Origin of the sequence: Mucilaginibacter panaciglaebae, from assembly GCF_039539265.1 — a bacterium.
GTDB classification, from domain to species: Bacteria; Bacteroidota; Bacteroidia; order Sphingobacteriales; family Sphingobacteriaceae; genus Mucilaginibacter; species Mucilaginibacter panaciglaebae.
The window spans coordinates 230,685-288,355 of sequence record NZ_BAABCV010000003.1 but is presented as its reverse complement, the minus strand read 5'-3'; the positions used below and the strand labels follow the sequence as shown (position 1 = coordinate 288,355).

The window sequence follows — 57,671 nt, the reverse complement described above, 5'->3', positions numbered from 1 at the left end:
AATTTGCAGTAGAAGCATTTGAAAAGGAAGCTTTTGATTTTCTGTTAAAACCAATTAGTTATGCGCGATTTCGTAGCTGTATTCAACGGATACAAAGAAATGCTATTCAGAAAATACAACATAAAAAGGAAAAACGGGATTTCTTTTTTGTAAAATCCGAAACTAAAGGAAAAATGGTAAGGGTTGTCATAAGCGATATAATATACGTAGAGGGCGCACAGAATTATATAAAAATCCATTTAAGTTCAGGTGACATAATGCCCTACCTCACCATTAATGAAATTGAACAGTATTTACCGATGGATCAATTTTCGAGGATACATCAATCATTTATCATCAACACCTACCGGATAAAAGCAGTCGAACAAGCCCGAGTTATCCTTGAAAAAGATATCATTTTAAACTTGGGTCGGTTTTATAAAGAACCCTTCCTGGAAAAAATGAACGAATTGCTTTTAAAGTCAAGAAGGAAATTTTAGTCACTTTTTTGGGACATAGCCTTCCTTGATACTTGATATTTATATATACAATAATATATGATCAATTCCTGGTTCCGTTGCCTATCGACAAATAAGCGGTTCAGGTGCATGTGAATCAGATCTGCCAGTAATTGATTTTTGCGCTTGGGGGTAAAGCTTACAGCAGCTTTTAAAACTTCTTGCACCTTTAATGCAAACATATCCGACCATTTTCCCAATTTTAATTTTTCATAATATACTTTATTGCTGAGCAGCTCGGCTATTTCCTTTTTAATTTCTCTGTATTTTTGATCAAGCTCTATTTTTAATGTTTTTTCACTCGAAAATTCCGAATAAAAAGTTTGAACCATCTGTTCCAGAAAGTTAATTTGAATGTTTAAATCCGGCAAAAAACTATTCAGTAAATGGACTACTGAAACAAATGCCAGGCTATGATAAGTATTACTGAATGATTTCAGCCTGGTAATTTTAACATACCTTATGATCAATTCACTACTTCCATAAAAAAAGTGCTCCACCAAATTGATTATATCTGGTCCATACCTTTCCATTTCCCTACGATAGGTATCAGCCTGGTATTCTCTAATCAAATGATAATGTACTGAACCTTCCAATCGTTTTTTTAGCAGGATTAACACCGTTCCTATAAACTCCTCCTTTACTTTAAGACGTAAGCGTATATGATAACCGGAATCCCGATAACGGATAAAAAACCAGCACAGCAATTCTCCGTTATCAAACTTTTGAAGTAAAGGAAAGAGTTTTTTAACCAACAGGTCATTGGCAATAGACGGATTACAATACAGTTTTAAATAGAGCCATTTACTACCTAAAATATATTCTTCTTTAACTTTCGTTTTTGTAATTATATCTGCTGTTCGGTTTCCCTGATATGTAGTTTCATCTTTATGTAGAAAAGCTATAAACTGGTTAACCAATGGCTTGCCACTGTATGTAGCAATTATAGGTTGTTCCGGTAAAAAATACTCCTGTAGCACTGCATTGTCCATGCTTTTAAGGCAATCAATTAAAAAGATAATGTCTTCTTCACGGTCAGTATTAAAAACAAGTTGCTGATCGAACTTGCTAAGTGCAATGACAGATGGTAATTTCAATTTTTTCTTTAACAGCTCAAACTTATTAAAAGACTCATCTATGGGTGCCGATTTTAACTCGTTTAAGTCCTGATCAGATAAGTGCCAAATAGCAGGGCAGAGAATAGTTTGTTTAAATACGACCCTGGGGTAATATGCCATACCGGGAAAAAATTGTTCCACTTCAAACGAGTAATTGCCCTGCAACCCCTGGTATTGTAAATCACAAAGAATTCTGTATAAAGCCAGGTGGTTAAGGGTGTGATTATAAGCGGAACTCAACCGGGGAATGATAATTTTTTGAAGTGATTTTGATTCAAGGATCAGCTCATCTCCAATTACTGATATCCATAAATCTGAAGGTGCGATTTGATGGTCAAAAGGCAAGGTAGAAACTGAATTAATAGTAATTTCATATTCGTAGCTGTGTTTTCTACGATTAATGTTATCTGCATGAGTGTCAGATAGCTGACCTATATCTGCGAAAATTACGTCAGGATTAGCCGATTGCTCCAATGAAGCCAATTGCTGGCTTAGGCTATAGATATCTTTGTTCCAGATCGTAAATCTTCCAATCAATGCCGTCGCTGAAACGCCGCCTGCCGTTTCTAAGTAAACAGCATTATCAAGAGCCCTAAACATTACAGACAATGTTGGAGGCGAAGAAAGCGTTTGGTTGGCTTGAATAATCGGTAGGTCAGCCTCATCTAACTGAATGGGGTCAGTATTATGCTGATTATTTTTCCATTTCTGAAACAACAGCCGGTGAACCGGTGACCATTCCAAAGCCATGTTGTTTTTTTGAGGTTCTTTAAAATTTACCTGGCGCAGTAATTCAGTTTCTGATAGCGGGGTTATATCCGGGCCATATCCAACACCTGTTTCGGGGTCAATAGCCTGGAGTAATGGGATTTTTTGCCTGTCAAACCTATTTTTGAAATCCTGAATAAATTGTCGAAGCATTGGAGATTGTGCAGGTTGAGCGAGGGCGCTTAATGCTTTTAATCCCTCTGTTATATGTTGCTGGTATTTAATTGAAAGGCTTCCATCAGCTACTTTTCTTTCCAGTCCAGCATAAAAATATTGACGAGTTTTTCCTTCCAGCAAATCTGAAAACCAACCCTTAAGCTGTCCGCTTAAGTTAATTAAATGATCTACAGCTGGAAACGGAACAGTTAGCAATTGCTGGTGGATATTATCCAATATTGAGGTGAAAGGAGAGGCCACTATTTCCGTATGATTCAATAGTCTATATAAATAATCTTCCCCAATGATGTTGGTCCCTGTTTGGGATATGATTAGCTGCGCATCAACAAGGAACTTTAAATAATCCTTAGCAGTCTCCCGGTCACAGTCGGATATTTCAATCATAAAGGTCATTATTTCTAATCCCGGCTTGAAGCTGCCAGAACAAAAATTGATTAATGCAGAAGTTAAAGTGTTGTACTCATAAGATTCGAGGTCAAACAAAATTTTCTTTCTATCTTCTGAATAATTGGTTTTGACAAAACGAAACTCCCTTCCTAATTTGTAAAGCGTTGGATTGCATATATAGGTGTAGTTTTCGGGGTCATTTCCAATCAGTCTTGCCGCTAAATCCAAGACAATCTCCTGATCAATATTCAAGTGCAATTTCGCATTCTGCTCATCAAGCCTGATAAGTTCATCCAGGCCCCATGATGCCAGCGTAAAAGAAGAAAAGCTACCGAAGGGTGTTGGTCGAAAACACATCCGGTTATAATACCTATTGATGCTTAAGCGTTCTTTAGAAGTTAGAGATTTATAGTCAAAATGTTTAGCAGCTAACAGATTGTATAGTTGAGGACTCGCCAGGTACAAGGCAGTCCGAAAGTAATCATCGTTTATGATTTCTTCAGTTTTCTTATCGGCATATTGGTTATAACTGTAAAATGGGCTTCTGAGCAGTAAATCATTTAAAAATTTATAATTCTTCATGGGCAGTACTAACGTAAAGGCAGTATTATGTATTCCTTTATACGTTGTACTATCTTTTCGCAATCTTGTTTTTAGCGAAAAAAGACATATTAAGAATTAAAATTTGCTAAAAAAATAAAGCCCTCAACACTCGCTGTTAAGGGCTTTAACCTAAACCTTATCACAATATGGTTAGAGAGTCTAACCATTTTATAGATAAGACTAAAGTATAAATAAATTGTGATTTATCTTGTAAGCCAGTTTTTAATTTTTGTTATAAATTTAGCTACTTGTCTGTCAAGCCAATATTCTTGTGTTTGATATTGCCTGTAACCAGCAAATAAAATAATGATTAGTATAAATATTACCTCAAACACCATGATAACTTTAAAGTCCTTGACCTGGAAGTTTGGTTAAATCCAACAATTACTTTTTCTAAAACGATCTTATTTTTTGTTCCTACGCGATTTTTGAGCGATTTTCTCTGCAGCAATTTTCTCTGTCTTTTTCTTTTCCAAATAGTCCTCTAATACAGAGGTTCCTTTTTCATCTTTCCAATCGGTTGGCTCAATTAACCTATATATATCTATTCTAAAGATTTTTGAAATATTATAAATATCGGAAAGTTTAGGTTGATTTACATTACGACACCACCTCGAAACTGTGTCTTTTGAAACCTTCAATATTGCCGCTAAATCAAGCTGATCTAATTTGAGTTCATCAAGTACAATACTTAATCTATTTAATCTTGGTTCTGCCATTCTTTATAATTCCTTAAACAAATATATAAAGATGGAAATAATTGAAAATCAGTATATTATATGCATTTAATGTCTATTAATAGATTTTATTTGTATATTAATATTGTTTTGTTGGCTACTTTTTAAGTAAATTTGTTAAAGGCAATTATTATCTATTTATAGATAGTAATTGTATAATATAAGATTAATTTTGCGATGTCTAAATAATTATTCATCGTTTACGAGCCTCGCCCGATAAATCTGGTAAATTTTCCCAGCGAGCGTAAGTAAAGCGCCAGTGCCCTGTATATTGTGATAGGGTCGGCGCTTGCTTATTCTTTTGTGGGAATCCATCCTGTTAATTTAGGGTGGATGGGCTTTACCAGAGCCTTTCGGCATTAGAATCTGTAAGCTACCGGCCCTATTGCATTATGCAATATAGCTATCTTAGGTTTTAAAAAGCTCGTTATTGATTTTTCAATAAATAGAGCTAATGATGGATTTAGATAATGAAAATTTAAAACTTTTAATTAAACAACTGCAACAAGGAAGTGAGCAAGCGTTTACTCATTTGTATGATAAATACAGTAAACAACTCTACAGGAACATACTTCGTTTAGTTAAAGAAGAAGATATCGCCGAAGAATTACTTCAGGATCTTTTTTTAAAGATTTGGGAAAGCAGGGAAAACATTGACCATGAAAAATCATTTATATCCTTTTTATACAAAGTTGCCGAAAATTTAGTTTATGGCCATTTTCGTAAAATTGCTAAGGATAACCGCATTATTGCAAGTTTAGTTATCTCCTCCGTTGAGTTTGATACGAATGTAGAAGACGCTATCATCACTAAAGAAAATCACGAACTGCTAAAAAAAGCGATAGAGCACCTCTCCCCACAAAGGAAGCACATTTATACCCTTTGCAAATTAGAAGGCAAAAGTTATGAAGAAGTGAGTAGTGAGTTGGGGATTTCTGTTTCTACAATCAGCGATCATATTGTAAAAGCAAATAAAGCGGTCAAAAAACACTTCTATTCTAATCAGAATGTAGCTATCATTCTCATAGCCTCACAGTTTTTGAAACATCTATAAATACCCTGTCAATAACATTAATTTAAAAATAAATTAACTCAGAGCAGAGGTAATCTCATTTTACTACATAATACGGAAAAAGAACAAATTGAATATTCCGTCTCCCATAGTCGAACTTTTTGTAAAATATCTTCAGGACAGGTGCACAGCCGATGAGGTCAAAGAGTTATTAAAGTATTTTGAAGTTGAAGAAAATGAGGAAATACTGAGAAGCCTTATCCGTGCGGAATTGGATTTTGCACATCAGGGTGACATTACTAATTCAAAAGAAGATGAAGTTTTACTAAAAATAAAGTCTGTACTGATCAGTGAAATAAAGCAAAATCATGAACAGGATCAGCTTAAAAGGTCAATTTCCATTCACAGATGGTTAAGAATATGTGCTGTATGGTTAGTAGTAGCCGGTTCATCCGCATTCCTGGTAAATCATTTCTACACGGACATTAAAGGCTATTTTCATTCGGAAAAATTATACACAACTGTTACCAGGGCTGGAGAACGCAAATTGTTGACCTTATCAGACGGAACAAAAATATGGCTAAGCCCTTCCAGTTCTCTCGTATATCCAGATCAGTTAACAGGTAATTTACGAGAGGTCAAACTGGAAGGCGAAGCTTTTTTTGAAGTTGCCAAAGATAAAGAACACCCATTTATCATTCATAGCCGCCGGATGGATACAAGGGTCGTTGGCACTTCTTTTAATATTCAATCTTTTAAAGCGCAAAAAAATTCTACTGTTACAGTAGTAACGGGCACAGTAAAAGTTTCAGCATTTGATGCCGCCCATGTTAAACAAAAGGAAGTTACTGTTACACCCAATCAAAGAAGTCAGTTTGACAATAAAAATGGCAGTTTAACCAGTATGGATTATCCCAATGCCAAACAAATGCTGAAGCGAAAAGATGGTATTTTAAATTATGACGGAACCCCGGTTCAGGATGTGGTTGCCGACTTTTCAAGGTATTACAAGCTACCGATTGTAATCGAAAGTAAATCAAAGAACTGCTTATGCTACGGTGAATTTGACACCAATAGACCAATAAATATTGTATTGGAACAATTGGCCGCAGCAATTAATGCAAAGATTATCATTCAAAAAGATAAATACATATTGAAAGGAGGATGTGAGGAATGAAATACATCAGCAATTTGCGACACCCATAGATTGCATTAATACCTGCTCAAAGACGAGCATTTAGTCATTCGCTTACCAAATATAATTGCCTGCAATGAATTTGAAAAAATTGCATATGGGTTTGCTGTTGCCGGAAAATGCCTTTTTATAACCTTTTAATATACTTTAAACTATCCAACAATGGTTAAAAATTTACCGATTTTACAAATTATCAGATTGCTTATATTGATAATAATTGGCAATGGCCTTTTAAGTTTTTCATTAAAAGCAGAAAACAAAAATTACAATCAAGACCCGGAAAAAAGAATTACTGTAAGCTTTAATAAAATTAGTCTAAAGAACGCTTTTGACGAAATTGCAAAGAAGGCATCAGTAATTATTATTTATAGTAACTCAAAAGAAATTACCAATGCTGTAGTTAGTATCAGCGTAAAAAATAAACCGATAGGGGATGTTTTGAATGAGCTTCTGGCCCCATTTCCTTTATCTTACAAAGTGATTGATGATAAGTTTGTTATTAGTCATGATAGTTCAAAATTCAAATCTCCGCCTTCTGATATTAAATACAACTTAGAGATACCAGTAAAAGGGAAAGTTGTCGATGAACAAGGCAAGCCATTACCTGGTGCCTCTGTAAAAATTAAACAAAGTAACAACGGGGTCGTAACTGATAAGGAAGGGAATTTTACAATTTCAAACGTTCCGGAAAGTGGAACACTGATTATTAGTTTTGTTGGTTATCTAACTTCCGAAGTCAACTACGTTTATGATCAAAATGGACCTTTAACCATTCAACTAAAAGCAAATGCTAATTCTTTGAATGAAGTACAGGTTATTGGCTATGGCACTACAACAAAAAGATTAAATACTGGTAGTGTTTCTACTATTACTGCAAAAGAGATAGATGAACAACCTGTAACTAACGTACTTTCAGCATTATCGGGTAGAATGGCGGGGGTTTTTGTTCAGCAAACAAATGGATTACCCGGTGGAGGGATAAGTATTCTTATAAGGGGCAAAGGGTCAATTGCGGCGGGAACTGATCCCCTATACATAATTGATGGTGTTCCTTTTTCTTCTTCAATAATTGCTTCAAATAATATTCTTGCCAGTGGGATAAACGGTGCGGTAAGTCCTTTAAATAGCCTAAACCCTGATGACATTGAAAGCATAAGTATTCTAAAAGATGCGGATGCGACCGCCATATACGGGTCAAGGGGTTCTAATGGAGTTGTTTTAATTACTACAAAAAAGGGAAAGCCTGGTAAAACAACTGTTAACTTTAATATCACCAATGGTATAAGTCAAATTGCCAATCTACCAGTTTTACTTAATTCTAACCAATATCTTCAAATTCGGCAAGAAGCTTACAAAAATGACGGGATAACACCTTCGTCAGACCCCAACGACCCCAACTATGCCCCCGATTTAAAAGTATGGGATACAACAAAATCAACAGACTGGAGAAAATATTTACTGGGGAGAACCGGACACGTTACTGATGCCCAGGGAACAATTTCTGGCGGTAATTTAAATACAAATTTTGTGGTAGGAGGTAATTTCCATTCGGAAACTTCAGTCTTACCCGGAGATAATCTTTATGAAAGAGGGGGAATACACATGGGTTTACAACATACCTCTGAAAATCATAAATTTTACATCCAGTTTTCGACAAGTTATAATTCAGATAAAAATCAGTTAAGTAATATCACAACCAATTTTACTGGTGATCTATTGTTACCACCTGACTTTCCATTATATGATGCAACTGGGAACTATAACTATTATTTGGGCTGGAACCCGTTAGCTGATTTAAGTGCAATATCAAAAACAAACACGGATAATTTAATTATAAATTCTTTAGCTAAATACACTTTAGCACCAGGGTTAGACCTCAAAGCAAGTGTAGGTTATAATAAAATTGGTATTAACCAAGTAATGACTTACCCAACGAATTCACAATATCAGGGCAGTACAAATTTTACCAATTTCGGAAATAACAGTAATGAAAATATAATTATAGAACCCCAAATTGAATATAATAAACGATTTGGAAAATCACTACTTGACCTGTTAGTGGGCGGAACTTATCAAAGCTCTGTCAAAGAAAGTGAATTTACACAAGCAAGTAATTTTAGCAGTGATTTATTATTGGATAACATTAGTTCTGCAACAACATTTGCTATTTCGAATTATAACATTGACTATAAATACGTTTCCATTTTTGCGAGAGCAAATTATAATCTTGATGAAAAATACATCATTAATTTAAGTATAAGGAGGGATGGTTCGTCAAGATTTGGACCCGGAAATGAATTCGGCAACTTTGGGGCGATAGGCGCTGCATGGATATTTAGCAGTGAGGATTGGTTTAAAAACACACTGCCTTTTATTAGTTATGGGAAGTTACGAGGAAGTTATGGTATAACAGGTAATGATCAAATAACGGATTATCAATACCTATCAACATATGGGTCTTCAGGATTTAGTTATCAGGGCGTAGCCGGTATTCAACCATCAAGGATCGCTAACGCAAATTTCCATTGGGAAACTACAAAAAAACTTGAATTTGCTGTCGAATTAGGGTTTTTAAAGGATAGAATTTTATTAAATGTCAACAGGTATCAAAATCGAACCAATGACCAATTGGTCTCTTATTCAATTCCATATTTAACCGGATTTAACACCTATCAGGCGAATTTACCCGCAGTAGTTGAAAATTCCGGGTGGGAATTTGAGGTCAATACAAAAAACTTCAATAATAACGCTTTTAGCTGGACAACAACATTTAACCTTACTATCCCTAAAAATGAATTATTAAGTTTTCAAAACCTCGCCACATCAAGCTATGCAAATACTTTGGTGATTGGTGAACCAATCACCCGGATTTACGGATACAAATTCACTGGTCTCGACCAAACCGGGATTCCTTTATTTCAAACGCAATCAAATGGAGTTAGTTCCAATCCTTCCTCAGCCACCGACCAATTTTTTACATTAGGTAAAGGTTATCCTAATTTTTATGGCGGTATTGGAAATACCTTCACTTATAATAAATGGACATTAAACATTTTTGGCCAGTTTGTTCGGCAATTTGGGATGGGTGGGCTCACTTATACACCTGGGATCTTAACTAATAATTTTGCCATTATCAATAATCGCTGGCAAAATCCCGGTGACCAAACTAATATCCCGAAATCATCCAATTCTTATGATTACTATTCTGCCTATAGTTTATCGTCCGCAAATTTTTTCAATACTTCTTATTTCCGGATAAAGAATATATCGCTATCCTATTCTTTACCATCAGAGTGGCTGAAAAAAAATAAAATTCAACAATTGAAAATTTACCTGCAAGGACAAAACCTATTCACTTTTTGGAATAAAAAAATTCCGATTTACGATCCTGAAGCTGGAGCAGGAACAAATATTCCACCAATGAAAACTCTTATTGCAGGTATCCAAATAACCCTTTAAAGCAACGAAAATGAAAAAGATAATTAAAATAAGCATTATACCATTCCTGCTACTTATTTATTTAAGTGGTTGTAAAAAACTAATCGAAGTAAATACGCCTCAAAATCAATTGACAACAAAAGTTGTGTTTTCTGATAGTACCTCTGCAGTATCAGCTTTGGTAAATATATATGCCCTGTTCTCAAATACAATTGACGGTACTTATAACCCCAATATTGCTCTTTATTCTGATGAATTGAATTTTTCCAATAGTACTGTCCAATCATTGGAATTTTTGCATAGTACCATTTCAACCACAAATAGTACAGATTTAAACATTTGGAAGAACTATTATTTTGTAATTTATTCCTGTAATGATTTGATTAATCAATTAAGCACCAATAGTCAAATTTCCCCTTCAATGGTCAAACAGCTTTCAAGTGAAGCTAAATTTTTAAGAGCCTATGCCTATTTTTATTTAACAAACCTTTATGGAGCCACTCCACTTATTTTGGTCACTGATATTAATGTTTCAGCAGTTGCTCCCCGGTCTGACACTTTAATCGTATATAACCAAATAATCAAGGATTTATTAGATGCCCAAAGTGGCCTTTCTGTAAATTATACAGGTGATGGAAAAGTTAGAGCAAATCAGTTAGCAGCAACAGCATTGTTAGCCCGGATATATTTATTTCAACGAAATTGGGCAAATGCAGAAACGGCCGCCAGTAATGTTATTAATTCTGGCTTATATTCTTTGGATACTCCTGAAAATGTTTTTTTAGCGAACAGTAATGAAAGTATCCTACAATTTCAGACTCAAAGTGGTTTTGTTGCTACTTCACCCACATTTATTCCAATTTCAGGTAAACCGCAGTATCCATTAACCAATAATTTGCTGGCAGCATTTGAGCCAGGCGATTTACGATTGATTAATTGGACAAAATCAAATTTAGTAAGCAATATAACTTATTATTATCCTTATAAATATAAAAACCGGACAGCTAATCCAACAGCCCCAGAATGCCTGATGGCATTGCGGCTTGGAGAACAATTTCTTATCCGGGCCGAGGCAAGGGTTATGCAAAATAACCTATCTGGTGCCCAGGCTGACTTAAATACGATACGTAATCGTGCTGGGTTACCTAATACAACTTCAAACACACAAAGCACTATTGAAAACTCCATTTTACATGAAAGGCAGGTAGAATTATTTACAGAGTGGGGTCATCGTTTTTTTGATTTAAAAAGGACAGGGCAAGCAAATGTCGTTTTAGGTGCATATAAATCAACATGGAAACCAAATAGGTCCCTTTTATTTCCTATTCCACAAAATGATATAATCCATGATCCTAACCTAAAACAGAATTTAGGGTATTAAATTAATTAACTAAAAAATGAAAAATCAAACATATTTATTATCAATAAAATCATTGTTCATACTACTTCTAATGCTTTTTACTTTGCAGTCATTTAGTCAACAAAAGGATTATACCGTCCGGGAGCTGAAAATCGGAGACACAATTCCTGATATAGTGGTTAAAGGACTAATAAATTCTTCAAGCAATACAGTACAAATTTCTGATTTATATAAACACGGGTTATTAATTATTGACTTTTGGGCTACATGGTGTATTCCCTGTATTCAAGAACTTCCCAAATTAGACACATTGAGGGCAAAATTTCCAAGGTCTTTGAGTGTTTTATCAGTAGCCTATGAAGATTCAATTATTATTAAAAAGTTCTTAAAAAGAAATACCGATATAAATATTTCTAATATAAAAATTGCAACTAATGATGTGACCCTTGTTAAATATTTTAAGCACATATACATACCTCACAATGTTTGGATTGATAAAAAAGGTGTCATTAAAGCGATAACAAATAGTGAAGAAATTAACGAAGAAAATGTTACGGCTTTTTTAAACAATAAGAATGTGGAAATGAATGTTAAGAAGGATATAACTTCATTTAAATATAGTGACCCTTTTCATTTAGGTGATTCAATATATCGGTATAGATCAATTTTTACACCTAACATTAATGGTATTGGCGGAGGCGATATTTCCTGGGGTACCCATGAAGAGGGTATGAATAGATATTTTGGATACAACAGGGGAATAATTGACTTATTTTGGATTGTTTATACCCAAAATACGGCATATTATAATATTGATTATAAGCGTATTGTAATTCAAACAAAAGACAGTATTAAATATTTTAGACCCAAACAAATAAATTTTTTAGCTGATCGTTCAAAATATAAAAGGAACATCGATTGGGAAAAGGACAATTTATATTGTTATGATTTGACGCTTCCACAAAAAGTACCTGATACTATTTTTTATAAATACATGGCTGACGATTTTCAACGGATATTTAACGTTACCTACACAATAGAAAATCGCAAAATGCTTTGTAATGTGGTGAGTTGTATTCCTGGGTCAAAATATAGCCTGACAAATTTCCATTCAGAACATCCTACTATAACTAAAGCTGTGTTTTTTAAAAATCAATTAATACTAAAAGATGCTACCATAAAAGACCTGGTTGCAAAAGTACTTAGTACCTGGAAAGATGGGGATGATTTGTGGATTGATGAGTCTGGAATATTATTTCCAATAGATTTGGTTATAGATTTTGATAAGGACAAACCTATAACAATGGAAACATTAAAATCAAAATTAAAGGAGTATGGGCTGGTAGTGGACCAGAAAATCCGTTCATACCCAATTATGGTTTTGAAAGACAATAACCTTTAAGAGGTTTTGGTTCAAAAAATAGTGATGCTGTATGGTCAGTTGCAGCATCACTAAAAATGAAAATTAATTAGTAAAACGTAATGTTGCAGTGTTTGGACCGGTACCAGAACCTGGATCTTTTGTTCCGGTAGCACATACTGTTACAGTGCCGGGACATCCATAATCAGATTCTGCCTGGGCGATTGTTGCATCTTCATCCATTGAAGGGTCACGTGTGCCGTCATGGTTAAATTTTAACCATTGATAGGTTGCTGCCGCTCTTTTAGGAGAAGCCTGAATTTTTGGGATGAATGCACTTGAAACGCCTCCAACAAGTGCAATAGCCAAAATGGCTGTTTGGATTTTTTTCATGGTATTTTTAAATTATTGTTAATAAAACTACGCCGTTAATTTCAGGCAACGGCACCACCTGCTTACGCGCGAGAAAGTTCTTTATTCCTTTTTCGACCAATAACAAATGGCCTCAGAAAGTTTAGATTTTGAAATTTAATGATAGCAATTGTGCCTATTAAGATGACTATTCCATTAAACAATAGGTGCTGGTTCCAACTCATTGTAGAAATAATACCTCCACATGTACAGGGTAAGTCAAGTCCTGATAAAAGCATACCTCCAATATAAAATTCAAAAGCCACCAATAATAAAACTGAAGCGAACAGTGAGATAGCTCTTGTTTTTTTTATTAATAACCCAATTACTAAGGTGCTTTCTACGATTGGTATAAGCCAACCCAAAAATGGAGCAATACTTTTGACTATTGGTATGGGTGCCTGCCGCATTTGGAATACAAATCTGTTATAATCCAAAAATTTACTGATGGATGTATAAGAAAATAAAAGAACAAATATTGCTGTAATCAACGCAACGACTATATCGGTATAACTGGTCTTTTTAGTTTCCGGTAAATTGTTTTCTGCATTCATAGGTTTGTTTTAGTAAAACAAAGTAAATACAACTTAGGCCTCTAAAACAGTAGTAAATGGGTAGTAAAGATTTAAGTCAATCTTTCCCAATTAATTAATAATTAAACCCAATTTATCGCAGAACTATGAGAAAAATAAAGGATTTAGTCGTTTTGGTGAAGAGAAAACCTTCAAAATTTTACTACCCTAATACCTTACAACTTTTTTAAAATGCCGGTTATGGGCTATTGCCTCGTTATGTATTATAAAAAGGAACCTGAAATAGTTTGACTTTTATTGCATAACAGGATTACCTACGATTGGCAATTTCGCAATTTTCAATACCTCGATACTTGGAAAGCCAAAGTCTTCGACAACTTTCCCTTGGATCAGGTAACAACCTGCTCCCCTGAAAGGATATCCGGTTGTTGGATTAGGGAAATGGGTGGTATCAAAGAACTTCCCATCCGCATCCAGGAAAGTGCCGAACCACATGATTTTATTGTTTTTGGTCGGCACAGTCTTTTCACAAACAAATAGGCCTACCATCCGGACAGTTTGCCCAATGTGGTTAACTAAATCACCGGCATTTATTTCACCCCGGTATTCCGTTTCCAGCAGGTCAAACAGCGACATGCTCACAGGAAATCCCAGGATCTCCAACTCATGATAGGCATTTTCCAATTGGGTATTCACCAGTTCAGGCAACTGATAGTTTTTGGCTTCCACATTAAAAAGCACCAACTCATTCGTCGGCTTAGCATCGGTATCAAACAGCCGGTGCACTTTCCAAAGCAACTCCTTTTTGCTTTGCCCGGTAAACCGTAAAGCACCGACACGGATCAGGATGATCGTTTGTTCCAATCCAAGTCCTGTACGTTTGATCAAATTCTCCATGTTTTGATAGGGTCCGTTTTGCCTCCGCTCGTCGGGGATACGTTCAATAAAAGCAGACTCCAATCCATGCACACCAACAAAGCCCAGGTAAGCATCAACGCCGGTAATGTTTACCGTATTGTCACTATGATTTACACAAGGCAGATGAACCACCGCGCCCGATTTTCGCAGTTCCAGGACATACAAGAACCTGCTGTAGAATCCACCGTAATTATTCAGTACCGCCACCATGAATTCCCTCGGGTAATAAGTTTTTAAAAACAGGCTTTGGTAGCTTTCAACAGCAAAACTGGCAGAGTGCGCTTTGGAAAAACTGTAGCCTGCAAAAGATGACACCTGCCGCCATACTTCTTTTACAATTTCTTCAGGCCGCCCCAGCTTTACAGCTTCTACATGAAACCTCTCCACCAGCCGGTCAAATTCTATTTTTGAGCGGTATTTACCGCTCATTCCCCGTCGTAAAATATCGGCATCCGTGCCATCCATCCCGGCAAAATGAATACAAACTTTGATTACATCTTCCTGGTAGACCATTACCCCATAAGTTTCCTTTAATTGTTCTTCCATTACGGGGTGCAAATATTTTACCTGTTCAGGCGCATGGTGATACTTGATATAGGTTCCCATCATACCTGAACTGGCGACACCGGGACGGATGATAGAACTTGCGGCAACTAAGATCAGGTAATTATCGCAATCCAGCTTCCGTATGAGTTGCCGCATGGCAGGGGATTCGATATAAAAACAGCCAATGGTATTTCCGGACTTGAGTTGCGCGTTTACAACCGGGTCTTTCATGAAAGCTTTGACCTGGTGAATATCGATCTTCCGTTGCTGGTTTTCTTCGATCAGCTTAACGGCCTGTTTAATATGGCCTATTCCCCGCTGGCTCAATATGTCATATTTATCATAACCGATCTTTTCCGCTTCATACATATCCCATTGCACGGTTGCCATACCTTTTGGCGGCAAATCCAGCGCAGTATAGTAAGTAATGGGTTCTTCAGAAATGAGTACGCCACCCGCGTGGATGGAGCGCTGGTTGGGCATATTCGCCATCATTTGGTGAATAGCCGTAATCTTTTTAAAAACGGCATTGTCCCTGTTGAAAGCAGCCCGTCGCTGATCGGTAAAGCCATCAATTTCAGATTTGGGCAGGCCCATAACTTTGCCTATTTCCCGGATGATACTGCGGTCTTTAAATGTTGACATGGTGCCTAACAGCGCCACATGCTTGCTGCCATAACGCTTGAAAATATAATCCTGTACATCTTCACGCTCGTCCCAGGAATAGTCGATGTCAAAATCGGGAGGGGATGTTCTTTGGGCATTCAGGAATCGCTCAAAATACAAGTTCAACTCTATCGGATCAACGTCAGTGATCCGCAGGCAATAGGCAACAATACTGTTAGCGCCAGAACCACGGCCTACATGGTAATAACCCTGCAAAGTAGAATAGCGGATAATATCCCAGGTTATCAGGAAATAGGCGCAAAAATCCAGTTCATAAATGACTTTCAGTTCGTGCTTAACTTTCTTTAGTGCCTCTTTATTATTTTTTCCATACCGGTATTCCATGCCGCTAAGTGCAAGTTTTTCCAGCAGTTCCCTGTCATTTTTTTTATTGCCCGAAAAGGTCTTGCGGTTCAAGTTAACCCGACCCTTCGGATAATCCATAATACAGCGGTTCATCAGGTTGCGGGTGTTATCAAGGACAAAAGCATATTTGGCGTAACTGGCTTCGAGTTTGCCGGGTGCAAAGAACATATCAGTTGGTTTGCACTTATCATCCGGGCTCACCATCGTTAGCAATGCATTGAGATCGATACCTCTCAAATATTCATGCAAACGGTACTCCAGTTTATCCGCGACAAAGACCGGCTGCAGAGCCACCAACTTTTCCTTAATGCCCGATAGGTCTTTTTTATAAAGCAAGTGCAGTTCATCAAAGCGCATGCCCAGGAATTCATTTTCTTTTAACTCACCGGCATAGCTATGCGGATATACGGTAAACGCATGTCTGAATGCAGGGGCCGTTTCTGGTAATGGCTTTTGTTCCAGGTTATGCTCCGACAGAAATTCATTCAGTTCGCGCATACCCTCCTTGTTTTGAGCAATACCGATAAAAAGCAATTTTTTATCCTTACGAAATTCAAGCCCGGCAATTGGTTTAATGTCTTTATCGTCACATTCCCGCATGAACTCCATAATGCCTGTAGAGTTATTAATATCTGTCAGTACCATTTGGGTGATACCCCTGGAACGGGCTTCTTCTACCAGTTTTGGTATCGACATGGTGCCATAACGGAGGCTATATTGGGAGTGGACATTCAGGTACATGATCTTAGAGATTTAGGTCAATACTTGATGCCAACTTGATAGATTGCGGGCCAAAACGCCTGCGGATTTTATCCAGCGCCTGGCATAAGCTGTATTGTTCTTCTGATTCAGTATAAAGGTCGATCTGCTCAAAGCCATTAACCAGGTTGGATAACCGGACACCTACCAAACGCAATAAAATCCTTTTTTGATAAACCTCCCGGAATAGTTCTTTTGTTTTTTTGATCAGCACACTGTCCAGCGAAGTATAGGGGATAGTAGCCTGTTTGGTCACGTCTTCAAATGTGGAATACCGGATAGTCACGGTTATACAGGCACATAGCTTTTGTTTTTGCCGGAGTTCAAAGGCCAGGTCCATCACCATCGAGGTCAGCAGGTGATTAATGGTTTCAATGTCGATGCTATCCGCTTTAAAAGTACATTGAGTGCCAATACTTTTTTGTTCCTGGTAGGGAATGACCGGCGAGTTATCAATGCCCTTTGCTTTCTGAAGCAGCCATAACCCGTTTTTACCCAATATGCTTTTCATGTAATCCGGGTGAACCAATGTCAGGGCATGGATGCGCTTGATCCCCATATCGCTCAGCTTGATAAAGGTCTTTTCGCCAAGGCCAGGTATTTTGCGGATAGACAATGGGTTTAAAAAAGGCTGCACTCCGGGTTGCTCGATATTCAGTTCGCCGTTTGGCTTGCATTCATTAGTGGCCATTTTGGAAACCGTTTTATTTACAGATAATCCAAACGAGATAGGTAGGCCGGTTTCAGTAATTACCTTTTGCCGCAGTTCATGGGCATACTTTAAAGTGCCGTGAAAGCGATCCATACCCGTCATATCAATATAGTGTTCGTCTATACTTGCCTTTTCAATAAGCGGTACCCGCTCCTTTAAAATCGCTGTAATCTCATGAGAAGCTTTTGAATATTCATCCATGCTACCACGTATCCATACCGCATGAGGGCAAAGCATCCGGGCCATCCGCGAGGACATGGCGGAGTGAACCCCAAATTTCCTGGCTTCATAGCTGCATGACGCGACTACACCCCGGTCAGAGGGGCTTCCAATAATGACAGGCTTCCCTATTAATCTCGGGTCTTTTCGTACCTCTACCGATACAAAAAAGGCATCCTGATCCATGTGGATGATGTGTCGGTTCGTTTCCATTCGCTGCGTTAATTTGTGGGCTATAAAATTATGCTAAAAATATTAGCAATTACCAAATGAATACAAAATAATTTTCACAATTGTTTTGTTTGCTTGTTTATCAGTAAATTAGATACAGCAATGGAAGACTTTTTTGAAATAAGCCTGGGGCATGGCGAGGACTTGCAAACCTTTATTGTAAAAGATTTCGTCCAGCAAGAAGACAGTAAATGTAAGTTTGAAGTGTACCGGCTTGGTGAATTGATCCTAAGCCTGGAACCTGACGGCGATACTTTTCACATTTGTCAAAATCCAGGTGAAGTGAAAGAAGAAATGATCAACCAAATTATCGATCAAATTGAGTCATACCATTTATAACATATTGCCCAATGCTTAAATTGCGTATTCCAAAGCAGGCAGATCTTCGTAGCTAAATGGAGTTGAAGGCTCCAAAGTTGCCAGGAACTCTTTGGCAATCGTACAGGCGTCCATCTTTTTAGCGGGGTATTGGGTAAGGGCAATTTCAGTAATTCTATCATCACTTAAATCGCCGAACATCCATTCGTAAGCCAGGTCATCGCTTAAAATAGTAGGCATTCGTTTTTTGGAATTATGTACTTGCTGCATTAGTGAATTGGCATCCGCAGTTGTAACGGCCACGGTTTCGACTGTTTCACCCGTATCCTTATCAGTCCATTCCTGCCAGATCCCAGCCATGTAAAAATATTCCTCTTCCTTTAGGGAGATATAGTAAGGATATTTGATTGCTGTTTTTAGCGGCTGACCAGTTTTCTTATTGAGAGGAAATACGTGCCGCCATTCATAAAAGCCTGTAGAAAGTACCAGGCACCTGCGTTTTCTCGCAGCATCGGCATATATAGAAGCATTTCCTTTTTCATTCAGGAAAAGATTTTCGGCCTTTGCGTTGAGTGTCGTGTAACCGATATGCCACTTGCCGCTCTCATCTTTATAGCCATTCCTGAATTGAGCTACCTTTTCCCGGTTTTTCAAATAGGTCGGTAAAAATCCCCACTCCATTTGGACAATATCGAAATTGGTTTCGGCGGCATTTCGTTTAAGTACAGCAATCGGGCTGTAAGCAAAGCCATTATGTACGGCTCGGTTTAAAAAATCATAATTCTTTACCGCTTTTTCCAACTGCAGCAATTTGATAAATTCTGCTCTCGATACCTTTTGCCCGTTATAGTAACACATAACACTATTTTTTAAAATGTTCAGCAATTCGCGCTCCAAAAAATTCGGCTTCTTTTTGACGGCCTTGCGGGACGGATGTCCAAAATGACCGTGACCCTGTAATCGCTTCAGTGATGATCAAAGGAGGTCTGTTATCAGAAAAAGCGATCCTGAAGATTTCATCACCGTTAATGATATGGCTGGTGACTGTTAGGACAAGCCCCTGAATGTCAATTTCAAATTCTTCGTCTGTTTGCATTGAAATATAAAATTATAAAAATTATCTCAATGACGAATTGTGAAGTCTTTAATTTTATTAAAGTGGAACAACTACTTGTTTGTGTTGCGTGGATACAATGTCTTTTACAAATCTTTTGATCGTTGCAGAATATTTGCACGAGGGCTGGCAGACAAGGCTGACAAAAAAAATACTACCTGAAACTGTTAAATTTTCCCGATGAAATCTGGATGGGGTTATGCAGTAATAACTAAGATTACTCTATTTGTAGCTTTTTAAAGAATATTTTGTTTCTCATAGTAGCGTCTTTAAATAATTTCTTAAAACTAAACATTTCAACATACATCTTGTATCCATTATGATAGCCAAAATAGCCTTCTTGATCCGGGCTTATTGTTAACTGGTGAATCTTTGCAAATTCATGTATTTTATCAACGAGATCGCAAACTATATAAGCATAGACCGGGGTACTTTCATTAACTTTTATTTGCTCAATCCCTTCCGGCATTTCGTATTTTCCGGCTCTTATTTTTTCAAGGTACTTGCCAACCTGTAAGATTGGATCATCATCCTGTTTGTACGCATCTCTCTTAGGGCGTTTAAATTCAAAAATAGTTAATGGGTTGCTAAATTCATTGTCGCCACTTCTATAGGATTTTTTAATATCATAGATAAGCAAGTCAGGTTCACCTAAAGCATCTTTTTCTTTTGAAATTTTTCTATCTGAGGCTATGTACTCAGAAAAAACCAGCCGCTCATCCAAAAGCCATAAATTATGTTCTTCGTAGCCAGTATTTGTAGAGTCACGATTCATTGGATATATCAATGAATGAATTTCCTTTTCTAAATTTGCTTTTCCGGTCTCATTTCTTTTTCTTAACTCCTCGAATACTTGTAAAACCACTTTTCGAGTACAGACATAATGAGTTAAATCGCTTTTTCCCATGTCTGTAACTTTATCCATTATTTTATTAATTCGGTCGCTTAACTCATTATCTTCCGTGGCATTGATTAAAAATTGAATTTCCTTTTTTGTTTCCTGTTCTTGATCGTATTTGTATTTCTGCAATTCAAGTTCAATTCTTTCATTGGCTGAATTGTACGCAAAGGGGGTTAAATCAACATTATTAATATAGGTTTTATGCCAAGGTGCTTCAGTATTTACATATTCAAATATTCTTTTTTTCTTTTTTTCTGCTCTCAATTTGACATCTTCTGAAAACATTTCCTTTGTTAGCTGAGCTACTTTTAGTTCAATGTCAGCTTGCGAGAATTGGTAAAAAGCATCTGCTTTTTCTTTGTCGAAATTGAAAGATTCTCTTTCTAAACCGACATTTTCATCAAGATATCTACCCAAAACATACGATTTAATGATATAATTTTTTCTAACCGTTTTATTGCCGGCGGTAATCTCGTCAAAAAACTCATCCTCAAATTCAGGAACATAAGCATGTAATGATGATTCCGTTACTTCCCTATTATCAGCAGTAAGAATTATTTTACTACCAGACGTCGAAAAATAGATTTTAAATAATTTAGCCGTAAACTTCTCAGTATGTTTAGTTTCAGAATCCAGTAATTCAAACTCTTTAGTTTTGATTAATTTAATATCGTTATCGCCGCTCAAATAATTGTTTAAAATTATGCGTTTACTATCATCACTTTCTCTTATTGTAATTGATGGGCATGTGAAATCATCGTTAATGAAAAAAATCAAAAGCTTTTCTATGAGTTTTCTGGCAATAGTCTCAAGCTCTTTATCAAAATGTTTGGCTTTATTTAAGTAATTTAAGGAAACAACTGTAGTATTTTTGTTTAAATCAGAAGGCGTTATAGTTTCGCCAACAATCATTTCATCCTTATTCCCAAAACTGAATTTTCGTAAATAATATTTGTCGTCAGTTTCTTTAAAAATACTCTCAATTTTTACTTCAGAAAAATATTTTAAGAACATAAATCTTCCAAAGCCTTTGCCTCTAAAATCTTCCTTTTTATGTGTGCTATATAAAGTGTCGAATGAATCCCTATTTGCTCTGGTAAATCCAGAGCCATTATCATGTATTTCAAGTCCGTTAATGTTATTAACAGAATTTTCAAATAAACTATTTTCTCGTTTTACCACTATTTCAATTTCACCGTTTTTTTCGTTGCTACTTGAAATTGAATGAATTGAATTTACGATTGCTTCTACCAATGGAGTATAAACATTTGATTGGCTTTTTATGTTATCTACAATACCCTGTATGTTTATTTTACTCATAAAAATAATTCATTTAACCTGCTAATGCCATAATATTGACGAAATGTAATAGGCAGTTTTCTTCTCAAATATTAATCTCAATAATCTTACTCGTATCAATCCCTAAAATATCAACCACTTTAACCATAACTTTATATTTTCCTGGCTTTTCATATTGATGCGGTATCGAAGTGAATTCCAGGTTTGGGGTTTTTTTGGTGCGGAAGCTTTGCCATTCATTCTCAAACAGGTAATTGCCAGTCCACTTTTCTTCTACCGTGCCTTCTGCGTCGGTAATTTTAATGATTTCTTTTTTGCTCAGGTAATCAAAATCAATAGCCCAATAATCAATCCAGTCGTACCAGTTTTCAGTAAGGATAGTTTTGGTTAAGATGCCCAACTCTGTTTTTTCGAGTTTCAAAATTTGCCCGTCTTCAATAATTACTTTTGATCCTTTCCGCATTGAATTTTGGATTTCCTCCACATCATCCTGCGAATAATGGGTTACAAAATCGGTCAGTTCAATTTGAATATTTTTACCTTTTCGATGAATTTTGGCATCAAGGTAGGCGACATCAAAGAATTTAACTTGCCCTTTTTCAACTGCCCTTTTATCGAAAACATCTTTTGGTATATATTTAAGGGTGATAGTTACTCCCTTTTCTTTTAATTCCTGTATGAATTGAGGGGTTAAACCCATTTCAAATTCAAAGCCCAACACATCAACCTGGGTATAAAGTTTTTGACGACATTCCTCAAAAATATCCATTAACCTACTTTGAGTGACCGGCACATCCAAGGGGCCAACGTTTACAAAACGCCCGGCTTTGCTGCCATGCAGAGTTGTGTGTCCATCTATGCGTTTTGCTTTGTAGGCTTCTAAAATTAAATCAACATATAAATCTTCTTTGGCTTTGCGTTTGCCATTGGTTAAATCGTCCATAAAAAACTGCCGCTCGTATTTACCCAGGTTAAGCAATTCAAACGCTCTAAAATCTTTGCCACTTGCTTGCAATTCTCTTTGTACCCCTATCAAGCGTTTTCTGGCAGTATGTACGGAAAATCGTCCTAAATCCGTAGTTATCCATTTACGGCCAAGTTTTTCTGCAATAGCAGCTGTCGTACCACTGCCGCAAAAAAAGTCAGCAACCAAATCCCCATCCTTAGAACTGGCTCTAATGATCCTCTCTAATAAGGCCTCCGGCTTTTGTGTTGCATAGTCAACCTTTTCATCAGCAACTGGATTTACTGGAGGAATGTCATCCCAAACGCTATCTACGATATCGCCTTCGATTTCATCAAGATAAATTATTCTGGTACCCCCTTTGGTTGGGTTAACATCATCGCGGTAAAATCTTCCGTCATTGTCTTTTTTCCATTTCTTTTCGATATATTCAGCCTTATGGGGCTTAAACTGAGTACTAAAAGTAAAGTTATTAGCATCCTTTCTATAAGAAATTATTGTATCATGCTTTTGAGGAAACTTTTTAGCTGTTTTTCGCTTAAAGGCAAAATAAGTCCATGCTATTTCATTTAGAAAATTGTCTTTGCCAAAAATGTCGTCACAAATAAATCTTAAATAATAACTGACGCGCCAATCAATGTGGATATAAATAGAACCATCACTGGCCAAAAGGCTGTGCATTAACTTAAGTCGCTCATACATCATGCTTAAATATGATGAGATTCCCTTACCCCAAGTGTCCCTATATGCAATTTCCTCAATGATGCTTTGTTTTTTTTCTGCTGTTTCCTCGCCGATTTGTATGTCAAAACCAAAATCGGCTCCCACGGCAAAGGGGGGATCTATGTATATTAGTTTTAGGCCACCTTCTTTTTCGATGTCCTGTCTCAATGGGCCATTGACCAAAGATGACAGTATAAGTTTATTGTCCCCCCAAATTAATTTATTTGTCCATCCCTTTATTTGCCTTCCGCGAAAATCCGTCTCGAACATACTAAAGTTATCACCAGACTTAACCGACTCTTTCCTGGGTTCATCAATATGTTCAATACTATGAAAAGGCAACGCAACATTGGTTACTTCCTCTTTCCTGCCGTTCCAAAATAGAAAAACGTCTTCTTCGTCGGAAAATAGTTTGTAAATAAGTTCCTTTGGCAGTTTTTCGCCAGCCTTTACTAATTCAATTATTATTTTTTTATCGTTTTCGTTTAAACTCATTTTTATCTCTTATTCGGTTACTTTAAAAATTTTAATCACATCCGCGAAAGACTTTATATCCTTCTTTATTTCGTCCCATTTTTCCTGCTTAACATAAACCGGTGTGTAAGTGTATTGGCTTTGCGCGGCATTGGTGTCCTTACACCAGGAAGCCAAACGCTTAATTTTTCTTATATCATCTAAGTCTTCCCTACCTTTAGTTTCCAAGATGAAAAAAGTAGTATCACTGGTTTTTACAAAAAAGTCCGGATAATATTCGCGTATGTTGCCATTTTCTGCCTGGTATTCTATTTTAAAATTTAGCCCACCTTCACCGATGGTATTTTTTGCAAAAGAAATGACATCAATAAAGCGACTTTCTAAGAACCCTGCCATTTCCAACTCAAAATCATTATCCCCAATTATTTTGTTGAAAACCGATTTCTTAGGAACAATATACTGTTGATTTTCAGCAATCTTTGGTTTGGTTAGTTTTAACGAAATGTAGTTTTTAACCTCTGCGGTACCTTTGTCGGTAACTGTTAATTCATCAATAGCATTTTTAAAGGTCGTTTTTAAAATTTCTTTGGGGTGAATTTCGGAAAGATTGCGCATCGTTTGCGGATCGCTCAATTCTACTTCAATGTTAAATAATTTGTATTTAATAAAGCTTTCTACCTTTGGATATAAAATATCAAAACCGCTCACCAGTCGGCTATCTTTTAAGATTACAGACGTAAAAAATCCGATCACATTGCGATAATCAGGTTGGGTATTTTTAAATACCGTCTTATGAGAAAATTCGCCGTCGATGTTGTTAAAAACGATCTCTTTCAATTCATCAGTACTAAATTTCTTAAGCGGGACTTTTTCGTTTTTGAAGTTGCTAACATCAATCAATTCAAGGTTTTTAAATTCGCGGTAAAACCTCGGACTCATTTGCGGAATAGGGATATCTAACTTGTCCATATCCTTATCCGGGTTGTCGTTATCAACTTCGATAATTATAGGTGATTTGCCCTTAGATCCCTTGCCCATAGCACTGTATTGAAATTCGACGCCTTCGGTTTTCAAGCTTTCCACAAACTCTAAAAATGCAGGAGTGCCAACAACCACCAATTTTTCGGGCATGTCCAGTGAAAACATTTTCCTTAACCCTCGGCCTATAGTTTGTTCCGGTAGAATTTTTGAATCGGCGCCAAAAGGACGAAGCCCGACAATCGTGCTAACATTCCTAACATCCCAACCCTCACGAAGCATCAACACGGAAACAACTGCTTTGTATGGGGAGCGATCCTTATCAATGTCATCAGCCGCTTTTCGTAATTTTTCTAATTCCTCTTTGTCCTTTTTACCAGATGCGGCTTCTTTTATCTCACCGGAATTATTAGTATGGATAGTTAAAACCGCTCCCTTCATTACCGGATAACTGGTTTCTAAAAACGCAGCCGCTTCATCAGCCTCTTTGGTACTCATGGTCATAACGAAAAGGATGGGCGTTTTGAGAATTTTTAATTCCTCGTATTGCTGCTCCCACTCCAAATAACCTAAGTGGATATAATCGCGGTAACGCTCAATAAAATTGCTGCTATCTTTTTCGTGGATCTTCTGTCTTGAAGCTTCATCGGGAAGAACGGGGGATTTAACCACATTTTGCTTTATGGCTTCAACCAATGGATAATCGCAAATAGTTTGGACAAAAATTGCCCCATTGTTATGTTTTGGTGTTGCTGAATAGTCGGCCTGCAAGCTAATTCCATTGCCATTTTTTAGCTTTAGCTTATTGCTAATATCTTCAATGTTCTTGAACCAGGCTAATGATTTGTCATGTATATGATGGGCTTCATCATTTAAAACTACCAAGTCCTTTATTTTATCACTTCGCATTACTTTACCCAAATCCAGCCCCTTTGAAGTATCTGCATCGGATTTGGGTTTTACTCCGAGAAAAGTGGTTTCAAAGGATTGTTCCGGGTCTTCATTGAAAAATACCCGGTGTACATTCGTTAAGAATATATTGCCGGATTCGGTGATTGGTTTAAGTTCATCCTGTATGTGCAAAGTTAATTGAAAGTCGTTTTTCCAATCCTTGTCCTGAAACCCGTTATCAGGAATAAATGGTTCTTCAAAAAACATTTTCAAGCCATCGAAGTCCTTTCGCAAACGGTTTAATACGATGATGTTTGGAGCAATAACCAAAAAGTCTTTCGACAGGGTGCTATTGGCTTCATATTTTTTGTGAAAATATGACCATACCAAAGTCAAAGCCATCACTTTTGTTTTTCCCGCGCCGGTCGCCATTTTCACTACATATCTCGTCCAGGTTTCATCAAACATGCCCGTGCTGACCCGTTCTGAAGAATCAAATTTCATCAATTCATATTTATCTTTTGCCTTGGCTACTTCGTAGAGATAGATAATTGATTCAACCGCTTCGCGCTGCGAAAAGAAAAATCCAAATTTGTTTTGTCCGATTAGATGTTCCTGGCTAAACCAAAAGTTCAACAATGATTTTGATGTTTCAGAAGAGCCGTGGTAATTATCTTCTCTCCATTTGGCTACTGCTAACCGTATTTTGAAAACTAAAGGAGGCAACAGCTTTTCATAAGCATTTTGAAAAGCATCAAATTGGCTTTTAGACGGTGCCCAGCGTTCGTTTGGTGATAGTATTTTAAAAGGATCCGTGAATTTCATTTAACAAATTTGATAAGGAGACTTCTTATGAACTTGAATCGCTAAATGTAATTATAATTAAAATCGATTTACAATTCCAGGTACCTTTAATGTCGCTAAACTTAAATTAAAAGATGTTTGAATAGCTGCAAAATTTTACCTCTACTTTTTTGAATGCCTTTCACTATTTCTTTATTTCTCATTTTGGATGCTTTAGATTTTTTATAATTGGCGTATAGTTTTTTGAACCAAAATTTTACTTTCAATATATTTTAATGCAACGCCAAGCAGATTCCTTACGTTAATATCTGATATTTACTATATAACATTACTATATAACATTCAGTAATAATGATTTACTTAACCAAATCACGCTTCCAAATTAGTATGGATTGCCCAACAAAATTGTACTACCAGATAAATTCTGATAGGTATGCAAATGCAAAATTGGATGATCCATTTCTTGAAGCGCTTGCAAAAGGTGGGTTTCAGGTTGGCGCGTTAGCCAGGGCCTACTATCCCGAAGGGATATTAGTGAATGAAGAAACCAACCAGGCTGCATTGGAAACAACAAAGGCACTACTCGAACGAGAAAACTGTACACTGTTTGAGGCCACAATACAAACCGGCCCTTTTTTAGTTAGAGTAGATATCCTTAGAAAAACCGGAAATCGTTTTGAGCTAATTGAAGTGAAAGCAAAATCAATTCACCCGGACACAGATTCATTTCTTACAAATAAAGATAAAATAAATTCTCACTGGAGGTCTTATTTAACTGATGTGGCTTTTCAGGAATTGGTACTTAAGCAAGCTTTTCCAGGTGTTATAATTGACTGCTTCCTGATGCTTGCCGATAAAAGCAAAGCAGCTACTGTTGACGGATTAAATCAAAAATTTAGAATAGTAAAGGAAAATGGCCGCTATAAAATAAAATCCCCGGAGTTTTTAACCGTTGAAGAACTTGGGGAGAAGATTTTAAGAAAAGTTTCGGTGAACCGTGAAATAGCCATATTGCAAGTGGAACAATTTGAATTTGGAGAAGAAATTTATTCCTTACTTTCTTTTGCAGACCAAATGGCTTCTGATTTGCAAAAGAACCATAAACGAAACATTGGAGTAGGAAAGCATTGTAATAAATGTGAGTTCCAAACGGATGAAAAGCAATTTGTATCGGGTTTTAATGAATGCTGGAAGGAACAAACGGGGCTAACCGACGAACAGCTACAACAACCTTTACTTTTTGAACTGTGGAGGGGCAATTTGGGTTCAAAGGATATTATAAGTCCGCTAATTAACCGCAGAGATTATTTTTTAAATGATTTTCGCGAATCAGATTATGCCCCTCAAATTATTAAGCCTACCGATTGTTTTTCCCCAACGGAACGCCGCACATTGCAGATTAAAACAACATTCTCCAGGGATAATGCTCCTTGTTACAATGAAGAGTATCTAACTAATGCTTTTAATGTCTTTATATATCCTTTACATTTTATTGATTTTGAAACTACCGCACTGGCAATACCAATGTATGCTGGCCGAAAACCTTACGAACAAATTGCTTTTCAATTTTCGCATCATAAAGTAGAAGCAGATGGAAAAACCTATCATCAAAACCAATGGCTAAATGATCAGGTTGGAGTATTCCCAAATTTCGAATTTGTTAGGGCATTAAAAACAGCTTTGGAAACAGATCAAGGAACTATCTTTAGGTATCACAATCACGAGAATACAATTTTAAATGTGATTTTTTCTCAATTGCTTGAGAGCAATGAGGCAGACAAAAACGAATTGTGTGATTTCATTCGTTTAATTACGCATAGTAAATCAGAAAATCATGTCGGTAAACGCGATATGGTAGATTTATACCAACTTGTTATCGGCGGATTTTATCATTTATCCATGAAAGGTTCAAATTCTATAAAATCGGTGCTTCCTGCTGTTATTGAATCTTCTAATTTTTTAAAGAACAAATATTCTACAGCCTGTTATGGAACTGAAGCCATCCCCAGCCTCAATTTTAAAAACCATACCTGGCTTTTAAAAGACGATGCGGGTAAATGGATTAATCCATATAAAAGATTACCTGCCGTTTTTGAAGAAGCAAATTCCGAACAACTTGATTCATTGTGTGAAGAAAATGGCGAAGAACTAAGAGATGGTGGGGCTGCAATGATGGCTTATGCAAAAATGCAATTTAGCGAAATGCAGCCAGATGAACGAAATTTTTACCATAATGCCCTCTTAAAATATTGTGAACTCGATACTTTGGCAATGGTTATGATCTATGAGGGATGGAAGGACTATTTGATACATAACTGATCTGAAATTGTGTAAGAACCCTCAATTAGCGGGTATGTAATTGAATAAATTGTAATGTAATTACACTTTGACCTTTGACACCGATTATTTGTTTTTTACACTCTCTTATTTTATTGGGAATAGACAAATTACAATTACATCGACATCGCCTGTTCAATATCATCATTTTTTACTGGCGATATGAATTTACCATTACGATCAGGCGCCTTATTTTCGTCTGCACTTTGTTTAACTTTGCGCAATTTTCCCCTTTCTCGTTGACGGTTTCGTTTGGTAATTTTTCTGTGTTGTTTTTTGCTCATCGGCTTTTCACCCGGTTTGGGCACATTTAAGGTTAAATCGTTTTCATGCGTCTCTGAGTCATCTTCGTTATCCAAGTCCGCAAGTTCACTTTTAAATAGTTCAGCAATCTCATCCTTTATTTGGGCATAGGTTTCTGTCACGGTTTCCTCACTCACATAGCTAACGATGGGTATGGGTTTAAAGGCTTTTTCCTCTTTGGCCATTGCTTCATGGTCATTCTGAATGGCACTATGAAACATTTTAAGGGCAATCTTTTGTTCCGGGTTGTCGGCTATCATACCCACAAATTCACCCGATGAAAGCGCGGCGATTTTTGAAGCAGGAATGGCATAATCCAGTTGTGTGGCTTTAGAAAATGAGGTGTCACCACTGTTAATGGTTAAACTGTTCTTATCCTGCACTATCTTACCGAAGTTGTCGGCCAAGGTTTTGGCGGTGTCGCCGGTTACCTGCCCGCTAATGATATTACCGACAATACCAGTTATTACGTCGGCCTGCTCCGCACCATAATCTTTCTTCAACTGGCTAAAATCCTGTATAGCTAAAGTGGTCGCCACTTTATTGCTACGGGCAGTAGCGATCAGGCTATCCATGTTATTAAAAAATATAGTTGGAAACTCATCAAAGATCAAACTGCTTTTTAACTGGCCTTTACGGTTGACCAACTTTATCATCCGGGATATATATAAAGACAATACTGCGCCATAGATTTGCAGTTTCTGCGGGTTGTTGCCTACACAAATTATTTTCGGCTCATTTGGATTGTTCACATCTAAGGAAAAATCATTGCCGGACAGCACATAATATAATTGCGGCGAAGCCAGTCTTGCCAGTCCAATTTTGGCGCTGGCAACCTGTCCCTCTAATTGTGCTTTAGCATTGTTGTTATAAGCTGATATAAAAGGATTAATTAAGGCGGTTATTTCGGGCTGTTTTAACAACACTGAAAATAAGCGGTCATAGTCAGCTTGCATCAATTCAATTACATGCGGCAGGGTGCAATATTTACCGTCCTCGTATTTGCGCAGGTACCAAATGATAGCAGTTAGAAAGTTAATCGGGCTTTCGACAAAGAAATCACCTTGCTTTTTTATCCATTCCCTATTTAAACCTAACATAATTGTCCGGCTTGCTTCGGTCGCATCTGTTATATCATTCATGCAGCCCGGGTCAAGAGGGTTACATCGGTGGGTATGGTTTAGATCGTCAAAATTGATAACATAAAAAGCCGGCTTGGTCTTGTAGTTGCTCTTGTACTGCAATAACTTGTTGTAAGCTATTTTGGAAAGGTCATCGTATTTAAAATCATATAAAAACATCGCGAAACCTTTTTTAATATGCTGATCTATAATATGCCTGATAACGAAATAAGATTTACCTGCGCCTGGCGTACCTGCCACCAATAGGCCACGGAATGGGTTTATAAAGTTTATCCAGCTATCCCTTGTTTTGCCCTTCAGGTTATATTTAGCGGGCAAGTTAATTGAATACTCATTTTCAAGTTTTCTTTCTTCCTGGGGAAAAGTTTCATTTTCGCTGTTAAAAATATCTTTGTTCAGCTTTTCTTTCAGCAATCGTGATAACCAGGTGCCGCCTGTAACCATTAATAAATAGCCAATACCAGTTAGTGTCATATAACCGATTGCAATCAAATCTAAATCTGTATGCAGGTAAATGCATAGAATACTTATCCAGTAAATAAGCAGGCCAGTAAGGAGATAGGCTGTAATGCTTTTATAATTGATCTTTTCATCTTTTTTGCCTTTGACACCAACCAAAGAAATAAACAGGCAAAGCAGTGCCGCCAGTTTGGGTTTCCACCAGTTATTGAATAAACCTGTTTTGGCAATGTTGGCGATAATTCGATCGGTGATATTTGCTGTCCAGTGCCATTGGGCAAATGCTTGGTAGCAACAGATGTAAAAATGTATAGCCAATATAAAAATGCTGATAAGCCTTGTAAAGTCGATGATCTTTCTTAGCCCTTGTGTATCTTCTCCGGTGTGCATTGTAATCCCTCCTGATATTTATAAATCCAGTACCTGGTCTTGTTCCTTTTCTTTTGATCTTCTTTTTTTCTTTTTTCGCGGCACGCTTGGCGCGGCTTCCGGCTGGTATTTAGCCAGGGCCAGCGATAGATAATTAGTTTGTTGTGGTGGTTTGAGGTAGGTTTTTGGCGCGTTACGCTTCAGTATTGGTTTATGTTCTTTTTTCAACTCGGGTTTTACCTGTTTATCTTTGGTGCTAAACCTATCCAAAATGGCTTTGGCACTATAAGTCTTGCCTAAATCACTACCATTGAATACCGTTTTATTGTGATTGTCGATATAGGTGATACCATAGGTATAACCCTGCTCATTCACGCGGAAAACAACATTGATGTGCTGCTTTTGCAATTCGGCGATAAAAGTGTTTTTAGTAATCGCATCGTATTGCTTAAATACACTTTCAATAGCTTCTTTCAGCTGGTCTTTATATTGCTTGCGCTTTTCAATATTCTTATCAAACTCTTTTTGCAAATTGGCCAAAGTGGGTTTGTTATAAATGGCACTGGCCTTGATCGGTATGCCTACCTGTTGACCTTTTTCACTGATAAGGCTATATATTAGTCCGCCTTTTTCCCGCATAAGCGTATTTTCGCTGCCCCGGTCGGCTATGACGTTAAACTGTTTGAGTATAGCGTTAAATTCGGCCAGTGAGGTAAATTTGTAGCTACCCATTACAGCATTTACAATATTGGTGATAGTCCTTTTAGTAGGTGTTTTGCCATAGATGGCTTTCTCCAAATTGGCGGGTTTGATATTTAAGGTGTTGCTGTTTTTCCTGCCTTTGGCCTGTACCAACTCAAATTCCTTTTCCAGTGCTATTCGGGCCGGTTCGGATAATTTCCAACCAATACCGTGCGTATCAATACGGCTGCCGTCCGGTTTGATATTGATAGTTGCAATATGAACATGGGTATGTGCTGCATCATGGTGTTTATATACCAAGTAAGGTTGGTCACCAAAGCCAATCCTTTCCATATAGGATAAGGTAATTTGCTGTAATTGCTCATTGCTTAGTTTATCCTGTTCATCAAAATTGAGGGTGATATGTACCGCATTGGTTTTAACGCGCGTATTCAGCATAGTTAAATGCTCAAAACGTTGCAGTTTTTGCTCCATGTTAAACTTGTCAATTTCACCTGCAAAGCCGCTGGCCAGCAATAGCCTGGCTTCACCGGCTGCTACCTTGTTTTCGTTGTAATGCAACATACCCCTGATATTTTTCCCGTTCACGAAACGTGCAACCATTTTTCAGCTAAGCGGTTTATGATGTTTAGTAATTCCTCAACCTTGCCGCCGACCCTTTTATATAGCTCTGCCGTTTTGAGCGTAAAAAATGCACGCTGTGCTTCCGACTTACTCATGTGAAAGAATTTAGTCTGCTGATTGATATTGATGCCGATGGCTTTCAATTCTTTCCTTATCAAAGCCATTTCCTCCATAGGGGCATTTAATGATACATCCTTATAAAAACAATTGATTTGTTCGCCGGATAATATCATTCGTGCAACTTCGCCTATGCTTTGGCAGCCGCTTTCCTGCTGTATCTTTTCCAATTTTTTAAAGACTTTTTCAGTTACCCGCACAATAATGGGTTGGCTTAATATGTCTTCGGGGTTTTCGAGTTTTTTACGTGGCATAACGTACATTTAAGAGAGTTCCAGACTTCGCGAGTTCCGAGCAAAGTCCCGACCGCAAGGGCGGCAAGATGATTTTCGTATACGAAAATCCATCTTGCTGCATTCTGTCGAATGCAGAACTGACCTTGCGAAACTGCTGCGCAGTTTGGTTAATGGTTTCCTAATTGAGTTTGTGGGTGGTCAACTTTGGCTGGAATGTTGGTGGCCCGGTTCCGGCTGGTTCAGTGGAATAAATGACCTGAGTAGCTGGCGTATCTTTTGCCGTGGCTCTTGCCGGATGCGTTTGATGTTTGGATAGTATTGGCGGTTGAATTTGCGGGCTTTGAGGTTGGTGTTATTTTCCATTGCTATCAATTTGATGAGCAAAGGTGGATAGACTTGTTTCTGAGAATTGGTAAAAGGGAAGTAGTACTGTGAATTATTTGTTTAATATTTATTAAAGAAAATCGATGATAAATAATGTACCTTTAATAAAGCCTAATGCTATGCAAGACAGTAAAAATCCTATCCTCAATTTCAGGAAAATTTCTGAAGATAATTTTTTGTCATCAGAGGAATTTTATAACCTCAATTTGGGAAATCAGGCTAATAGCACTAAATTTTGCGGTAAGGATTTGAGTATTTTAAACACTTCAACAATGATTACGTTGACAAGAGAGGCCGCTGATTCATCCGAACATTCAGAATAAATATGGAAAACACAAACCCAATTTTACTTTTCAGAGAGTTATCTGGAGATGAAAGCACATCTAACTATTATAGTTATGATATTTCCGTTGGCATGCACAACAGTGGCAACGATGCAAATTCTGCCAATCTTTTATTTAGCAATACAATGATTACTAAAACGAGAGAAGCGGCAGATACTGTAGAACATAGCGAATAATATTATGGAAAACGCAAATCCTATTTTGAACTTTAGAATCCCTGCCTCATTTGATAGGCACGATATAAACTATGGCTATTCAATGATAGTTGGCGTTCATACAATTGCAAATGAAAATAATTCTGCACTTTCAGTTAAATATGCTCAATCTACAATGATTACCGAAACGAGGGAAGCTGTAGACACATCCGAGTCATCCTACTTCTAATTTTAATGGAAGTTAATACCCTCTTTTTAACTAACCGGGAAGATATTAGTATCGAATATTTAATTGAAAAATATCGGAACGTATCTGAAAACTACTTAAGAATAAACTCAGAAGATGTTGAACTTATAGAGTTTGATATTAATCCTGCCGGTAAAACAAAATGTTATATTGAAAATTCCGAATATAATCTATCAACAGTTAAATCAGTTCTTTTCAAGCGAACCCCGACCAGGTTTAACAATATAAGCGACAATGAAAACAAGGCTTATTTGAATAACGAAAAAAAACATTTTTTTGAAGGACTTTACCTATCCATTGAAAATGCAAAATGGGTCAATCCGATGTTTGCAACCCATATTGCTGAAAGAAAAATATATCAATTGAAAGTGGCTAATCAACTTGGCCTTAATATTCCAAAATCTGTTATAACCAACCAGCTATCACGCGCACTAAGCTTCTTAAAAGAGAACCCTATTTCAATAATTAAACCAATATCTAACGGGTTGCAAGTTTTGAAAGACAGGACATATTCCATTTATACCACGGAGATTACTCATCAAGCTTTTATAGACCTCGAACTTGCAGAAATTTTCAGCACCCCTGTTTTCTTACAGGAAAGAATAAAAAACGATAGTGATATAAGAGTTACCATTGTAGGTAATAATCTATTTGCTGCTCAGATTAGAAAAGAAGGTGATGATGTAGATTGGCGAAAACCCGATATTAAAAAGTTGTACGACCAAATTATATTACCGCTGTTTCTCCAAGAAAAACTACTGGAGTTAAACAGATTTTTTAAAATGATTTATTCTGCCATTGACTTAATTCTTACGCCTCACGGTGAATACATTTTTCTCGAAATAAATCCTGTTGGGGAATGGGTATGGCTTGAGCAAGAATTAGATTTTGGAATATCTGCTTGCTTAATTAATGAGTTATTATGAGTGAACAAGTTGACTATATGGCACCGCAAGTGATGCCAGAAAAGAAAATTAGTCCAATATGGAAAGCTTTAAAAGGGAGTTTTGAAATACTTCTTCACGGCTTGATACCCCATCAGCGTGCAAAGGAGCCAGCCAAGAAATTTGAAAAAAGTCATATTGGCACCGATGATGGATATTTATATGAAACAGTAATTGAAATTTATAAAGAATCATCAACCAGGATAGACAGTCTTGAAGAAAAGGGCTTCAAATTATTAACCTATATTTCGGCTGTATCTGCGATTTTGATCTACTTTTTGAGCAAAGATATCGAGGGGATGTATAAGTTTTGGGTAATCCTCTCTCTTTCTTTTTTAGTTATTGCAATTATTATTTCCTTAAGATGTATAGGGGTCAAGAGTCAAAAAGCCTTATTCATCGATTCTTTATTTACGTTTCAAGCCACATCAGATCCCACCACTAAAGACAAAAAAACTGTTACAGCGGAAATACTTAACTGCGCAGTTTTCAACCAAACTGTAGCCGATAACACAGCTGATATTCTAAGGGCATCTCGTATTATGCTTTCACTTGGTATTATAACCACAATAATTTCCTGCGTTTTCTTTTTAGCAACCCCAGGAAACAAAGACGATAAAAAAGTCTATCAAACAAAAGTTTCATTCGCGGATTCAGTTTTTACAAAGTCTTTAACTTCAGGCATAAAAATCCAGGAAAGCATTATGAAGGAAATGAATGATGAAATATTACAACTGAAGCGAAAGTTGGATTCGATAAACGCCGTTTCAAAAATACAGAAAGTAAAAAAAAATACACATAAATAAACCTAATTGCAATCTATTTAATACTCAATGACTTTACAGGAAAAAATCGAGCAATCTTCGTCCTTTTTATTTTTCAAATCCCACGACATCGAAAAGAGCCCAGATATGTGTGGTTTATTATTCGATAACCCGTTAGTGGGCAGAGAGGCTTTTGAGGAAATTTTGGTATCAACTGAAAAAAGCTTTATAAGGGTAACCTTTTATTTACTTGGAAATACTTTGAGGTTAATAATTAATGACATCAAAAACGATCATATCGTTACTGTTAATAACCTTAGCATAAGTGGTAGTGATTTATTAGAATTAAAAGGAGCGTACAGGTCACATCCCCACTATTCCTTCGGTTTCGGCATTTTTGAGAATACAAATGGACAGATAGCGATATATCCGGTTACTCAACAAGAAGTGGTTTTAACAATAAAAAGTTGGGAGATTGTTGAGTATTAATGTGATTATTTAGATTACGGTTTTAAATAATACTCTATATCATTTTTATTTATTTCACTTCTTTGCCTAAGCTTATATTGATATTTTACTATTCCATGTTCATATAAAAGCTCTACTACCTCACCTGGATTTTTCGGTACTACGCTCGGAATAAAATAAAATTTGCCGTTAGGGGATTGCTTCGTTAAGAACTGGTGTATGAAATAATCTTCTCTATAGTCTAAAGTCTTACAAAATATCATTTGCATAAATAATTTTTGTTGTCTCTTTCCATATTTGGATAGCTTGTTATTTTGTTCTTCCTTATGAAAGATGGTGTCAAGGCTCTTTCTACCGGGATTGCTGTAAATATAAGTTGTATATCGTGAGTCAGGTTCCATTACTATGGAAACCACGATAATATTTTCATCATCTATATCCCGATCCCAATTCCATTTTTTTAAATAGTTAAAGAAACTAATAGCGTAGTCTCGGTCCTTAAATGAAGGCCCCATATAACACCTGTCTTCTTCACTAACAACATGAGGTAGCATAAACCCGTTAGTTTTCCATTGTGAATAATCTATTGCAAAGTCCGGGATAGGCATTAATACCATGGTTGTATATTCAAATGCAGTTCTCTCGAAAAATTGGCCGATAATTAATATTAACGTAGCCAGTGATAGGGCGAGATACCATTTGTCAATGGTTATGACACTCGTAGCAATACCAATTAATGTAATTATCCGAATAATCCACTTGATATGTTTTTCAAATCTTTCATGTACGATTAATTTAGGAACGATCCCTTTAAATTCAATACGTAATAACGTGTTTAATTCAACCTTGAACCTATTTCTTATCTTAATTTTCATATCACTAAGTTAATATAATACTTAATTGGTTTTTTTGCATCAAAATCTAAAGTAGTACCGAAGATTACTCAACTTCATCTTTTTTCACCCGATACTATTGCATCCCAAAAGGGGATGTACATGGAAAGTAAAAAGCAACCAGTAACGCCTGAACGTGCGGTTCAAATACTACAAAAACATAATGTAAAGGTCACCATTGAACAGGCAAAAAAGATTCTGGAGTTTATGGAAAAATTCGCAAGGATAGCCATTGAGGTATATATGAAATAGATATAGATTTTATCTAATTACCCGCCTTGGTTTATAGGAAAATAATATTAGTAAAACCCTTGCTTTTTCATGATTAATTTATTAAATTAACTGTAAATCAATTAGTTAAAAAATGCAAATTGCCGATTTATATATTAGGGTAAGTACAGATGAACAGGCAGATAAAGGCTATTCACAACGTAATCAGGACGAGCAATTAAGAAAGTATTGCAGGATTAATGATATTAAAATTGGAAAAGTGATTTTTGAGGATCATTCTGCTAAAAACTTCAATCGTCCTGAATGGAAAAAACTGTTAGCAAATTTGAAAAAGCAAAAGGGTGGCCTTACTGACCTCATCCTATTTACAAAGTGGGATAGGTTTAGCCGGAATACGGCTGATGCCTACCAAATGATCAATACGCTTCGCAAACTTGGAATAGAACCGCAAGCCGTAGAACAGCCTCTTGACCTTTCTATTCCTGAAAATAAAATGATGTTGGCGTTTTATTTGGCTGTTCCTGAAGTGGAGAATGACAGGCGGGCGCTAAATACTTTCTTCGGTATGCGCAGGGCAAAGAAAGAGGGGCGCTGGATGGCGACTGCTCCACTTGCGTATGAAAATAGGATAAGCCCTGACGGACGCAAATACATCGCCCCAAAGCGCCCACAAAGCGATTTTATGAAGTGGGGGTTTGAACAACTTGCTGAGGGTAATTATTCCATATCCCAAATATGGCGTATGGCTAAAGAAAAAGGCTTAAAGTGTAGTAAGAATAGCTTTTGGATAGCCATGCGTAACCCCGCTTATTGTGGCAAAATATTTATTCCTAAGTATAAGGATGAGGAAAGTTGTTTTGTACAAGGAACACACGAACCCATTATTTCGGAAGCAACGTTTTACGAGGCGCAGGATGTAATGAATGGTAGAAAAAAGGTAAATAAAGTAAAAAGAACCTCATCAGACGAACTTCCGTTAAGGGGATTTCTTAAATGCCCTAAATGTGGCCGTAACCTGTCCGGCAGCCCCTCTAAAGGCAAATACCGCTGGTATTTCTATTATCATTGTCAATCGTCTTGTGGCTTTCGTTTAAATGCTGATTGTGTCAATAAAGATTTTATAGAACATTTACAGGACTTTTCACCGATACCAGGTATGACGGAATTATATGCAGAGGTTATAGATTACGTGTATAATTTAAAGACGAAAAATAGCGGCAATTTTAAAAAACAATGGCTATTGGAAATTGATGAAGTAAATAAGCAGTTAGCAAAAGCACGCAGCCTATTAGTTACCGGCGATATTGAGCCGGGTGATTACCGACTAATTAAAACCGAATGTGAGGAAAAAATTAACGGATTTGAACGAGAATTGTCAAAAGTTGCGGTAAAAGAGAATGATAGTTTAACATTATTTAAAAACTTAGTGAACTCTCTTGAAAACGTTGATTTATGCTATTCAGAGGGGAAAATCGAACAACAACGCGATATTATCGGCACAATTTACCCTCAAAAATTAGAAATTGAAAAAGGGACTTACCGAACACCTAAAGTGAATGAGGGTGCCGATATTATCTATCTGATTAACAGTGGATTGGAAGAAAATAAAAATGGGACAGAATACGATTTTACTCGTCTGTCCCACTGGGTGACCCCGGAGAGGCTCGAACTCTCGACCCAATGATTAAGAGTCATTTGCTCTACCAACTGAGCTACGGAGTCTGGCTTTGATACCAAAGGGCTTCAAATATACGGTAATAAACCAAATTGGCAATTGTTTTTAAAGTTGTAATGCTGGGTTTACTTATTACGCCAAAGAATAAGCGGGTTCGCATCGCCAAAATAGCCATGAAGCGAAGTTAGTATACTCGGCAGTTTATCATTTCCTACAATCCCTATCTTCGAATTAAATCCGCCCGAACCATAGTCCTTATACCGGCTGATGATCTGGTGCCGCCAGGTTTTGCCTTTACCGCTGATGTTGTAATAGATACCTAACTGCTGTTTAATATTGCTGCCATCTTTGCGGTCTTTACTTTGATCTTGCTGGGCATAGTTAATATCCACGTGTCCGTCGCCGTCAAAATCAGCCAGTTGGATGGAGGAGGCGTGGACCCAACCTATCTTAGGATTGATGATATGTTTTGCCCAGCCGTTACTTCGCGGATCTTTTGGTGCTTCGTACCAAACCAGGCCGTCGCCAACTTGTGCGTTGGCATCTCCGGGTCCGGGTCCTTCGCCCTGGCTGGCGCAAACCAGATCAACGCGGCCATCGCCATTGATGTCGCTGCAGGTAAAGGCCATTGTGGTCATTTCAAAATTATAAAAATCGCCTCCGGGCCAGGAATCGATTATATGTGGTTTCCATTTGTCTTTAACCGGATTACCGCCTGTATGACCCGGATTCTCAAACCAAGCTATTTGGCAATCCTCGCCCGATCGGTACAGAGCTATTACATCGGCAAAGCCATCCTTATTATTTAGAATATTTACTGCAAATGTACCCTGACCGTTACGGCCTATATTTATGAAAGTCCAGCTATCAAGGGTAGCACCTTGTATGTAGACTCCGCTCGTGGTAATGACATCCGGTTTGCCATCGGCATTCAGATCGGCCACACAAACTTCATGCGAGAATCGGGTGCTGTCAATCATGTGGATCGTCCATTGCGTAATGTAGGGGTCTTTGCCCTTGCCCATAGGGTTTTCGGCCCAAAGTGTTTGGTTACTCCAGCCGCCGATGGTGATATCATTCCAGCCGTCATTATTTATATCAGCCACCTGCGCATCCTCAAATCCCTGCGGATTGCCGGGCGAGAAGATCACGTACGGTTTCCAATCCTCAGCATAGCGGTACAGCTTAAAACCCTGCTTATCCAGCGTACCGACATCGTTATACTTGTCCTTTGAAAATTTACCAAGCACCTTTGGTTTGTGCGAATTGTATTGGATAGTGCTGTCGATCACTATTTGCGTAAAATGGCGGTTTTGCGCACCGGCAATTTTGAACGCAGCTAATACAATGACAGTCAGCAGGTATCTTCTCATATAGGAATGTTGTTACGCAATATAAAAAAGCGCATTAGATAAATTGATCTGTATCGGTATATTTACAACCGGGCCCCGGCGGCCGACTAACCAGTCAAACTTAACCATTTATGAATATCAAACAGCTACTCAGATTTGTATTGGCAATTGCCTGTATTTTACCAATGAGCCTTAAAGCTCAAACACTAACTAATTTCAACAGCAAAGGCCAACAAGTTACCCGTTTTAGTAAACTGGGCGATGCCGTGGATGCGCATGACGGCGAGATTGCTTATTTTAACGGAACTTACTACCTGTACGGCACCAGCTACGGTTGTGGATTTGAGTGGGGACATAAAGATGCACCTTTCTGCGGATTTGAAGTTTACTCGTCAAAGGATATGGTAAACTGGACCGACAAAGGACAGTTATTTGATGCGGCCACACCGGTTTGGCAGACCCGTTGCAATGGTAATACGTATGGTTGTTTCCGCCCGCACGTTATCTATAATAAAAAAACACAGCGATATGTGCTTTGGATAAACGTTTATGATAACAGGATAGGGTATCGCGTATTTACAAGCAAAACCCCTATAGGCCCGTTTGTTGAACAGCCTGAACCCCGGCTTACCGTTAATGCTGATGCTGCCGTAGCCGGACTGAATAATGGCGACCACGATACTTTTGTTGATGACGACGGCAAAGCTTACCTGGCTTATACCGATTGGCATGCCAAAGGAGCTATAGCTGTTGAAGAATTGAGCGATGATTATCTTACTGGTACTGGCAAAGTTATCCGGGCGGTTACTAAACAAAGTACCGAGGCTCCTGCATTATTTAAACGCAATGGAATTTACTATCTGGTTTATTCCGATCCGAACTGCGGATATTGTGGCGGAACCGGCGCTTCGTATCGTACAGCCAAATCGCCACTTGGGCCATGGTCTGAGGGAATACAGATCAGCAATAATTCGTGTGGTGGCCAGCCTTCGTTTGTGTCGTCCATCAAATTAAAAACAGGCGATGTTTTTCTGTTTGGCAGCGACTTATGGAATAATGCTGCAAAGAATGAGTCGTTGGCTAATTACTATTGGGCGCCGTTAAAGTTTAACGAAGATGGTTCGATTAAACCAATAGAATGCGAAAATACAGTGGCTATTCCATCAGCAGCCAAAACTGTTAAGCCATCTTCTTTAAATTTTGCGCCAGGTTGCGATATTAACGCGACCACCGGGCGTACCGGCACATTTAAAGCCACTAAAACCGGCTTGCTAATTAATTTAAGCATATCAGTGTTCAAATCAGCTTATCCTGACGCAGAATTGCGAATAAGTATTTCTGTAGATGGCGGTAATCAGGCTTTAAGATCTTTTAATGTGAGCTCGGATAAACTAAGCTGGTCGCCAAGGAATCTGGTTTTACATCCAAATATTAAAGTGATGGCGGGTAAAACTTATATGATCAACATAAGCTCAACTACTACAAAAGGATGTTATGGGCTGGAGTATGATCGTGCGACAAAGGACAGCGCCGAACCTGCGTTTTTATATAAGATAGATATAGTAAATCGTTAACACCTATTTACTATACCTACCTAGTCGTTACGTTTAGGCGTAACGTTCTTCTCTTAACTTTTCGATAGCGTCGCTGTTGATGTATTCGTCGTAACTCATCAACTTGTCGATCACGCCGCCAGGAGTTAACTCTACGATGCGGTTCGCAACAGTTTCAACTAACTCATGATCTCGTGAGGTGAATAGGATAGTGCCCCTGAAGTCTTTCATGCCGTTGTTCAGCGCGGTGATCGATTCCAGATCCAGGTGGTTGGTAGGCTCATCAAACATCAATAAATTGGCTGATTGCAGCATCATGCGGCTAAACATACAACGCATCTTTTCGCCCCCTGAAAGTACCGAGCTTTTTTTCAATACTTCCTCGCCCGAGAACAACATTCTGCCCAGAAATCCCCGAATGAACTGATCGTCTTTTTCGCCCGGAGAGTACTCCCGTAACCAATCAATCAGGTTTTCGTTTTTGCCTTCAAAATATTCAGTGGTATCAACCGGGATGTCCGCATAGTTAATAGTAACACCCCATTTAAACTCGCCTTTATAATCTTTATCACGGCCGGTAAGGATGTTGTAAAAGGCGGTAGTGGCCAAACTATTATTCGACAGTATAGCAATCTTATCGCCTTTATTAACCATCAGGTTAATGTCTTTGAACAATATCTCACCATTAAGTTTCTTGGTCAGGCCCTCAATCTGCAATATCTGGTCGCCTGCCTCACGTCCCTGGTTATTGAATATGATACCCGGATATTTCCGGTTTGACGGCTGGATCTCGTCCAGATTGATCTTATCCAAAGCTTTTTTACGGCTGGTTGCCTGTTTTGATTTAGAGGCGTTGGCACTGAACCGGCGGATGAACTCCTGCAACTCTTTAACACGATCTTCAGCCTTTTTATTTTGCTCAGAGCGTTGCTTTAAGGCCAACTGGCTCGACTCATACCAGAAAGTATAGTTACCGGTATAGATGGTCATCTTACCAAAGTCGATATCAACTATGTGCGTACAAACAGAGTCCAGGAAGTGCCTGTCGTGCGATACGACCAGTACAATTGCTTCGTATCCCGCCAGGAAATCTTCCAGCCAGCTAACGGTGTGGATATCCAAATCGTTGGTAGGCTCATCAAGGATCAATATATCCGGATTGCCAAAAAGCGCTTGTGCTAATAATACGCGCACCTTTTGAGTATTGTCTAAGTCTTTAACTAACTGATAGTGAAACTCTTCTTTAATGCCCAGGTTGCTTAGTAGGGTAGCGGCGTTGCTTTCGGCGTTCCAGCCATCCATTTCGGCAAAAAGGTTTTCCAGTTCGCCCGCTCGCTCGCCGTCCGCATCACTAAAATTTTCTTTAAGGTAGATAGCGTCTTTTTCTTTCATTATCGCATACATCTCCTTGTGGCCCATCATCACCGTTTCAAGAACTGTAAATTCGTCAAAAGCATAGTGGTTCTGGCTTAACACAGCCATACGCTCGCCTGGAGTAAAGGCTACCGAGCCGCTGGTTGCGTCAACCTCGCCTGAAAGAATTTTTAAAAATGTAGATTTACCTGCACCGTTTGCACCAATAATGCCGTAGCAGTTGCCCTGGGTAAATTTTAAATTGACATCTTCAAATAGAGTACGCTTACCATAGCGTAAAGTTAGATTTGATACATTAATCATGCGCACCTGTAATTTGGCGCAAAGGTAGGTTTTTTGAGCGGGATTAAAGATTGTTGTTGAAATTGGTTATTAAAGATTATGTCATTTGGAGCGACAGCGAGGACTACTCTCTTGAGCATAGCGAAAATCTATACATTGACATGTTCGAATGCTTAGCTAGTGTATAGATTTCTCACATACGTTCGAATGATAGGAGGTAGGAGTGATACCTAACTCCTGTCACTAATCTCTATTCAATACAGCCTTCAGGCTGCCCGCCTCATGATCCGCCAGCTTTTGTAGCGGGCCTGAAACCATCATTTTCATCATCATGTTCAATTCGGCGTTGATGGTGAACGTGACCTGGGTGCTACTACCGTTGGCTTCGAGCAACCAGTTTAGTTGTACCGGAAAGGGTGGGTTATTAACTGCGGCGATATTGATACCTTTGTTCTCAATGCGCTCGGTAATCTGCAGGGATAGTTTAATTGTATTTTGAACCATAAAACCAGCCTCACTATAGCTGGCCGACCAGTTTTGTACGTTGTCGGGCATGAGCTGCCCGTGGTTATTAAAATCGGCCAGAAATTGATAGATATCGCTTACCGGCCGATTGATAGATATTTTACTTTCGAATGTTGCCATTGGTTATTTGGTAGCTTCAACGCCCCATGTTGACGGGTTATCGCGCCATTCTCTTAAAACCTCCACATCTTTGCGTGAGATGTATTGATGCTCTTCGGCATAGCTAATTAAAGCAGTATAGTTTGATAGTGTAATAAATGGACAATTTGCTGCCTTGAAGTTTTCGGTAGCCAGATCAAATCCATAGCTGAATATGGCAGCCAGACCTGCTACATCATACCCGGCATCACGCAATGCCGCTACAGCCTGTAAGCTGCTGCCACCGGTTGATATCAGGTCTTCAATAACAACCACACGTTTGCCGGTCAGTATATCACCTTCAATCATATTGCCCCGGCCGTGTTCTTTTGGTTTCGATCGTACATAGATAAAAGGTAAGCCTAGTTCTTGAGCCACCAATGCACCCTGAGGTATACCCGCAGTTGCAACGCCTGCAATACAGCCTACAGAACCAAACTTTTCCTGGATGGCTTTGGTTAACTGCTGACGGATATAAGTACGTATAGGGGGATGTGACAGCGTAATACGGTTATCGCAGTAAATCGGCGATTTCCAGCCTGACGCCCAAGTAAAAGGATTATTAGGTTGCAATTTAATTGCTTTAATTTGCAATAGAAATTCCGCTACCTGTTGTTCGGTTTCAGTAGTATTAAACATGGCTCAAAAATACAGAATTTATATTAACCAAAAAGTTATCTTATTAACAGAATCAGTGCCAAAACAGGCTGCTAACTATCAAGCAATTGATAAACAGAGCTTTGATCTGAAAATAATTTACACATGGGTGCTGGCGCAAAAAAATGACTTGTTTTATGTACTGTGCCCGGACGCCAAGGCTTTTTTAAAACAGATCAAACAAAGTGTTAAAGTAATAGAAGCAGCCGGCGGATTGGTTAAAAACGAGAACAAAGACCTGTTGTTTATTTACCGCAACGATAAATGGGACCTGCCGAAAGGCAAAATAGAAAAAGGGGAGACTATTAAGGCAGCTGCCGTTCGCGAAGTAGAAGAAGAGTGCAATATTACCATCAGCAAACGCGGCAATAAGATCTGTAAAACCTACCACGTTTATATTTATAAGGATGAGGTAGTATTAAAGAAAACGCATTGGTATAAAATGCAAGCCAAAGGTCAGCATAAGTTAAAGCCTCAGAAAGAAGAGGGGATAACCGATGTACGCTGGTTTAAGCCAAATGATATAGACGCAATATTAGCTAACACCTTTCCATCGATTTTAGATGTGTTGTCAGAAATGAATTTAATTATAGATAAGCCAGCGCTTCTTTCGGAATAAATTGCGATACATCGCCGCCATAGCGCAAAATCTCCCGTACTATGGTAGAGCTGATAGATGAGTAGCCCGGTTTACTTACAATGAAGATACTTTCTATATCAGGCGCCAATGAATGATTCATTTGCGCGATAGCTTTCTCATACTCAAAATCAGACACCGTACGTATACCACGAACCATATATGCGGCACCGATGCTTCTGCTGAAGTCGACGGTTAAGCCTTCATAAGCTATGATATGTATCCGTGGTTCATTTTCAAAAACCGCTCTAAGCATTTGCTCGCGCTTCTCTACACTTAAAAACCCCGGCTTAGCGCTATTGTGGCCAATGCCAATGTATAACTTATCAAACAGATCAACAGATCTTTTAACAATGTCAACATGGGCTTTAGTAATAGGATCAAACGACCCGGGGAACAGCGCTGTTTTCATGAACTTGTGCTTTTAGGTAAAGTTAAGACTAGTTATGTTATCTCTATCTTAATTTTTGGATAAATCCATAGTGTTTAGTGTCAGATTTACCGTCAGGTATTTGATCATACACCTGGTACAAAATATATTGATTGTTTTGGTCAAGCCCTTTAAATATGGTACCAATGCTTTGCTGTAAGGCTTCATTTTCGGCTTTAAGTGCAATGGTATCCGTAAGTTTAATAGTTGATTTGTACCTGATTACAGGGAAAATACCCTGATGCCCAACTTCTTCAACCACCTGCGGACTCATTGAAAAGATTTGCGGCGCAGTTTTTACCTGACTAACCACAACAGGCAGGTGATAGGTAGCATTGGCTTCATCAATCACTTTAGAGAAGAATATCTTCATGTCAGACTCTTTTTTGTAAGAAAAATAGTTTCCGCCAGGGCTAACCAGTTGCGAGGTGATAATGATCATATCGGTGGCATCTACCAAATTGCCTTTGCTGTAAAGATCAAGCGCCTGCTTATAATAGTCAATGGCATTTTTACCGGCAATGCTGTAATCGCCCATTTGCAGAATGTTTACTTTCCAGTCGTTACCATATTTGCCGTAAACAGCCAGTATCATACCGTTGACCGTTAACCCTTTGGTTAGCAATACCGAGGTGTACATCTCGTCGTTCACAGCCTGGAAACCGATGGCGTAGTCGCTATCGTTCTTGTGCTGAGATTTTACAGTATCAGCATCCTTTTTTTTCATCCCTTTGCTCAGATATTCATCCAATACTTCAAAATCTTTAGCTGGGTATCTTTTACTGCAGCGATTAATTACCGTATCTAATTGAGCTCCGGATTTATTAATAAGATCTGGCGACAGTAAAGCCTTTACCGCGGCAATGTTGCCCGAAGTAATGCCTTCAAAAAGCTTTTTGTTGAGGGCGGCTATTACTGCGCGCGTGTCGCTGCTGATCTGATTGTTTACCTGAATGTCTTTATCGCCGGTGCAGCTTTGAAACGTCGTTGTAAATAAAAACGCTGCTAACAGATATATGATGCTTTTTTTCATATCTAACAGAAAAATATCTCTAATTTTTAAAAAACGAAAATGATGAATGGCCATATTTTCGTTGTTCGACAAACGCCGGATGATTGCTTAAATTTTGCATCGACTGATGTTCTACAATCAACAAACCATCGGGGCGTAACAGTGCTTTGTCAAATACAATTTTAGGTATTTCAGGTATCTGGTTCAAATCATACGGCGGGTCGGCAAAGATCAGGTCATATTGATCGGTCTCTAATTGCAGATATTTAAAAATATCTGTCTTAAAAGTTTTGATTTGGCTTAAGCCATGCTGGCGCGACGTATCTTTGATGTAATTGATGCAATGAATACTGCGGTCAACACTAACTACCTGCTTTGCCCCGCGCGATGCAAATTCATAACTGATATTACCCGTGCCACAAAAAAGATCGAGCACATCAATATTGTCAAATTCAACCAGGTTTAATAAGATATTAAACAGTGCTTCTTTGGCCAGATCGGTAGTAGGGCGTACTGGTAAGTTTTTAGGCGGATTAAGTCGTAACCCTTTTAAACTGCCTCCAATGATCCGCATAGTGTCAAAGCCGCCAAAGTTAATATTTGCTCCGGATTTATTTGTTCCGGCACATTTAACAGTTGCGGGTTAAAGAAAGTTATGTTTGGAAAAAATTGGCTAAGGGCAACGGTGAAATTATCACCGGGTTTCAGGCTTCCGCTTGATTTTAAATGAACGCTGCCGGGAACTAAGTCTAATTCTTCGGTCACTAATGCAGCATAATAGCTCAGATCGCCTTCGGTTTGATAATCGAAGTTGTTGTAAAACCGGATAGTTCCATTTTTAAAATACAGAAACTCGGCTTTACCATTTTCTGTATGCAAATATAAATCCTGACTTCCCGGATTATCTTGCGCTGCAGCGGTTACCCATCCTTTGTTGAGGTAAACAACATTTTGCAAGCCAAACCTTTCAACGGTTGATAAGGTCTTCTCTTTAACCTTGTAGATAATATAGTTCTTGTTATCTAACAATTGCGCCAATACACGCTCATCAGGACTAACATCAAGCAGGCGGGCATAATTAGCTATCTGATCTTTACTGAAAAGTGCATCCGGGATCAGTGTAAAAACACCAGATGGCAAGCCAACAACTACATTTTTATAGGTAGCGTTTAATTCTTCGGCCAGTTCTTGCGGGTCAGAAAGTTCTGCCAGGTTGCAATTGGTATCCCAGGCCATTAAATCCTTTTTATAGGTTATGGCATACGAGAACGATTTTGCGTCGATTTGTATTAACAGCGTGTAGTAATAAGCCTGGTTAAGGTTAAACGACGGATCGCGGAAAGTATAGATTTGTTCGCTCATGCTATTAACAAAAGTAATATTTTTTGGATTAGTTAAGGTAGTTATACGCATTTTTGCAGGGTGTCCGCAACAGATCAAATCAAAAAAGCCTTTCCGCACGAACCAACCGCACAACAGCTGCAACTGTTTGGCTTGCTGCATAATTTTTTGTTGACAGACGAAGGCGACGAATGTTTTATCCTGCGCGGATATGCCGGAACCGGTAAAACAACTATTGTAGGAGCGCTGGTAAAAGCCTTACGCACTTACAATTTCAAACCGGTTCTGCTGGCGCCAACCGGCCGCGCAGCCAAGGTTATTACTAATTACTCGGGGCGCAAGGCTTTTACCATTCACAAGCGCATCTACCGTAAAAAGGCAGCGCTTGATGTAGATGAAAGTTTCCTGATAGCCGATAATATGGCTTCCAATACCTTGTTTATTGTGGATGAAGCTTCTATGATCTCTGACATGCCAAGCGGCCACGGCCGGCATACGTTATTGTACGACCTGGTGCGATATGTTTATAATCAAAAAAATTGTAAACTAATGTTAGTGGGCGATACCGCCCAGTTGCCGCCGGTAGGATCAGATGACAGCCCCGCACTAAGTGACAAGGTAATGAGTTCAGACTTTGGACTGATGGTATACAGCTTTGAGCTTACCGATGTTTTAAGGCAGCAAAAAGATTCAGGCATTTTGTTTAATGCCACCAATGTCAGAGATATCATCAGGCAGCAATTAGAAGTTATTCCACGCATAGTTACCAAAGGCTACAAAGATGTTTTCCGCATGACCGGCGAGCGACTGGAAGAAGGCTTAGAATATGCGTATAATAAATATGGTAATGAAAATACGCTGGTTATCTGCCGGTCAAACAAAAATGCCAACCTGTATAATAAACAGATAAGGGCACGGCTGCTATGGCGTGAGGAAGAACTGACCGGGGGCGATCAACTTATGGTGGTTAAAAATAATTACTTCTGGCTGCAGGATCAGCAGGAAAACAGCACCTCATTTATTGCCAACGGTGACATTGCCCGCATACGCAAAGTGCGCAGGATAGAGGATATGTATGGTTTCAGGTTTGCCGATGTTCAGCTGGAATTTATTGATTACGCCGAAGACCCGATACTGGATTGCAAGGTTCTGCTGGATACATTGTACACCGAATCGCCTGCTTTATCGCAGGAAGATCAGAAACGCTTTTACCTGGAAGTGATGAAAGATTATGATCATATACCCAATAAGCGTTTAAAACACCTCGAACTAAAAGCAAACCCATATTATAATGCTTTGCAGATAAAATTTGCTTACGCGATAACCTGTCACAAGGCTCAAGGTGGGCAATGGGATGCCGTGTTTGTAGATCAGGGATATTTGACCGATGAAATGGTGAATACTGATTTTTTGCGCTGGTTTTATACCGCCTGTACCCGAGCAACCAAAGAATTGTTCCTGGTGAATTTTAATGACAAATTCTATGGCGGTGCACCGGCGGCTTTTTAGTTCATGAAAGGATGATTTTACCATCCTGTCATTTCTTCCGTTGGTCGAAATGACGGATCGACCAGATAAATACACGAATGCACTAACTGCTAACTGCCAGTTGTATAGTAAATGTAGTGCCCTTACCCTCAATACTGCTTACGCTGATCTTGCCTTTATGGCTTTCAATGATCTGTTTAACGATACTTAAACCTAAGCCGGTTGATTTTTCGCCATTTAAACCGGTACGCCCTGCTTTACTGAAGCGCTCGAAAATATGCGGCAACATGTTTTGCGGAATACCCAACCCGTGATCTTTAACCTGAATGATGATTTGGTTGTCTTGTATAGCCAGACGTAGTTCTACATTATCTGTTTCTTTCGAAAACTTAAGTGCGTTGCTGATCAGGTTATCCATTACACGGGTAAACTTCTCTTTATTTATTTGTGCACTTACCAAACTTACGGAACTTATCAAAACTACATTGTTGCGATTTTGGACTTTCCAGCCCTCAACAATACTTTTAAGGTATTGATTAAGCTCAATTTTTTGGGTTTCTATAACATTAATATTCTCGTTCCTGGCAGCTTCGAGCAGATCGTCCAGAATGCTGGGGGCTTTTGAGCAGGACTCTTTAATCATGCTCACATTGTCCTGCATATCTGCGTCAATTTCTTCTAGTTCCATCATCATCGCTATAGATTCAACCGCGCCGATAGGGTTGCGCAAGTCGTGTGCCACCATACCTAATACTCGATTTTTAAATTCGCCGGCCTTTTCAATCTCTATATTTTTGCTGCGTATCTCGATGATCTGCTGGTAATAGCTGGCTTTGTACGAGAAAAAGTATCGCGATATCAAATAGAAACCAGATAAGAGCACAACCGATATGAGCTGATCGTACAGTATACTGGTGGCATCGGCATGCTGGTAAAGCAATAGCGCCGTGAAAGCCAGTTCTGTCAATATCAATAGTAATATTAACTCATCATACTCAAACACGCACATTACGCTGATAACAATCAGTGCGATAAGATAAACAGTTAACGAATTGCGCGGATCGCCTGTAGATATAAAAGCCGAATACATTCCGCAAATAATGATATATAAGGCAAACACAAACACAAATAAGACCATAAATGGGTTAGCCTTCCTGGTTTTATTGATGTGATTTAACAACAACTGCCCGGCAATATAAAAAATAGGGGTGACCACCAAATAAACCCAGTTGGTTATTTCAAATTCAGGAAAATTTTGTGCTTTGGTGATATTTACCGGTAACGCCCATATCAGGATACGTAATGTGAAGTTAATGGCAAAGAATATTATTGCGCAGTTACGTATTGATTGTAGGTTTTGTAACGTATAATAGTTACGAAAAGAAGCACGGTATTTCCTCGGTATGCTTTTAAAATAATGGGTATCCAATGTGATTTAATTATGGTAATCAAAAATATTAAAATATGATAATTGAACAGCTTTGTAACACCTTTTTTAGCATATATTGTTTACAAACTACTTAAGATATATTTCTGACTTGACAAAACGACATACTAAAATAAATAGCAATGCCATATTTTCATATTTATGAGTATGGCAGGTGTTTTGATCAGATTGTGTTATGAACTTTAACAATTTTACCATCAAAGCCCAGGAAGCAGTGCAAAAAGCTTCTGAGATTACAACCGGTAATCAGCAGCAGGCCATTGAGCCTGCACACTTGCTAAAAGGTTTGTTATTAGTTGATGAAAACGTCATAACCTACCTTTTGAAAAAACTGAATGTAAACATCAATCGCTTAAATGAAATTCTGGACGAGCAGATAGCAGCGTTCCCAAAAGTTAGCGGTAGCAATGTTTACTTGTCGTCAAATGCAAATTCTGTATTACAGAAAGCCACCGGTTATTTAAAAGAATTTAAAGACGATTTCGTATCCGTCGAACATATATTGTTAGGTATTTTAAGTGTGAATGATAAAACCAGTTCGGCGCTTAAAGACTTTGGCGTAAATGAAAAGGATCTTAAAAAAGCGATTATCGCGTTGCGCGGCGATAACAAAGTGACCGACCAAAACGCTGAAGCCACCTACAATGCCTTAAATAAATACGCCCGAAACCTGAATGAATATGCAGCTTCAGGTAAACTCGATCCTGTTATCGGCCGCGACGATGAGATACGTCGCACTATACAGATCCTGTCCCGCCGGACAAAAAATAATCCGGTATTGGTAGGTGAGCCCGGTGTAGGTAAGACTGCTATTGCCGAAGGTATCGCTTTCCGTATTTTAAAAGGCGACGTGCCCGAAAGTTTGAAATCCAAAACCGTTTACTCGCTGGATATGGGTGCCTTGATTGCAGGCGCAAAATACAAGGGTGAGTTTGAAGAGCGGCTAAAAGCTGTTATCAAAGAAGTAACCCAGGCCGACGGCGAGATTATCTTATTTATTGATGAGATACACACCCTGGTTGGTGCAGGTGGCGGCGATGGCGCAATGGATGCAGCCAATATATTGAAACCCGCGCTGGCACGCGGCGAGCTGAGAGCCATAGGCGCTACAACGCTGAATGAGTACCAAAAATACGTTGAGAAGGATAAAGCCTTGGAGCGCCGTTTCCAGATGGTGCTGGTTGATGAACCTGATACTGCCGATGCAATTTCAATCCTGCGCGGTTTGAAAGAACGTTATGAGGCACACCACAAAGTGCGCATTAAAGACGAGGCAATTATTGCTGCCGTTGAAATGTCGCAGCGTTACATATCTGACCGTTTCCTGCCCGATAAAGCTATCGACTTGATGGACGAAGCCGCTTCAAAATTGCGTATTGAAATGGATTCGGTACCAGAAGTAGTAGACGAACTGGAACGCCGCATCATGCAGCTGGAAATTGAGCGCGAAGCTATCAAACGCGAGAAAGATGATAAGAAAGTAAAAGAACTGTCTGAAGAGATTGCAAATCTTTCTGCCGAGTGTGATTCTTTACGTGCCAAATGGCAGGGAGAGAAAGATGTGGTTGATGGCATCAACTTGAAAGTTGAGCAGATAGAAAATTATAAACTGGAAGCTGAACAAGCCGAGCGTGCGGGCGATTACGGTAAAGTGGCCGAATTACGCTATGGCCGTATTCGCGAGGCCCAGGAAGAAGTTGAAAAACTGAAAGAAGCGTTACTGACTAATCAGTCGGAAAGCCGGATGCTGAAAGAGGAGGTTACTGCCGACGATATTGCCGGAGTAGTATCCCGGTGGACAGGTATTCCGGTTTCAAAAATGATCCAGAGCGAGCGTGAAAAATTGCTTGGACTTGAAGATGAGCTGCATAAACGCGTTGCCGGTCAGCACGAAGCTATCGAGGCCATTAGTGATGCGATACGCCGCAGCCGCGCAGGTTTGCAGGACAAACGCAAGCCAATTGGCTCGTTTATTTTTTTGGGTACAACCGGTGTAGGTAAAACCGAGCTGGCTAAAGCTTTAGCCGGGTACCTGTTCAATGACGAGCATGCCATGGTTCGCATAGACATGAGCGAGTACCAGGAACGACATGCCGTATCAAGACTGATCGGCGCGCCCCCGGGTTATGTGGGATATGACGAAGGCGGTCAGCTAACTGAAGCTGTTCGCCGTAAACCGTATAGCGTTATCTTGCTGGATGAGATCGAAAAGGCACATCCTGATGTGTTTAACATCTTATTACAGGTTTTGGATGATGGCCGTCTGACCGATAACAAAGGACGTGTGGTAAACTTTAAAAATACCATCATCATCATGACCTCGAACATCGGCTCAAACATTATCCAGGAAAACTTCCAGGATTTTGATGAGAGCGATAAGGAGCAAGTCATCGCCAAAACCAAGAACCAGTTGTTTGAAATGCTACGGCAAACCATTCGTCCGGAGTTTTTGAACCGTATTGATGAGATCATCATGTTCACCCCACTGAGCCGCGATGAGATAGGAGATATCGTCAAGCTGCAATTTGCACAAGTGCAGCAAACGCTTGCCGACATGGGTATCCATATCGAAGCATCAGAAGAAGCATTAGATTGGCTGGCCCAATTGGGTTATGATCCGCAATTTGGTGCGCGTCCGTTGAAGCGTGTGATACAAAAACGTATACTGAACGAGTTATCTAAACAGATACTTGCCGGTAAGGTAGATAAAGACGCCAAGATCAAGTTAGATATGTTTGACAACCAGTTTGTGTTTTTGAACAGTGCCGAAAAGACGGAGGCCGCAAAATAACTAAATTCACTATATAGTAAAAGCCGCCTGGGTTAACCGGGCGGCTTTTTTGTTTGCCGTCCGTTGTCATTCTGAGCATAGCGAAGAATCTGCAAACTTTGCTAACCGATCGGCAGATTCTTCGCTATACTACCCATGATATAAATATAACGCTGTCATTTCGACCGTAGGGAGAACCCCTATACGCTTGCTTATCGCTTATATAAAATCTCTCCCTACGGTCAAAATGACATCGAAATAAATCAGTGTCATTTCACCTTCAGAGGCCGCGATTTTATAATTCAAATAGCAATGTTCAAAAAAGGGTTCTACACTTGCAGAACCCTTTAATACTGAAACTTATGCTATTTTTTATGCTGAAGCTAAACTGACCCCTGTTAGTTGATCGGCAAAGGCGATAAACGCCTTGTCGGCATATATGCGGGATTCATTATCGATTAGTTTTTGCAGATTAACTTTGCCGATAACGTATTTGTAAGTACCTGAATAAAAGCGCTCATCTATACATTTGAAGTCGAGAAGGCTTACCAGTTCCTCGTCCTCATAACGCAGATAGATAGTTAGTTCGATGTCATTAGTGAAATTTAAACCGTTAGCGCTTTTAGCTTTTTTGTATTCGTATTGATAGTCGTAACGTAGTGCCGCAATATCCGACAATACTGCCGAACCGGTAGGGTGTCCGCCTGCGCCTTTACCGAAGAAGAATTGCTGATCGGCAAATGCCGCCTGCACCGTTACGCCGTTATATTCGTACTCAACGTTGTATAGAAACTCATGTTCGGTAACAAACTTAGGCAGTACAAAAAGTGCTACATGCTCATCATCTAACTCTTTTGCTACCGGTACCAGCTTTATTTTTAAATTCTTTTCGCGTGCGTAACGCATATCGTCAGCAGACAAATTCTGTATGCCGAAGTTGAATATCTTAGTGGGATCAATCACCACACCATAAGCATGTGATGCGGCTATAACCAATTTATATTTAGAATCATAACCACCTACGTCCGAAATAGGGTCGGTTTCTGCAAAGCCCAGGTCTTGCGCTTGTTTCAGTGCAGACCCATAATCCAGGTTCTCTAAAAATCCTTTGGAGAGTATGTAGTTTGACGAACCGTTGAAAATACCACTGATAGAATGCAGCAATTCGTTATCATAATACTCCTCCAGGTTGCGAATGATTGGGATACTACCGCAAACCGCACCTTCATATAATAAAGATGTGCCGTATTCATGCTGTATATCGATCAATTCCTTCAGGTATATAGCAATCATCTTTTTGCTGGCCGATACCACATTTTTGCCGGTTTTTAACGCCGTAGACACAATATCAAAAGCCGCCTCCGTGTCATTGATCAATTCAATAATGGTGTTAATTTCCGGATTATTCAGCAATTCGTTTTTATCAGTAGTGAAATAGTGAGCCGGTAAAGAGCGCGGTTTGCTACCGTCTTTAATAGCTATTTTTTTTATTTCAAGATTCAGGTTTTTTGTTTTGATGATATCATAAAGTCCCTGGCCAACAACTCCGAAGCCAAAAAGGCCGATATTAAGTTTCTTGCTCATTATGCAGTTTGCTGTAATTGGATGATTTTTCCTTTTACGTCTGTTTTAAAAAATGATGTAATAATATTAGTTAATGCTTCCGTCTCAATTAAAAATGCGTCATGACCATAGTACGAGTCAAACTCGGCATAGGCCGACTGGGGGATATGTTGAAACAGGTATTGTTGTTCCTCGATTGGAAATAACAAGTCTGATTTAATGCCGATAACCAATGTACGGGCGGTAATTTTACTTAATGCATCTTCAATGCTTACGCGGCCGCGGCCCACGTTATGCGAGTCCATCGCTTTTGATAAGTACCAGTAGCTATAGGCGTTAAAGCGTGCTACAAGTTTTTCACCCTGGTAGTTTTGGTAGCTTGACGCCTTGTAGTTATCTACTACTTCATTACTATCCTCATGCTGTTTAATGCCATAAGTTTTATAACCCCGATAGGATAGTAACGCCATAGCCCGGGCAGCTTTTAAACCTTTTGCACCACCGTTTGGTATGTTTTCATGAAAGCTTTGATCGGCAGCTATCGCGAGGCGTTGCGACTCGTTAAAGGCTATGCCCCATGGCGAGTGTTTGGCATTTGCAGCTATAAGGATAACATTCTTGATAAATTCGGGCTCTATGATGGCCCATTCCATAGCCTGCTGCCCACCTAATGAACCGCCAATTAAAGTATGGATATTTTTGATATTCAGATGCGCTGCCAATAGTTGCTGCGATTTGACCATGTCCCTAACGGTAACTTGCGGAAACGACAGGTAGTACTGCTTGTCAGTAGCAGTATTGATACTTAGCGGACCGCTTGAGCCATAGGCGGAGCCCAGCATGTTGGCGCAAACTATAAAATGTTCTTCCGGATTAAAATAGTAGCCGCTGCCTACCAGGCCCTTCCACCAGTCAAGCACGTCTGAATTAGCGGTAAAAGCATGACAAACCCACACTACATTATCGCGATCTTTATTTAAAGTACCATAGGTGTGATATCCTAATTCGAGCTGAGGCAATTTTTGGCCACACTCTAATCCGAATTCCTGCTGGTATGTATATGTTTGATAGCTCATTTGTTATTTGGTTTGTTAGCTGTTGAGGTTTGGGTAAACGGTTGCTTTGACCGTTACAGTACACGTATTTTCAGTAAGAGAAAAGGAAACGTATTTACTGCTTATCAACAGCGGCACATATAGCAATTAATGCTTTTAGCGGCTTTTACAGTAATAACTTGCGGAAGAGTGTTTGTTAAATTTTCCATGTTGTTAATTTATATTTCCCGGGATATTTACCGGGCCAGGAATTGGCACCTTCTCTAACTTTAGAGGGTTGCCAGCGGGTCTCGGAGCCTGATCTCTCGCCGCTTCTTTATAAATCAAAACCGTATAAGGGAATTGATCGTGATAACAGTATTGCTACTGATTTGTGCCGCAAATAAAGGGCTAAATTTTTATTAATGCAAATTTTTTGAAGCTTAAAGCTAAAAGTCTAAAGCTGAAAGCCGATTTTATTGTTCACAAATGCCTTTAGCTTTCTGCATTCGCCTTTGAGCTCAATTAAGCGCTTGCTCAAAATCAGCAATCAAATCATCAATGTGCTCCAACCCGACAGATATCCGCAGCAAATTAAAAGGGGTTTTAGTATCAGGCCCTTCCATAGTAGCACGGTGCTCAATCAAACTCTCAACGCCGCCTAAACTTGTGGCTTTGGTAATTAGCTTTAGTTTATTAATTACCCTATGAGTATTAAGACGATCGCCTTTTAATATAAATGACAGTACGCCGCCAAAACCAATCATCTGTTCTTTAGCTACCTCATGATTTGGATGCGACGGTAAACCGGGATACAAAACCTGCTCCACAGCCGCGTGCGCGTCTAAAAACTCGGCCAGTAATTGTGCATTATGCACATGGCCACGCACACGATATGGCAGCGTCTTGATACTGCGTACCATATAATAGCAATCAACAGGTGAGGGGATAGCACCGCCCATAGTTTGTACGTTATGTATGATTTGCCACCATTCATTGTCTTCTGCGGTAATCAAAGCGCCCCCCATTAAATCGCTATGCCCGCCAAAATATTTGGTGGTAGAGTGCATAACCAGGTCGGCGCCCAATGTCAAAGGTTGCTGGCATATGGGCGTAGCAAACGTATTATCGCAAGCTACTTTAATGTTTCGTTCTTTAGCGATGGATACTATCTTTTTAATGTCGGTGACTTTTA

General features: G+C 38.7%; 46 protein-coding genes, 1 tRNA gene and 1 riboswitch (2 of these 48 cut by a window edge). Of the genes, 18 read left to right on the top strand and 29 right to left on the bottom strand.

Going from position 1 to position 57,671, the window contains the following annotated elements; genetic code table 11:
• Positions 1-479, top strand: partial view of a LytR/AlgR family response regulator transcription factor gene (locus ABD772_RS05465; protein ID WP_345101546.1) — the 3' portion only. The gene continues 253 nt to the left of window position 1, outside the view; only the last 479 of its 732 coding nucleotides appear in the window; its start codon lies off the left edge, out of view; its stop codon occupies positions 477-479.
• Here ABD772_RS05465 and ABD772_RS05460 read toward each other — a convergent pair.
• Together ABD772_RS05460 and ABD772_RS05455 are read right to left on the bottom strand one after the other, a co-directional pair.
• Positions 476-3,529, bottom strand: a complete 3,054-nt coding sequence (locus ABD772_RS05460; RefSeq protein ID WP_345101544.1) for a lantibiotic dehydratase — start codon at positions 3,527-3,529, stop codon at positions 476-478. The genes ABD772_RS05465 and ABD772_RS05460 overlap by 4 nt on opposite strands.
• Positions 3,530-3,954: 425 nt before the next feature.
• Positions 3,955-4,269, bottom strand: coding sequence for a helix-turn-helix transcriptional regulator (locus ABD772_RS05455; protein ID WP_345101542.1), 315 nt, complete (start codon positions 4,267-4,269; stop codon positions 3,955-3,957).
• Between the two features lie 472 nt (positions 4,270-4,741).
• Here ABD772_RS05455 and ABD772_RS05450 point away from each other — a divergent pair, with 472 nt between their 5' ends.
• From ABD772_RS05450 to ABD772_RS05430, 5 genes are all read left to right on the top strand, one after another.
• Positions 4,742-5,341 (top strand): RNA polymerase sigma factor, encoded by a 600-nt coding sequence (locus ABD772_RS05450; protein ID WP_345101540.1) that lies wholly within the window; start codon positions 4,742-4,744, stop codon positions 5,339-5,341.
• Between the two features lie 88 nt (positions 5,342-5,429).
• Positions 5,430-6,476 (top strand): FecR family protein, encoded by a 1,047-nt coding sequence (locus ABD772_RS05445; RefSeq protein WP_345101538.1) that lies wholly within the window; start codon positions 5,430-5,432, stop codon positions 6,474-6,476.
• 180 nt (positions 6,477-6,656) lie between these two features.
• A complete protein-coding gene (locus ABD772_RS05440; protein ID WP_345101536.1) occupies positions 6,657-9,953 on the top strand; it encodes a TonB-dependent receptor in 3,297 nt (1,098 codons plus the stop codon).
• 10 nt (positions 9,954-9,963) lie between these two features.
• On the top strand, positions 9,964-11,313 hold the full coding sequence (locus ABD772_RS05435) for a RagB/SusD family nutrient uptake outer membrane protein (RefSeq protein WP_345101534.1): 1,350 nt from the start codon (positions 9,964-9,966) through the stop codon (positions 11,311-11,313).
• A gap of 16 nt (positions 11,314-11,329) precedes the next feature.
• On the top strand, positions 11,330-12,694 hold the full coding sequence (locus ABD772_RS05430; RefSeq protein WP_345101532.1) for a TlpA family protein disulfide reductase: 1,365 nt from the start codon (positions 11,330-11,332) through the stop codon (positions 12,692-12,694).
• A gap of 63 nt (positions 12,695-12,757) precedes the next feature.
• Here ABD772_RS05430 and ABD772_RS05425 read toward each other — a convergent pair whose 3' ends face one another.
• From ABD772_RS05425 to dinB, 4 genes are all read right to left on the bottom strand, one after another.
• Positions 12,758-13,045: a hypothetical protein gene (locus ABD772_RS05425; RefSeq protein WP_345101530.1), complete on the bottom strand. Its 288-nt coding sequence runs from the start codon at positions 13,043-13,045 to the stop codon at positions 12,758-12,760.
• A 62-nt stretch (positions 13,046-13,107) separates the two neighbouring features.
• The gene (locus tag ABD772_RS05420) at positions 13,108-13,617 is read right to left on the bottom strand and encodes a MauE/DoxX family redox-associated membrane protein (RefSeq protein WP_345101528.1); all 510 of its coding nucleotides are present in this window, start codon (positions 13,615-13,617) and stop codon (positions 13,108-13,110) included.
• 273 nt (positions 13,618-13,890) lie between these two features.
• The gene (locus tag ABD772_RS05415; protein WP_345101526.1) at positions 13,891-16,833 is read right to left on the bottom strand and encodes a DNA polymerase III subunit alpha; all 2,943 of its coding nucleotides are present in this window, start codon (positions 16,831-16,833) and stop codon (positions 13,891-13,893) included.
• Positions 16,834-16,837: 4 nt separating this feature from the next.
• The gene (gene dinB / locus ABD772_RS05410; RefSeq protein WP_345101524.1) at positions 16,838-17,995 is read right to left on the bottom strand and encodes a DNA polymerase IV; all 1,158 of its coding nucleotides are present in this window, start codon (positions 17,993-17,995) and stop codon (positions 16,838-16,840) included.
• A 120-nt stretch (positions 17,996-18,115) separates the two neighbouring features.
• Here dinB and ABD772_RS05405 point away from each other — a divergent pair, with 120 nt between their 5' ends.
• Positions 18,116-18,352, top strand: a complete 237-nt coding sequence (locus ABD772_RS05405; protein ID WP_345101522.1) for a hypothetical protein — start codon at positions 18,116-18,118, stop codon at positions 18,350-18,352.
• Positions 18,353-18,367: 15 nt separating this feature from the next.
• On the opposite strand, the gene ABD772_RS05400 is transcribed toward ABD772_RS05405, so the two are convergent.
• The 5 genes from ABD772_RS05400 to ABD772_RS05380 form a co-directional block, all read right to left on the bottom strand.
• Positions 18,368-19,189, bottom strand: a complete 822-nt coding sequence (locus ABD772_RS05400) for an SOS response-associated peptidase (protein ID WP_345101520.1) — start codon at positions 19,187-19,189, stop codon at positions 18,368-18,370.
• A gap of 4 nt (positions 19,190-19,193) precedes the next feature.
• Entirely contained in the window at positions 19,194-19,427 is a 234-nt protein-coding gene (locus ABD772_RS05395; protein WP_345101518.1) for a hypothetical protein, read from the bottom strand.
• Positions 19,428-19,662: 235 nt separating this feature from the next.
• Positions 19,663-21,666: a hypothetical protein gene (locus tag ABD772_RS05390; protein WP_345101516.1), complete on the bottom strand. Its 2,004-nt coding sequence runs from the start codon at positions 21,664-21,666 to the stop codon at positions 19,663-19,665.
• 64 nt (positions 21,667-21,730) lie between these two features.
• Positions 21,731-23,827 (bottom strand): site-specific DNA-methyltransferase, encoded by a 2,097-nt coding sequence (locus ABD772_RS05385; RefSeq protein ID WP_345101514.1) that lies wholly within the window; start codon positions 23,825-23,827, stop codon positions 21,731-21,733.
• Between the two features lie 9 nt (positions 23,828-23,836).
• A complete protein-coding gene (locus tag ABD772_RS05380) occupies positions 23,837-26,311 on the bottom strand; it encodes a DEAD/DEAH box helicase (protein ID WP_345101512.1) in 2,475 nt (824 codons plus the stop codon).
• A 519-nt stretch (positions 26,312-26,830) separates the two neighbouring features.
• Between ABD772_RS05380 and ABD772_RS05375 the strand changes: the two genes are divergently transcribed.
• Complete coding sequence (locus tag ABD772_RS05375; protein WP_345101510.1) at positions 26,831-28,798, top strand: DUF2779 domain-containing protein; 1,968 nt, start codon at positions 26,831-26,833, stop codon at positions 28,796-28,798.
• Between the two features lie 134 nt (positions 28,799-28,932).
• On the opposite strand, the gene mobC is transcribed toward ABD772_RS05375, so the two are convergent.
• The 4 genes from mobC to ABD772_RS05355 all read right to left on the bottom strand — a co-directional run bounded on the left by mobC (position 28,933) and on the right by ABD772_RS05355 (position 33,131).
• Positions 28,933-31,110, bottom strand: a complete 2,178-nt coding sequence (gene mobC, locus ABD772_RS05370; RefSeq protein WP_345101508.1) for a conjugal transfer protein MobC — start codon at positions 31,108-31,110, stop codon at positions 28,933-28,935.
• Positions 31,111-31,128: 18 nt separating this feature from the next.
• Positions 31,129-32,394, bottom strand: a complete 1,266-nt coding sequence (locus ABD772_RS05365; RefSeq protein WP_345101506.1) for a relaxase/mobilization nuclease domain-containing protein — start codon at positions 32,392-32,394, stop codon at positions 31,129-31,131.
• Positions 32,376-32,786 (bottom strand): mobilization protein, encoded by a 411-nt coding sequence (locus ABD772_RS05360; protein WP_345101504.1) that lies wholly within the window; start codon positions 32,784-32,786, stop codon positions 32,376-32,378. Before ABD772_RS05360 ends, ABD772_RS05365 begins: the two co-directional genes overlap by 19 nt.
• A gap of 180 nt (positions 32,787-32,966) precedes the next feature.
• Positions 32,967-33,131 (bottom strand): hypothetical protein, encoded by a 165-nt coding sequence (locus ABD772_RS05355; protein ID WP_345101502.1) that lies wholly within the window; start codon positions 33,129-33,131, stop codon positions 32,967-32,969.
• Between the two features lie 346 nt (positions 33,132-33,477).
• On the opposite strand from ABD772_RS05355, the gene ABD772_RS05350 reads away from it, so the two are divergent.
• From ABD772_RS05350 to ABD772_RS05335, 4 genes are all read left to right on the top strand, one after another.
• Positions 33,478-33,672 (top strand): hypothetical protein, encoded by a 195-nt coding sequence (locus ABD772_RS05350; protein ID WP_345101500.1) that lies wholly within the window; start codon positions 33,478-33,480, stop codon positions 33,670-33,672.
• A 213-nt stretch (positions 33,673-33,885) separates the two neighbouring features.
• Complete coding sequence (locus ABD772_RS05345; protein WP_345101498.1) at positions 33,886-34,824, top strand: MvdC/MvdD family ATP grasp protein; 939 nt, start codon at positions 33,886-33,888, stop codon at positions 34,822-34,824.
• Entirely contained in the window at positions 34,821-35,648 is an 828-nt protein-coding gene (locus ABD772_RS05340) for a hypothetical protein (protein ID WP_345101496.1), read from the top strand. The genes ABD772_RS05345 and ABD772_RS05340 overlap by 4 nt, the downstream gene beginning before the upstream one ends.
• Before the next feature lie 27 nt (positions 35,649-35,675).
• Entirely contained in the window at positions 35,676-36,095 is a 420-nt protein-coding gene (locus ABD772_RS05335; RefSeq protein ID WP_345101494.1) for a hypothetical protein, read from the top strand.
• Between the two features lie 14 nt (positions 36,096-36,109).
• Here the strand turns inward: ABD772_RS05335 and ABD772_RS05330 are convergent, their stop codons facing one another.
• Complete coding sequence (locus tag ABD772_RS05330; RefSeq protein ID WP_345101492.1) at positions 36,110-36,949, bottom strand: hypothetical protein; 840 nt, start codon at positions 36,947-36,949, stop codon at positions 36,110-36,112.
• Between the two features lie 120 nt (positions 36,950-37,069).
• Between ABD772_RS05330 and ABD772_RS05325 the strand changes: the two genes are divergently transcribed.
• Entirely contained in the window at positions 37,070-37,219 is a 150-nt protein-coding gene (locus ABD772_RS05325) for a hypothetical protein (protein ID WP_345101490.1), read from the top strand.
• 112 nt (positions 37,220-37,331) lie between these two features.
• Positions 37,332-38,882 carry a recombinase family protein gene (locus ABD772_RS05320; protein WP_345101488.1) on the top strand — a complete coding sequence of 517 codons (1,551 nt, stop codon included), beginning with the start codon at positions 37,332-37,334 and terminating at the stop codon, positions 38,880-38,882.
• Here the strand turns inward: ABD772_RS05320 and ABD772_RS05315 are convergent.
• A tRNA-Lys gene (locus ABD772_RS05315) sits at positions 38,848-38,920 on the bottom strand. The two genes, ABD772_RS05320 and ABD772_RS05315, sit on opposite strands and share 35 nt — an antisense overlap.
• A gap of 78 nt (positions 38,921-38,998) precedes the next feature.
• Positions 38,999-40,246: an FG-GAP repeat domain-containing protein gene (locus ABD772_RS05310; RefSeq protein ID WP_345101486.1), complete on the bottom strand. Its 1,248-nt coding sequence runs from the start codon at positions 40,244-40,246 to the stop codon at positions 38,999-39,001.
• A 110-nt stretch (positions 40,247-40,356) separates the two neighbouring features.
• Here ABD772_RS05310 and ABD772_RS05305 point away from each other — a divergent pair, with 110 nt between their 5' ends.
• Positions 40,357-41,799: a family 43 glycosylhydrolase gene (locus ABD772_RS05305; protein WP_345101484.1), complete on the top strand. Its 1,443-nt coding sequence runs from the start codon at positions 40,357-40,359 to the stop codon at positions 41,797-41,799.
• A 33-nt stretch (positions 41,800-41,832) separates the two neighbouring features.
• On the opposite strand, the gene ABD772_RS05300 is transcribed toward ABD772_RS05305, so the two are convergent.
• From ABD772_RS05300 to pyrE, 3 genes are all read right to left on the bottom strand, one after another.
• Entirely contained in the window at positions 41,833-43,455 is a 1,623-nt protein-coding gene (locus tag ABD772_RS05300) for an ABC-F family ATP-binding cassette domain-containing protein (protein WP_345101482.1), read from the bottom strand.
• A gap of 222 nt (positions 43,456-43,677) precedes the next feature.
• A complete protein-coding gene (locus ABD772_RS05295) occupies positions 43,678-44,079 on the bottom strand; it encodes an SRPBCC family protein (protein WP_345101480.1) in 402 nt (133 codons plus the stop codon).
• 3 nt (positions 44,080-44,082) lie between these two features.
• A complete protein-coding gene (gene pyrE / locus ABD772_RS05290; protein WP_345101478.1) occupies positions 44,083-44,736 on the bottom strand; it encodes an orotate phosphoribosyltransferase in 654 nt (217 codons plus the stop codon).
• Here pyrE and ABD772_RS05285 point away from each other — a divergent pair.
• Positions 44,735-45,373 carry an NUDIX hydrolase gene (locus tag ABD772_RS05285; protein ID WP_345101476.1) on the top strand — a complete coding sequence of 213 codons (639 nt, stop codon included), beginning with the start codon at positions 44,735-44,737 and terminating at the stop codon, positions 45,371-45,373. The two genes, pyrE and ABD772_RS05285, sit on opposite strands and share 2 nt — an antisense overlap.
• On the opposite strand, the gene coaD is transcribed toward ABD772_RS05285, so the two are convergent.
• The 4 genes from coaD to ABD772_RS05265 are packed head-to-tail and all read right to left on the bottom strand — an operon-like array spanning position 45,342 to position 48,195.
• Positions 45,342-45,803 carry a pantetheine-phosphate adenylyltransferase gene (coaD, locus tag ABD772_RS05280; protein WP_345101474.1) on the bottom strand — a complete coding sequence of 154 codons (462 nt, stop codon included), beginning with the start codon at positions 45,801-45,803 and terminating at the stop codon, positions 45,342-45,344. The two genes, ABD772_RS05285 and coaD, sit on opposite strands and share 32 nt — an antisense overlap.
• 43 nt (positions 45,804-45,846) lie before the next feature.
• Positions 45,847-46,854 (bottom strand): hypothetical protein, encoded by a 1,008-nt coding sequence (locus tag ABD772_RS05275; protein WP_345101472.1) that lies wholly within the window; start codon positions 46,852-46,854, stop codon positions 45,847-45,849.
• 19 nt (positions 46,855-46,873) lie between these two features.
• On the bottom strand, positions 46,874-47,407 hold the full coding sequence (locus ABD772_RS05270) for an RsmD family RNA methyltransferase (protein WP_345101470.1): 534 nt from the start codon (positions 47,405-47,407) through the stop codon (positions 46,874-46,876).
• The gene (locus ABD772_RS05265; protein WP_345101468.1) at positions 47,383-48,195 is read right to left on the bottom strand and encodes a DUF3822 family protein; all 813 of its coding nucleotides are present in this window, start codon (positions 48,193-48,195) and stop codon (positions 47,383-47,385) included. Before ABD772_RS05265 ends, ABD772_RS05270 begins: the two co-directional genes overlap by 25 nt.
• A 60-nt stretch (positions 48,196-48,255) precedes the next feature.
• Here ABD772_RS05265 and ABD772_RS05260 point away from each other — a divergent pair, with 60 nt between their 5' ends.
• Positions 48,256-49,683, top strand: a complete 1,428-nt coding sequence (locus ABD772_RS05260; protein ID WP_345101465.1) for an ATP-dependent DNA helicase — start codon at positions 48,256-48,258, stop codon at positions 49,681-49,683.
• Between the two features lie 82 nt (positions 49,684-49,765).
• On the opposite strand, the gene ABD772_RS05255 is transcribed toward ABD772_RS05260, so the two are convergent.
• Positions 49,766-51,091 (bottom strand): sensor histidine kinase, encoded by a 1,326-nt coding sequence (locus tag ABD772_RS05255; protein ID WP_345101463.1) that lies wholly within the window; start codon positions 51,089-51,091, stop codon positions 49,766-49,768.
• 193 nt (positions 51,092-51,284) lie between these two features.
• Between ABD772_RS05255 and clpB the strand changes: the two genes are divergently transcribed.
• The gene (gene clpB / locus ABD772_RS05250; protein ID WP_345101461.1) at positions 51,285-53,900 is read left to right on the top strand and encodes an ATP-dependent chaperone ClpB; all 2,616 of its coding nucleotides are present in this window, start codon (positions 51,285-51,287) and stop codon (positions 53,898-53,900) included.
• Between the two features lie 351 nt (positions 53,901-54,251).
• Here clpB and ABD772_RS05245 read toward each other — a convergent pair whose 3' ends face one another.
• The 3 genes from ABD772_RS05245 to ABD772_RS05235 all read right to left on the bottom strand — a co-directional run.
• The gene (locus ABD772_RS05245; protein WP_345101459.1) at positions 54,252-55,463 is read right to left on the bottom strand and encodes a homoserine dehydrogenase; all 1,212 of its coding nucleotides are present in this window, start codon (positions 55,461-55,463) and stop codon (positions 54,252-54,254) included.
• Positions 55,463-56,518 carry a homoserine O-acetyltransferase family protein gene (locus tag ABD772_RS05240; protein ID WP_345101457.1) on the bottom strand — a complete coding sequence of 352 codons (1,056 nt, stop codon included), beginning with the start codon at positions 56,516-56,518 and terminating at the stop codon, positions 55,463-55,465. Before ABD772_RS05240 ends, ABD772_RS05245 begins: the two co-directional genes overlap by 1 nt.
• A gap of 194 nt (positions 56,519-56,712) precedes the next feature.
• Positions 56,713-56,822, bottom strand: a riboswitch (SAM riboswitch).
• A gap of 175 nt (positions 56,823-56,997) precedes the next feature.
• A protein-coding gene (locus tag ABD772_RS05235; protein ID WP_345101455.1) for a trans-sulfuration enzyme family protein crosses the window boundary here: on the bottom strand, positions 56,998-57,671 show its 3' portion. It continues 442 nt past the right edge of the window; the window shows 674 of its 1,116 coding nt (coding positions 443-1,116); its start codon lies beyond the right edge, outside the window; the stop codon is at positions 56,998-57,000.

What these genes read in the sequence shown, in the direction of transcription:
- ABD772_RS05460 (WP_345101544.1), bottom strand. Translation starts at nt 3,529, where the DNA reads ATGAAGAATTATAAATTTTTAAATGATTTACTGCTCAGAAGCCCATTT.
- ABD772_RS05455 (WP_345101542.1), bottom strand. Translation starts at nt 4,269, where the DNA reads ATGGCAGAACCAAGATTAAATAGATTAAGTATTGTACTTGATGAACTC.
- ABD772_RS05450 (WP_345101540.1), top strand. Translation starts at nt 4,742, where the DNA reads ATGATGGATTTAGATAATGAAAATTTAAAACTTTTAATTAAACAACTG.
- ABD772_RS05440 (WP_345101536.1), top strand. Translation starts at nt 6,657, where the DNA reads ATGGTTAAAAATTTACCGATTTTACAAATTATCAGATTGCTTATATTG.
- ABD772_RS05435 (WP_345101534.1), top strand. Translation starts at nt 9,964, where the DNA reads ATGAAAAAGATAATTAAAATAAGCATTATACCATTCCTGCTACTTATT.
- ABD772_RS05430 (WP_345101532.1), top strand. Translation starts at nt 11,330, where the DNA reads ATGAAAAATCAAACATATTTATTATCAATAAAATCATTGTTCATACTA.
- ABD772_RS05425 (WP_345101530.1), bottom strand. Translation starts at nt 13,045, where the DNA reads ATGAAAAAAATCCAAACAGCCATTTTGGCTATTGCACTTGTTGGAGGC.
- ABD772_RS05420 (WP_345101528.1), bottom strand. Translation starts at nt 13,617, where the DNA reads ATGAATGCAGAAAACAATTTACCGGAAACTAAAAAGACCAGTTATACC.
- ABD772_RS05415 (WP_345101526.1), bottom strand. Translation starts at nt 16,833, where the DNA reads ATGTACCTGAATGTCCACTCCCAATATAGCCTCCGTTATGGCACCATG.
- dinB (WP_345101524.1), bottom strand. Translation starts at nt 17,995, where the DNA reads ATGGAAACGAACCGACACATCATCCACATGGATCAGGATGCCTTTTTT.
- ABD772_RS05405 (WP_345101522.1), top strand. Translation starts at nt 18,116, where the DNA reads ATGGAAGACTTTTTTGAAATAAGCCTGGGGCATGGCGAGGACTTGCAA.
- ABD772_RS05400 (WP_345101520.1), bottom strand. Translation starts at nt 19,189, where the DNA reads ATGTGTTACTATAACGGGCAAAAGGTATCGAGAGCAGAATTTATCAAA.
- ABD772_RS05395 (WP_345101518.1), bottom strand. Translation starts at nt 19,427, where the DNA reads ATGCAAACAGACGAAGAATTTGAAATTGACATTCAGGGGCTTGTCCTA.
- ABD772_RS05390 (WP_345101516.1), bottom strand. Translation starts at nt 21,666, where the DNA reads ATGAGTAAAATAAACATACAGGGTATTGTAGATAACATAAAAAGCCAA.
- ABD772_RS05385 (WP_345101514.1), bottom strand. Translation starts at nt 23,827, where the DNA reads ATGAGTTTAAACGAAAACGATAAAAAAATAATAATTGAATTAGTAAAG.
- ABD772_RS05375 (WP_345101510.1), top strand. Translation starts at nt 26,831, where the DNA reads ATGATTTACTTAACCAAATCACGCTTCCAAATTAGTATGGATTGCCCA.
- mobC (WP_345101508.1), bottom strand. Translation starts at nt 31,110, where the DNA reads ATGCACACCGGAGAAGATACACAAGGGCTAAGAAAGATCATCGACTTT.
- ABD772_RS05365 (WP_345101506.1), bottom strand. Translation starts at nt 32,394, where the DNA reads ATGGTTGCACGTTTCGTGAACGGGAAAAATATCAGGGGTATGTTGCAT.
- ABD772_RS05360 (WP_345101504.1), bottom strand. Translation starts at nt 32,786, where the DNA reads ATGCCACGTAAAAAACTCGAAAACCCCGAAGACATATTAAGCCAACCC.
- ABD772_RS05355 (WP_345101502.1), bottom strand. Translation starts at nt 33,131, where the DNA reads ATGGAAAATAACACCAACCTCAAAGCCCGCAAATTCAACCGCCAATAC.
- ABD772_RS05350 (WP_345101500.1), top strand. Translation starts at nt 33,478, where the DNA reads ATGGAAAACACAAACCCAATTTTACTTTTCAGAGAGTTATCTGGAGAT.
- ABD772_RS05345 (WP_345101498.1), top strand. Translation starts at nt 33,886, where the DNA reads ATGGAAGTTAATACCCTCTTTTTAACTAACCGGGAAGATATTAGTATC.
- ABD772_RS05340 (WP_345101496.1), top strand. Translation starts at nt 34,821, where the DNA reads ATGAGTGAACAAGTTGACTATATGGCACCGCAAGTGATGCCAGAAAAG.
- ABD772_RS05335 (WP_345101494.1), top strand. Translation starts at nt 35,676, where the DNA reads ATGACTTTACAGGAAAAAATCGAGCAATCTTCGTCCTTTTTATTTTTC.
- ABD772_RS05330 (WP_345101492.1), bottom strand. Translation starts at nt 36,949, where the DNA reads ATGAAAATTAAGATAAGAAATAGGTTCAAGGTTGAATTAAACACGTTA.
- ABD772_RS05325 (WP_345101490.1), top strand. Translation starts at nt 37,070, where the DNA reads ATGGAAAGTAAAAAGCAACCAGTAACGCCTGAACGTGCGGTTCAAATA.
- ABD772_RS05320 (WP_345101488.1), top strand. Translation starts at nt 37,332, where the DNA reads ATGCAAATTGCCGATTTATATATTAGGGTAAGTACAGATGAACAGGCA.
- ABD772_RS05310 (WP_345101486.1), bottom strand. Translation starts at nt 40,246, where the DNA reads ATGAGAAGATACCTGCTGACTGTCATTGTATTAGCTGCGTTCAAAATT.
- ABD772_RS05305 (WP_345101484.1), top strand. Translation starts at nt 40,357, where the DNA reads ATGAATATCAAACAGCTACTCAGATTTGTATTGGCAATTGCCTGTATT.
- ABD772_RS05300 (WP_345101482.1), bottom strand. Translation starts at nt 43,455, where the DNA reads ATGATTAATGTATCAAATCTAACTTTACGCTATGGTAAGCGTACTCTA.
- ABD772_RS05295 (WP_345101480.1), bottom strand. Translation starts at nt 44,079, where the DNA reads ATGGCAACATTCGAAAGTAAAATATCTATCAATCGGCCGGTAAGCGAT.
- ABD772_RS05285 (WP_345101476.1), top strand. Translation starts at nt 44,735, where the DNA reads ATGGCTCAAAAATACAGAATTTATATTAACCAAAAAGTTATCTTATTA.
- pyrE (WP_345101478.1), bottom strand. Translation starts at nt 44,736, where the DNA reads ATGTTTAATACTACTGAAACCGAACAACAGGTAGCGGAATTTCTATTG.
- coaD (WP_345101474.1), bottom strand. Translation starts at nt 45,803, where the DNA reads ATGAAAACAGCGCTGTTCCCCGGGTCGTTTGATCCTATTACTAAAGCC.
- ABD772_RS05275 (WP_345101472.1), bottom strand. Translation starts at nt 46,854, where the DNA reads ATGAAAAAAAGCATCATATATCTGTTAGCAGCGTTTTTATTTACAACG.
- ABD772_RS05270 (WP_345101470.1), bottom strand. Translation starts at nt 47,407, where the DNA reads ATGCGGATCATTGGAGGCAGTTTAAAAGGGTTACGACTTAATCCGCCT.
- ABD772_RS05265 (WP_345101468.1), bottom strand. Translation starts at nt 48,195, where the DNA reads ATGAGCGAACAAATCTATACTTTCCGCGATCCGTCGTTTAACCTTAAC.
- clpB (WP_345101461.1), top strand. Translation starts at nt 51,285, where the DNA reads ATGAACTTTAACAATTTTACCATCAAAGCCCAGGAAGCAGTGCAAAAA.
- ABD772_RS05245 (WP_345101459.1), bottom strand. Translation starts at nt 55,463, where the DNA reads ATGAGCAAGAAACTTAATATCGGCCTTTTTGGCTTCGGAGTTGTTGGC.
- ABD772_RS05240 (WP_345101457.1), bottom strand. Translation starts at nt 56,518, where the DNA reads ATGAGCTATCAAACATATACATACCAGCAGGAATTCGGATTAGAGTGT.